Consider the following 57,671-nt stretch of genomic DNA (forward strand, 5'->3'; position numbering starts at 1 on the left):
CACCGGGCTTTTCTGATAGGCGCTACCGCCCATATGACCCGGCGTACAGAAGGTATATTTCCCCTCCTGCACATAGTTAAACAGCGCGCGGGTAAATGGCGGGGTGATATTGTCCAGGTACTCGCGGGTATACTGCCCGATGCGGGTGGCGATCTCTTCGGAGAGTCCCAGCGCATATTCGAAGAACCACAGCGTCATGCGCAGATCCTGACTGCTGACGTCCATCGTCGAGTGGGCGTTAATAAAGGCGTACAGAGGCAGATATTCATTGAGCTGGTTAATATCGCTGCACAGATCGACGCTGTACTCATCCCAGTCGAAGATCACGCCGCAGATGCGCGGGTTGTGCTCGATAAACTGCAGCAGGTCGGCGCTATTTTGCGGCCAGATGGTCTGAAAGCCCTGGCGCTGCAGCGCCGCTTCCAGTTCTTTGATCGGCTCGTCTTTGTGGTAGACGCCGTGAGGCCCCATGATGGCGATGATATTCACGCTTTCCTCCTGGTATTCACCTAAGTCCAGCATCATAGCAATCCCCTGGGCGCATCGCACATAAAAAAAGGGCCGGAAAATCCGGCCCTTAGTGTTTTGCGCTAGCGGAAAACTTAGGCGTAACCGTAGCTCATCAGACGTTGATAGCGGCGGTTCAGCAGCTCTTCTTCGCTGAGAAGATCGAGATCGGCCAGGTCCGCCAGCAGCTGCGCTTTCAGGCTTGCCGCCATCGCTTCCGGGTTGCGGTGGGCGCCGCCCAGCGGTTCCGGAACGATAGAATCGATCAGCTTCAGCTCTTTCAGACGCGGGGCGATAATGCCCATCGCTTCCGCAGCCAGCGGCGCTTTATCCGCGCTCTTCCACAGAATGGAGGCGCAGCCTTCCGGCGAAATCACCGAATAGGTGCTGTACTGCAGCATATTGACCTTGTCGCCCACGCCAATCGCCAGCGCGCCGCCGGAGCCGCCTTCGCCGATCACGGTGCAGATAACCGGCACGCTCAGACGCGACATCTCACGCAGGTTGCGGGCAATCGCTTCCGACTGGCCGCGCTCTTCCGCGCCGACGCCCGGGTAGGCGCCCGGGGTGTCGATAAAGGTGATGATCGGCATTTTAAACCGCTCAGCCATCTCCATCAGGCGCAGCGCTTTGCGGTAGCCTTCCGGGGCCGGCATACCAAAGTTGCGACGAATTTTTTCTTTGGTTTCGCGACCTTTCTGGTGGCCGATGATCATCACCGGACGACCGTCAAGACGCGCGATACCGCCGACAATCGCTTTATCGTCAGCGAAGGCGCGGTCACCGGCCAGTTCGTCAAATTCGTCGAACGCCAGGCGGACATAATCCAGGGTGTAAGGACGGCGCGGGTGGCGCGCCAGTTGCGCAACCTGCCATGCACCGAGATCGGCGAAGATTTTGCGCGTCAGCTCTACGCTTTTCTCGCGCAGACGATGCACCTCTTCGTCGATGTTAATATCCAGTTTCTCATCCTGACGGCTTACCGCAGTCAGGGAATCGATTTTCGCTTCCAGCTCTGCAATCGGCTGTTCAAAATCTAGGAAATTCAGACTCATAGTATTCCTGTATTAGTCAAACTCCAGTTCCACCTGCTCCGAGCCGATAAGGCCACGCAGATCGTTGAGTAAACGATCGCTCGGAGAGACGCGCCATGTTGCGCCGAAACGCAACCGCGCGCGTGCATCCGCCCTCTGATAGTAGAGGTGCACTGGAATGGTTCCCGAACGGTGGGGTTCCAGAGACTGACGGAGTCGGTTTAAAAGCTGGTCATCAATTTGCCTGTCCGTCAGCGAGATAGCAAGCCCGCGAGCATATTTTTCCCGGGCTTCGTCAATGTCCATGACTTCACGGGCGGTCATTTTAAGCCCCCCGCTAAAGTCATCAAAGCTGACCTGTCCGCTGACGATAAGTATGCGGTCTTTTTCCAGCAACTGCTGATATTTATCCAGCGCGTCGGTGAATAACATCACTTCCAGCCGCCCGGAACGGTCATCCAGGGTACAGATGCCGATACGATTGCCGCGCTTGGTGACCATTACCCGCGCCGCAATCACCAGCCCCGCCGCCGTGGTCACTTTTCCACGATCGGTCGGATGCATGTCTTTGAGCCTCACGCCGCCGACGTAGCGCTCAATCTCTTTCAGATACTGGTTAATCGGGTGCCCGGTCAGGTACAGCCCCAGGGTCTCCCTTTCACCATCCAGCACCACCTGCTCAGGCCACGGCTGGCAGCTGGCGTAGGACTGTTCAATCTGCTCAGGCTCTTCCGCCAGCACACCGAACATATCGGCCTGGCCGATGGCCTCGGCTTTGGCGTGCTGATCGGCGGCTTTCAGCGCATCGCCCAGTGAATTCATCAGCGCCGCGCGATGCGGACCGAGACGATCGAACGCCCCGGACATAATCAGTTTTTCCAGCACCCGACGGTTGAGCTTTTTAATATCGGTCCGCGCGCAGAGGTCGAACAGCTCGCGGAAATAACCGCCGTTGTTGCGCGCCTCAATGATCGCTTCGATCGGCCCTTCGCCGACGCCCTTGATGGCGCCGATACCGTAGACGATCTCGCCGTCGTCGTTGACGTGGAAATGGTACAGGCCGGAGTTAATATCCGGGGGCAAAATTTTCAGCCCCATACGCCAGCATTCGTCCACCAGGCCAACGACCTTTTCGGTGTTGTCCATATCGGCGGTCATTACCGCCGCCATAAACTCAGCCGGATAGTGCGCCTTAAGCCACAGCGTCTGGTAAGAAACCAGCGCGTATGCGGCGGAGTGCGATTTGTTAAACCCGTAACCGGCGAATTTCTCCACCAGGTCGAAGATTTTCATCGCCAGCTCGCCATCAACGCCGTTTTTCTTCGCCCCATCCTCAAAGATAGAACGCTGCTTGGCCATCTCCTCCGGCTTTTTCTTACCCATCGCACGACGCAGCATATCCGCGCCGCCGAGGGTATATCCGGACAGCACCTGGGCAATCTGCATGACCTGTTCCTGGTACAGGATGATGCCGTAGGTCGGCTCCAGCACCGGTTTCAGGCTTTCATGCTGCCACTGTACGTCCGGATACGAGATCTCTTCGCGGCCGTGCTTACGGTCGATAAAGTTATCTACCATCCCCGACTGCAGCGGGCCCGGGCGGAACAGGGCCACCAGCGCGATCATATCTTCGAAGCAGTCCGGCTGCAGGCGTTTAATCAGATCTTTCATGCCGCGCGATTCAAGCTGGAAGACCGCGGTGGTTTCCGAGCGCTGCAGCATGTCGAAGCTTTTCTTGTCATCCAGCGGGATGGCGGCGATATCCAGCGGCCCTTCGCCGTTCTTCTCACGGCGCTTGTTAATCATCTCCAGCGCCCAGTTAATGATAGTGAGCGTACGCAGACCGAGGAAGTCGAATTTCACCAGCCCGGCGTATTCCACGTCGTTCTTGTCAAACTGGGTAACCGGATGCAGCCCCTGCTCATCGCAATACAGCGGGGCGAAGTCGGTGATTTTGGTCGGCGCGATAACCACGCCGCCCGCATGCTTACCGGCGTTTCGCGTCACCCCTTCCAGCTTACGCGCCATGTCGATCAGCGCTTTCACTTCTTCGTCCGCCTCGTAGATCTCCGGCAGCTGCGGCTCGGCCTCGAAGGCTTTCGCCAGCGTCATGCCCGGATCGGGCGGCACCAGCTTGGAGATGCGGTCGACAAAGCCGTACGGGTGACCCAGCACGCGACCCACGTCGCGGATGACCGCCTTCGCCGCCATGGTACCGAAGGTGATGATCTGCGATACCGCGTCGCGGCCATACATATCCGCCACGTGCTCGATAACCTGGTCGCGTTTCTCCATGCAGAAGTCGACGTCGAAGTCGGGCATCGAAACACGTTCCGGGTTGAGGAAACGTTCGAACAGCAGGTCGAATTCCAGCGGGTCAAGATCGGTGATCTTCAGCGCGTAGGCCACCAGCGAGCCGGCGCCGGAACCGCGGCCCGGGCCGACCGGCACGCCGTTATCTTTCGACCACTGAATAAACTCCATCACGATCAGGAAGTAGCCGGGGAAGCCCATCTGGTTGATCACCTGCAGCTCGATATCCAGACGCTCGTCGTATTCTGGCCGGCGCTTCGCGCGCACTTCCGGATCCGGGAAGAGGAATTCCAGCCGCTCTTCCAGACCCTCTTTCGATTTCATTACCAGGAAATCTTCCGTGGTCATATCGCCGGTCGGGAACTGCGGCAGGAAATATTCGCCAAGCCGCACGGTGACGTTGCAGCGTTTGGCGATCTCGACGCTGTTTGCCAGCGCTTCCGGAATATCGGCGAACAGCTCGCACATCTCCTCCTCGCTGCGCATATATTGCTGTGGCGAGTAGTTGCGCGGCCGTTTCGGGTCGTCGAGGGTGAAGCCGTCGTGAATAGCGACGCGGATTTCATGGGCGTCAAAGTCGCCAGTGTCGAGGAAGCGGACATCGTTGGTCGCCACCACCGGCAGACCACGCGCTTCCGCCAGCGCCACGGCGGCATGGAGATAACTCTCTTCATCCTGACGACCGGTGCGGATCAGCTCCAGAAAATAGCGATCCGGGAAATGCTCTTCATAGAAGGAGACGCACTGCTCAACCAGCGGCATGTTGCCGCGGATCAGGCTGACGCCGACGTCGCCTTTACGGCCGCCGGAGAGCAGAATCAGCCCTTCCTGATGTTCCACCAGCCAGTCGCGATCGATCCACGGCCCCAGGGCGCCGTAGCCGCGCTGATAGGCGCGGGAAATCAGCAGAGTCAGGTTCTGGTAGCCGGTGTTGTTCGCCGCCAGCACGGTCAGCTCGGTAAATTCGTCGCCGAGCAGGTCGCACTGCACGTGGAAATCGGCGCCGACAATCGGCTTAATCCCCGCGCCGTGTCCCGTCCCGTAGAACTTCACCAGCCCGCAGAGGTTGGTGAAATCGGTGATCGCCAGCGCTGGCATGCCAAGCGAGGCCGCCTTCTTGACCAGCGGCCCGGTCTTTGCCAGCCCATCGATCATGGAATAGTCGCTGTGCACCCGCAGGTGTACGAAACGTGGTTCAGCCATCTTTAGATCCCGGTGACTTAGTTGGACGCCAGGCCCAGGGCACGCTTCACCGGGCCGAAACTGCGCCGGTGATGCTCTGTTGCGCCGTGTTCCTGCAGCTTCTGCAGGTGTACAGCGGTGGGATAGCCTTTATGCTGGGCAAATCCGTAGTGGGGAAATGCGAGGTCCAGCGTGGCCATTTCGGCGTCACGAGTGACTTTTGCCAGAATAGACGCTGCGCTGATTTCTGCCACCCGGCTGTCGCCTTTCACCACCGCCAGGGAGGGCATCGGTAGCGACGGACAGCGGTTGCCATCGATCAGAACAAACTCGGGCACAATGCTCAGGCCGGCGACGGCGCGCTGCATCGCCAGCATAGTGGCATGCAGGATATTCAGCTCATCGATTTCATGGGGCTCGGCGCGCCCAAGGCTCCAGCACAGCGCTTTCTCTTTAATCTCATCGAAGAGCGCCAGTCGACGCTTCTCGCTGAGTTTTTTGGAATCATTCAGACCCACAATCGGCTTCGCCGGATCGAGGATCACCGCCGCGGTCACCACCGCGCCAACCAGGGGGCCACGCCCGACCTCATCGACGCCGGCAACCAGATGGGTATGCGGATAGACGAACTCCATCATTGTTTTGCTAACTCCAGTACGGCGTCCGCCGCCTGCTCATCGGCGTTGCAGCGGATCTGCTGATGCAGCGCGCGGAATGTCTCATGCATCTCATGGCTGGTTTTGCCATCGGCCAGCAGCGGCTGCAGGGCGGCAGCCAGCGCCTGCGGCTCGCACTCATCCTGCAGCAGCTCTTTAACCAGCTCGCGCCCGGCCAGCAGGTTCGGCAACGAGACGTAGTCGGTTTTAACCAACCGCTTCGCCAGCCAGAAGGTGAACGGCTTCATGCGATAGCCAACCACCATCGGGCATTTCGCCAGCATACACTCCAGCGCCGCCGTCCCGGAGGCCAGCAGCGCGGCGTCGCTGGCGATCATCGCATCTCGCGCCTGGCCGTCCAGCATATGCACGATCATATCCGGCGCCGTCTCAGCTTTAATTCGCTCAAACTGCTCCCGCCGTTTAGCATTAACCAGCGGCACCACCACCTGCAGATCGGGATAGGTAGCCCGCAGAAGCTGCGCGGTTTTCAGGAAGTCCGCACTGAGCATTTCGACTTCCGCGCCGCGGCTACCGGGCAACAGCGCCAGGCAACGCACGTCGTGCGGGATCCCTAACCGGTCGCGCGCGGCGCCTTTGTCAGGATCCAGCGGCATCGCATCCGCCATGGTATGGCCGATAAAGCGGCAGGGAACGTTAAATTTGTCATAAAACGCTTTTTCGAAAGGCAGAAAGGCCAGCACCAGATCGGTGGATCTGCCGATTTTGAAAACGCGTTTTTGTCGCCAGGCCCAAACCGATGGGCTGACGTAGTGAATGGTTTTGATGCCCTGCTTTTTCAGATTCCCTTCGAGGGTAATATTGAAGTCAGGGGCGTCGATACCGACGAAAACATCGGGACGCAGCTCGCCGAAGCGGCGGGTCAAATCGGCGCGAATATGGAGTAAGCGACGCAGGCGACCGAGCACTTCAACAATACCCATCACCGCCAGCTCTTCCATTTCGTACCAGGCTTCACACCCTTCCGCCTGCATCAGCGGTCCCGCCACGCCGACAAAGCGCGCATTCGGGATGCGTGCTTTGAGGGCGCGGATGAGGCCGGCGCCAAGAATATCGCCGGAGGTTTCTCCGGCGACCAGGGCAATCGTCAGGGGACGCTGTTCAGCCATTAACGAATCAAGCCGCGGGTAGAGCGGGCGAAGAAATCGACAAACGGCTGAACTTCAGGATGCTGAGTCGCCAGTTCGGCGATCTCCGGCTTGGCTTCTTCCAGCGTCTTGCCGCTGCGGTACAGCAGTTTATACGCGTTGCGGATCGCGGTAATCGCTTCCCGGCTGAAGCCGCGGCGTTTCAGACCTTCGATGTTGACGCCGAACGGCGTCGCATGGTTGCCCTGGGCAATCACGAACGGCGGAACGTCCTGCGCTACGCCGGAGCAGCCGCCAACCATAACGTGTGAGCCAATGACGCAGAACTGGTGCACCGCAGTCATGCCGCCGATAATGACATAATCATCCAGCGAAACATGGCCAGCGAGCGTCGCGTTATTGGCCAGGATGCAGCGATCGCCAAGCGTACAATCGTGCGCCACGTGGGCGTTGATCATCAGCAGGTTATCGTTGCCCACCTTTGTTAATCCACCGCCCTGTACTGTGCCGCGATGAATGGTGACGCTTTCGCGAATGCGGTTGCGATCGCCAATTTCCACCCGGGTTGGTTCGCCAGCATATTTCAGATCCTGGTTAACTTCGCCGATGGAAGCGAACTGATAGATCTCGTTGTCACGGCCGATTTTGGTGTGGCCGTTAACGACAACGTGAGACTTCAGTACGGTGCCTTCGCCGATTTCGACGTTGGCGCCAACAATACAAAACGGACCAATGTGGACGTTAGCACCAATCACGGCGCCTTCTTCAACAATGGCGGTAGGATGAACAAAAGCGGTTTTATCAATCACGTATCAGGCCTCCCGGCTACGCGCACACATCATCGTCGCTTCGCAAACCACTTTACCGTCAACCAGCGCAACGCCTTTGAAACGGGTCAGGCCGCGGCGGGTTTTCTCGAAAGTGACTTCCATAATCATCTGATCGCCTGGTACTACCGGGCGTTTGAAACGTGCTTCATCGATACCCGCGAAGTAATACAGCTCGCCTGGTTCCAGTTTTCCAACGCTTTTGAATGCCAGAATCCCGGTGGCCTGCGCCATTGCTTCCAGAATCAGGACGCCCGGCAAAATCGGCTTACCAGGGAAATGCCCCTGGAAAAACGGCTCGTTTACAGAAACATTTTTTACTGCGCGCAGAAAACGACCTTCTTCAAAATCCAGCACGCGGTCTACCAGCAGGAACGGGTAACGGTGAGGCAGAAGTTCCAGAATCTCTTCAATGTGCAGAGTATGAGTGTCAGTAGTCAAAATACTCTTCCTGTCTAAATGTACTAAAAGGCAATAATAACACGGCCTGCGGCAATCTTTTAGCGAATGCAACAGGCCGGAAATGTCATGTGACCAAATGATGAATTAGTCTTGTTGATTAACCTTGCGCTCAATCGCTTTCAGGCGCTTGCTCATCTCGTCAATATTCATCACCAGCGCAGCGGTTTTACGCCACGCCTTGTTCGGCTGCAGCGGAATACCGGAGGAGTATACGCCAGGTTCGCTGATAGGACGCATCACCATCCCCATCCCCGTGACGGTGACCTTATCGCAGATTTCCATATGGCCGTTAATCACGCTGGCGCCGCCAATCATGCAGTAGCGGCCGATTTTCAGGCTGCCTGCCATGATGACACCGCCGGCAACCGCGGTATTGTCGCCAATCACCACGTTATGCGCAATCTGGCACTGGTTATCAATGATAACCCCGTTGCCAATCACGGTATCGTCCAGCGCGCCGCGGTCAATTGTGGTGCAGGCGCCGATCTCCACGCGATCGCCAATAATGACGCGACCCAGCTGCGGGATCTTCACCCAGTTGCCGCGATCGTTGGCGTAGCCGAAGCCATCCGCGCCGATCACCGTGCTGGACTGGATCAGGCAATTCTCGCCGATCTCAATCTCATGGTAAACGGTCACATTGGCCCACAAACGCGAGCCGGCGCCTATTTTCGTATTTTTCCCAACGAAGCAGCCTGCGCCGATGACCACGTTATCGCCCAGCTCTACCCCGGATTCGATAACGGCGTTGGCGCCGATGGCAACGTTGATACCCAGCTTCGCCGTCGGATCGATAACCGCGCTCGGCGCGATATCCTGTGCCGGCTGCGGCGTGGTATCCAGAATTTGAGCCATGCGCGCGTAGGTCAGGTAGGGATTACGCACTACCAGCGCGGCGCTATGGGCAAAAGGCAAATCATCCTGCGTCATCACAACGGCAGAAGCCTGGCAAGCGGCCAGGTGTTCACGGTACTTAGGGTTGACCATGAAAGTGATTTGGCCCGTTTTCGCGCTCTGCATGGACGCAACGCCGGTGATGACGATATCGCCATCACCGTGTAATTCTGCATCCAACTGCTGCGCAAGATCAGCCAGTCGAATTGAAGGCATTACTTATTTAACCTGTTTCAGCACATCAGCGGTGATGTCTTTTACATCGCTGCTGTTGTATGCAACGGCATTCGCGTCAACCACCAGATCGATGCTCTGATCTTTCGCTACGCTCTGTACGGCAGTCTGGATACGGGTCACCAGTTTACCACGCTCTTCGTTGGAACGACGAGCGCGATCCTGTTCAAACGCCTGCGCTTTCTGGGAGAAGGTCTGGCGCTGAGCCATCACGTCTTTTTCCAGTTTGGTACGATCGGCGCCCGGCTTCATGGACTGCAGACGCTGCATTTTAGACTGCAGGTCGCCTTCCATACGCTGCAGTTCGCTAGCGCGGCCTTTGAACTCGTTTTCCAGCGTGTTGGAAACGCCAGTTTTCTGGGCAACCTGTTGGAACAGGCTGTTCATGTTCACCAGGGCAATTTTATCTGCCGCCTGAGCGGAAGTTACCATTGCCAAACCCAGACCTGCAGCTAATAACCACTTTTTCACAATAAACTCCTTACCATCCCATGAGTACCCAGGGGTACCGTTATTTGCGTGGCGAGGCGATAAACGCGTTATCGCCTACGGTCAGCGCTATACTGCACTTGCATTCCATTGCCGCCAACAATTACCAGGTTTTACCAATGTTAAACTGGAACTGTTCGGCTTTGTCTCCATCGTACTTTTTGAACGGTTGGGCGTAGGAGAAGACCAACGGCCCCAACGGCGACATCCACTGCACGGCAATACCCGCAGACATACGGATGTTGCTCGGATCGCTGTAATCCGGATAACCGCCATACGCGCTCGAATCCCAGTGAGTATCCCATACGGTACCCATATCCCAGAAGAAGGAAGTCCGGACCGAGTTCGCATATTTGTCACTAATGAACGGCGTCGGGGTAATCAGCTCCAGGCTGGCCACCGCCATCGCGTTACCGCCCACCGCATCATCGGATTTACACGGTGCGGATTCGGTGCTCTTACATTCATTATCGTAGCTGTCATCATCGTCATGACGGCTGCTTGCCGGGAAATACACTGCCTTCGGACCAATGGTGTTCGACTGGAAGCCACGCACGGTGCTGGAGCCACCGGCATAGAAGTTCTCATAGAACGGCATCTCTTTGCCGCCGATACCATCGCCATAGCCAAAGCGGGTACGACCCAGCACCACCCATTCATGATCGTTGTCGATCGGCACATAGGTGGCGGTATCCAACGTCGCTTTGTAGTATTCGTTGTCCGAACCCGGAATGGTCACTTTACCGTTCAGGTTGACGCGCGAACCTTCCGTTGGGAAGAAGCCGCGGTCAAGCTTGTTATAGGTCCAACCGTAGTTGAAGGTGAAGTCATTCGCACTGAACGAGTTCCGGTCGTTGGTGTTGTCCGGATACTGGCCCATCGAGTTCAGGTAACGCCACATCGCCACCTGCGGCTGCATATTGGACAGGGAGTTATGCACATACCCGACGCCGGCGCGCAGCGTGTTGTATTCGTTGACCGGGAAGCCCAGCGTGATGTCTGTACCATAGCTTTTGTTGGTATAGTCAGACAGATCCGCATCGTTCGCATCAAAGTCATTATAGAAGACACGGCCGCCGAGGCTTACACCGTCTACGGTGAAGTACGGGTTGGTCACCGACAGCTCGGTATAGGTTTGGTAGTCGTTTTTGGTGCCGTTGATCCCGACAGCATAGCCAGTACCTAACCAGTTATCCTGCTGAACGCCCGCCTGGAAGCTGACGCCGCTCTCGGTACCGTAACCGATACCGAAGTTGAAGCTACCGGTGTTACGCTCTTTCACCTTGTAGACTACGTCGACCTGGTCCGGGCTGCCCGGGACGCGCTGGGTATCGGTATCGACCGTTTCGAAGAAGCCTAAACGGTTGAGACGGTCTTTACCCTGATCGACGAGGTCGCTGCCCAACCACGCGCCTTCCATCTGGCGCATTTCGCGGCGCAGAACGGCATCTTTGGAGGTGTCGTTGCCTTCGAAGCGAATTTTACGCACGTAATAGCGGTTGCCCGCATCGACGTTGACGTGCAGCTTAACGGTTTTATCGCTGTCGTTGATCTCCGGCTGCGACTGCACGCGCGGGTAGGCGTAACCATAACGACCCAACAGTTTCTTGATGTCGTTTTCCATCTTGGTCACTTTCGCGCCGTTATACAGTTCACCCGGCTCGACTTTGGTCAGCGCTTCGATTTCCGCGGAATGGCCGGCGAGGTTGCCCGTCACCTGCACCCCGGAAAACTTGTACTGATCGCCTTCGGTGATGTTGACGGTGATGTAGATCCCTTTCTTATCCGGCGTCAGGCTGACCTGGGTAGAATCGATGTTGAAACGGGCATAGCCGCGATCCAGGTAGTAGCTGCGCAGGGTTTCAAGGTCGCCCGCCAGCTTCTGCTTCTGGTATTTACGGTCGCCGACCACGTTCCACCACGGTACTTCATCGCGCAGCTGGAAGTGGGAGATCAGCTCATCAGTCGAAAACGCATGGTTGCCGACGATGTTGATCTGCTGAATTTTAGCGGAGACGCCTTCCTGGAAGACCAGTTTCAGGTCGACACGGTTTCGCGGCAGCGGAGTAACCACCGCTTTGACGCTGGCGCTGTATTTACCGACGCTGTAGTAGAAATCCTCGAGACCCTTCTCGATGTCCGCGATGGTCGTGCGGTCAAGCGACTCGCCCACCCGAACGCCAGAGGCCTCAAGGTTCTGCTTGAGCATGTCATCTTTCACCGACTTGTTGCCGGAGAAGGTGATGCTGGCGATCGTCGGACGCTCTTTCACCTGCACCAGCAGGGTATCACCATCGCGCAGGACGCGGACGTCCTCGAAGTTGCCAGTGGCAAACAGCGCGCGAATAGTGTTACTGATATCATCGTCGGTCACCGTATCGCCAGGACGCACTGGCATACTGAGGAGGGCCGCACCAACAGCGACACGCTGCAAGCCTTCGAAATGAATGTCCTTCACCACGAACCCTTCAGCACCGTATACAGTCGCGCTGCTAAACAGCAGCGACGCTATGAGCAACTTTTTCATCGCCATCGTTATTATGCGTTCTTCCTAACAAACTCTCTTATAACCGAGAGAAATCATTGAAAAGTGCAAGCCCCATTAACAGCACCAGCAGTATTGAGCCAATGCGATAACTAAAGTCTTGAACTCGCTCGGATACCGGCCCGCCCTTCAGCTTTTCAATCGCCAAAAACAGCAGATGTCCCCCATCCAGTACGGGTAGTGGGAACAGGTTGATGATTCCGAGGTTCACGCTAATCAGCGCAAGGAACATCAGATAATAAATCAACCCAAACTCCGCTGACATTCCAGCCCCCTGAGCGATAGAGATCGGCCCACTGAGGTTGTTCAGTTTGACATCACCGGTTATCAATTTACCCAGCATCCTGACCGTCAGCGACATCAGCTGCCAGGTTTTATCCGTGGCTTCAGCGATGGCGGCAAACGGTCCGTACTGACGTACTGTCTTGTATTCTTCAGGCAGCGGGATGACCTTTGGCACCACCCCTGCGAACCCTTCTGCCTTACCTTTCACCGTTTTTGCATCCGGCGTCAGGGTTAACGGCAGCGCACTCCCCTGCCGTTCAATCTCCAGCGCCAGCGCTTTGCCCGGATTATCGCGCACCAGATTAACAAACGTCATCCACTGCGTTAACGGTTGTCCATCGACTTTAACGATCCGGTCGCCCGCTTGCAAACCTGCTTTCTGAGCTGCCGAGCCCGCCTGGACTTCCGCCAGCACCGTATCAATCTGCGCGCTGCGCGGCTGGATCCCTAGCGACGTCACGGGATCTTGCTTGTCTGGCTCAAACGCCCAGTGCCGCAGATCGACGATTTTATCCTGGCGCTGATTGGTCCCGAAAGGGGCGACGGTAAGTATTGTTTGCGGGTTGCCGATTTTGGCCACCAGCTGCAGACGCACCGCATCCCAATCAGGCGTTTCGATACCATCTATCGCTTTAAGTTCCGTGCCTTTTGCAATTTGTGCTTGCGCGGCAACCGAATTGGGGGTTATTTCACCCACTACCGGGCGAACGCCAGGAACGCCGATGATGAAGACCAACCAGTAGGCAAAGATAGCGAAAAGGAAGTTAGCGATGGGACCGGCGGCAATCACCGCCGCACGCTGGCCGACGGTTTTATTATTGAAAGCGTAGTGGCGCATCTCCGGCGCCACCGCTTCAACACGCTCATCCAGCATCTTGACGTAGCCGCCCAGCGGGATCAGGGCAATGACGAACTCCGTACCCTGCTTATCCATCCGCCGCCACAGCGCTTTGCCGAAGCCGATAGAAAAACGCTCAACCCGGATACCGCAGCGGCGCGCTACCCAAAAATGGCCAAACTCATGCACCGTAATCAGTACGCCAAGCGCAATGATAAAAGCTGCCAGATTCCAGAGCACGCTCAGCATATAACCTTCCGTCAAATCGTCCTGAAGACCAACAGTAGCAGACAGGCGAAGACCGGCACCGCCGCCGTCAGGCTGTCGATACGATCGAGAATACCGCCATGTCCGGGAATCAAGTGCCCGCTATCCTTAATGCCGGCCTCGCGCTTAAACATACTTTCCGTCAGATCGCCCAGCACCGAAGCCAGGGCTGCCACCACCGAACAGACCAGCAGCACCGTTGGCGTAACGTCAAGATGGGCCCACACCCCGTAGGCCCAGGAGATCACCGCCGCGGTCAGCAAACCGCCAAAAAAGCCCTGCCAGGTTTTCCCCGGCGAGACCTTCGGCGCCAGCTTGTGCTTGCCAAACATTTTGCCAAACATATAGGCGCCGGAGTCCGCGCCCCAGACCAAAATCATCACATACAGGAGCCACAGCGCGCCGCTGTAATGGTTATCGGTATAGTGCCAGGCGCGCAGCGCCAGCATGCCCCAGAAAAACGGGACGATGGTCAGGATACCGAAGATAAGGCGCAGCACTTTCGAGTGCCGCCAGAATGCCGCCGACGCCGGATAAGAGAGCACCAGCAGCAGCGCGACGATCCACCAGGCGAAAGAGGCCCACAGCGAGCCTTCAACCATCGGTTGATGAACGTCATAATGGTATTCCGGCAGCAAAAACAGCATCGCCGCCAGCAGAAGGCCGCACAACACCGCCAGCCAGACCCGCTGCGACGTCGAGGTGAAACCGCTCAGTTGCCCCCACTCCCACGCGGCGAGCATACAGACCACCAGGGTCACGATAGCAAACCCCATCGGCGGCAATAAAAACAGCGCCGCAATGACGACGGGGATTAAGACGAAAGCAGATATCAGGCGATACTTCAGCAAAAGTGACCCCCATCAGGCATGACTGCCACCCGGCTCAGTGCCGCCGAAACGACGCTCTCGATTAACAAAGGCATGGAGTGCACCTTCAAAGTCCTGTTCAGCAAAATCGGGCCAAAGAACATCCGTAAAGTAAAGTTCGGCATAGGCAATTTGCCAAATCAGAAAATTACTTATTCGGTGCTCTCCCCCGGTCCTAATAACTAAATCTACGGGAGCCAGTTCATGCATGCAGACCTGCTGACTCAGCATGTCTTCCGTGATCTGCTCAGGCAGCAGCGTCCCGTCCTGTACCTGTTTCGCCAGAAAACGAACGCCCTGGGTAATATCCCAGCGACCGCCGTAATTGGCCGCAATATTCAGCGTTAAGCCGGTATTGTTCGCGGTCAGCGCTTCCGCTTTGCGGATACGCTCCTGCAGGCGCGCATTGAAGCGCGTGGTGTCGCCAATAATCCGCAAACGCACATTGTGTCGGTGCAGGCTTTTGACTTCGCTATCCAGCGCCCAGACGAACAGCTCCATCAGCGCACTGACTTCCTGAGCCGGACGGTTCCAGTTTTCGCTGCTGAACGCGTATAACGTTAACGCCTCAATTCCATTATTCGCCGCGAAAGAGACCGCGCGACGCACGGATTTCGCACCGGCCTTGTGCCCGAAAGCGCGAATTTTACCTTGCCGTTTCGCCCAACGGCCGTTGCCATCCATAATAATGGCGACATGACGGCAGCCATGTGTAGGCGATATTTCGCTGACAGTTTGATTAGCAGACAACATCACGCGTTTTAAGTCCATAATAAGGATTAACTAGCCACCAAACAGAGGCCACCGGGCCGCGCTGGATACGCATTTTTATCCGGTGCCGGGGCTGCAGCCAATCGCAGAGAACAACCAAAAGCTTTACGCAAAAAAGCCGTGTTTTGCCACGGCCACCGTAATCTTCAACAACAAAATGCAACGATCGGGTGGCGCAGACTATATCACTGAAGCTTTGCGCCCACAAATATCACCGCGTTACGCCTGGGTGACCAACCGCTTCAGCTGTTGATGAGCAACCGCGCGGGCCTCAGCGTCGATAACCAGAACGTCATCAATGCTTTGCGGCTCCAGCAGGTTCATCTTATCCAGCACTGCCAGGTTAACCGCCGCAATATCGGTAAAGCGGATATCGCCCTGCAGAAACGCGGCAACCGACTCTTCATTGGCCGCATTCAGCGTGGTGGTCGCCGCCTGGCCGACGTCAAACGCCTCCATCGCCAGCTTCAGGCACGGATACCGCGTATAGTCTGGCGCGGAGAAGCTCAGATTGCTCAGCTGACAGAAGTCCAGCGGCTTAGCGCCGGAGTTCAGCCGCTGCGGCCAGCCCATGGTATGGGCGATCGGCGTGCGCATATCCGGTTCCCCAAGCTGCGCCAGCACGCTGCCGTCCTGATAGCGAACCATCGAGTGGATCACCGACTGCGGATGGATAAGGACCTCCATCTGCCGGGCCGAGGCGTTAAACAGCCAGCGCGCTTCAATATATTCCAGACCTTTGTTCATCATCGTGGCGGAGTCGACGGAGATCTTGCGTCCCATCGACCAGTTGGGATGACGGCAGGCCTGATCCGGCGTCATCGCCGCCAGTTCAGCTACCGCTGTCTCGCGGAAAGGCCCGCCCGAGCCGGTCAGCAGAATGGACGAAACGCCGTTCTGCGCCAGGTCAGCGTATCCCAGATGCTGCTGAATTGTCTCCGGCATACTCTGAAAAATCGCGTTATGTTCGCTGTCGACCGGCAGCAATCGCGCCCCCGACCGTTGAACCGCCTCCATGAACAAGCGACCGCAGGTCACCAGCGACTCTTTATTTGCTAACAACACCGTTTTTCCGGCGCGGATCGCCGCCAGCGTCGGCACCAGACCCGCCGCGCCGACGATAGCCGCCATCACCTGATCGACCTCCTCCAGCGCCGCGACCTCTGCCGCCGCCTGCTGGCCACTCAGCACCTCGGTACGGCAGCCATGTTCCTGCAGACGGGTGCGCAACCGCTCAGCGCTTTGCGCATCGTCCATCACGGCGTAACGGGGGGTAAATTCAAGGCATTGTTCAACCATACGGTCAACGTTTTTCCCCGCGACCAGCGCGGCGACGGAAAAGCGACCGGGATTATGGCGTACCACGTCCAGCGTGCTACAGCCAATGGAGCCGGTCGAACCGAGAACGGTTAATTGCTTCATGAGACGTCCAGAAGAGTGGAAACAGAATAAAAAGCAAAACGCCGCCAGCAAGCCCCTACGCAGCAATTATCAGGGATAAGACGGCGGCATCAGGCCTTCAACTTAGCGCTAAAGGCTACAAGGCCAGCGGTCGCAACGCAATCCCGAGAATTGAGCGTACAGTCTTCTGTACGGCGTTTCGGATTTTACTCAGGCCAGACGCTGTCAGGCCCGAGTAAGGGCAGAGCATCAGAACTGCATCAGTTCCGCTTCTTTGTCTGCCAGCGCCGCGTCAACTTTCTTGATGGCGGCGTCAGTCATTTTCTGCACGTCGTCCTGAGAACGGCGATCGTCATCCTCGCTGATCTCTTTCTCTTTCAGCAGCGCTTTGACTTTGTCGTTGGCGTCGCGGCGAACGTTACGTACGGCAACGCGCGCCTGCTCAGCTTCACCACGCACGATCTTGGTCAGATCTTTACGACGCTCTTCGGTCAGCGGCGGCAGCGGAACCCGAATATCGCTACCGGCAGAGCTTGGGTTCAGACCGAGGTCGGACGCCATGATCGCTTTTTCAACAGCCGCGGACATAGAACGGTCAAAGACGTTGATTTTCAGGGTACGGGAGTCTTCGACGGTGACGCTGGCCAGCTGGCGCAGCGGGGTCGGCGTACCGTAGTATTCAACAACAATCCCGTCCAGCAGGCTCGGAGAAGCACGACCCGTGCGAATTTTGCTGATTTGGTTTTTGAATGCTTCGACGCATTTTTCCATGCGGATTTCAGCATCTTTTCTGATATCGCTAATCACGTTACGAATCCTTGAAAGCTTGTCTCAGTCAGACCAGACGGGGCACCCGTCGGAAAATGAGCTAAGTATAGTCAGATTTAATGAAAATCACCGGGTAATATCCCCGCGAAAGTAAAGCGGAATCTTACCCGGATTTGGCGCTGACGGGAATTATTCCGTGATCAATGTGCCTTCTTTTTCGCCCATCACCACGCGACGCAGCGCGCCAGGTTTGTTCATGTTGAAGACGCGAATCGGCAATTTATGGTCACGCGCCAGGGTGAAGGCCGCCAGATCCATCACTTTCAGCTCTTTTTCCAGCACTTCGCTGTAGGTCAGCTGATCGTACATCGTGGCGGAAGGATCTTTGGCCGGATCGGCGGTGAATACGCCGTCAACCTTGGTGGCTTTCAGCACCACATCGGCTTCAATTTCAATCCCGCGCAGGCAGGCTGCGGAATCGGTGGTAAAGAACGGGTTGCCGGTACCCGCAGAAAGGATCACCACGCGGTTGTTGCGCAGCAGGCTGATCGCCTCTGCCCAGCTGTAGTTGTCGCACACGCCGTTCAGCGGAATGGCGGACATCAGACGAGCGTTCACATAGGCGCGGTGGAGCGCATCGCGCATCGCGAGGCCATTCATAACCGTAGCCAGCATGCCCATGTGGTCGCCCACAACGCGGTTCATACCCGCTTTCGCCAGACCAGCACCACGGAACAGGTTACCGCCACCAATTACTACGCCAACCTGAATACCCAGCTCAACCAGCTCTTTGATCTCTTGAGCCATGCGGTCAAGTATGCTTGCATCAATACCGAAGCCTTCTGAGCCCTGCAGCGCTTCGCCACTTAATTTCAGCAGAATACGTTTGTAGACGGGTTTTGCATTGGTAGCCATGTTTCTTTCCTGAGACTGTCAACGAATGAGATGTGAGAATTCCGGCGACATTGTATGTCGCATTTCAGCGCGGTCACTATAAGCAGTTGGCTGAATTTACAAAATGGGCGCAAAAAGAAGCCGCCCTCAGGCGGCTCCTTGTAAAAATTAAGACTGCTTGGACATCGCAGCAACTTCTGCTGCAAAGTCAGTCTCAACTTTCTCGATGCCTTCGCCCACTTCAAAGCGGATGAAGCCAGTCACGTCAGCGTTGTGCTCTTTCAGCAGCTGACCAACAGATTTGCTCGGCTCCATGACGAAAGGCTGACCAGTCAGAGAAACTTCGCCGGTGAATTTCTTCATGCGGCCTTCAACCATTTTCTCTGCGATTTCTTTCGGCTTACCGGACTGCATCGCGATGTCCAGCTGAACCTGGTACTCTTTCTCTACCACTTCAGCAGACACGTCTTCCGGCTTAACGAATTCCGGCTTGCTTGCGGCAACGTGCATTGCCAGCTGCTTAACCAGCTCTTCGTCAGCGCCTTTAGCGGCAACCAGAACGCCGATGCGCGCACCGTGCTGGTAGCTGCCCAGAACGTCGCCTTCCAGAACAGCGATACGACGGATGTTGATGTTCTCACCGATTTTAGCAACCAGGGCAACACGTTCTTCTTCGAACTGCGCTTTCAGAACTTCAACGTCGGAGATTTTACCCGCAACAGCGGCGTCCAGTACTTTGTCAGCAAATGCCTGGAAACCACCATCTTTAGCAACGAAGTCAGTCTGGCAGTTAACTTCCAGAATATAACCGTAGTTGCCTTCGATTTTGGTTTTGATCACGCCGTCAGCAGCCACGTTGCCTGCTTTCTTCGCCGCTTTGATCGCGCCGGATTTACGCATGTTTTCGATTGCCAGCTCGATGTCGCCATTCGCTTCAGTCAGCGCTTTTTTGCAATCCATCATGCCTGCGCCAGTACGTTCGCGCAGCTCTTTTACCAGGGAAGCGGTAATTTCAGCCATTCTAAAATCCTCGGGAGATGTGGATACTGCCCGGCCAACGGCCAAACAGCGTAAATTGAAAAAAGGGGCCGATAATGGGCCCCTATTCATACACGGTACTAATAAGGGCTTAAACCTTATTATTCAGCTTCTACGAAGCTTTCTTCCGCCTGAGAAGCCAGGTCCTGAGAGCGACCTTCACGAACGGTAGCAGCAACAGCGCCCAGGTACAGGCTTACTGCGCGGATTGCATCGTCGTTACCCGGGATAACGAAGTCTACGCCGTCCGGATCAGAGTTGGTATCAACGATAGCAAATACCGGGATGCCCAGGTTGTTTGCTTCTTTGATAGCGATGTGCTCGTGGTCAGCGTCGATAACGAACAGTGCGTCCGGCAGGCCGCCCATGTCTTTGATACCGCCCAGGCTGTTTTCCAGCTTGTCCAGCTCACGAGTACGCATCAGCGCTTCTTTTTTGGTCAGCTTGTCGAAAGTACCGTCCTGGGACTGAGTTTCCAGGTCTTTCAGACGTTTGATGGACTGACGAACGGTTTTCCAGTTAGTCAGCATACCGCCCAGCCAGCGATGGTTCACGAAGAACTGGTCGCAGCTCAGAGCAGCGTCTTTTACCGCTTCGCTTGCAGCGCGCTTAGTACCAACGAAAAGGATTTTACCTTTACGAGCAGCGATCTTGTTCAGTTCAGCCAGAGCGTCGTTGAACATCGGTACGGTTTTCTCAAGGTTGATGATGTGAACTTTGTTACGCGCACCGAAGATGAACGGCTTCATTTTCGGGTTCCAGTAACGGGTCTGGTGACCGAAGTGAACACCAGCCTTGAGCATGTCGCGCATGGAAACAGTTGCCATGTTTAAAACCTCTATAGATTAAATTGGGGTTATGCCTCCACGTATCCCATATTACCGACCCCGAAGGGCACCCCGGAATATGTGCCGATACGTGTGTGTTATTACACAAAGTGAGCGATGTCGCTTACGTCCCATCCTTGTGTATCTGAGATGGAACGGAAGTCCGGCGCGCTTTATATCACAAAATCCATCCAGACACCAACTCTTGTTGACGTCACGTGCTGTTAATGATTCTCAGTTTGGCACCAGCCTACCCGGACTGTTACCATTGACAGGACTTACTCTATTATTGTCGAAAATATCGACACTGCTGGACATACTCCATGGCTATCTCTATTAAGACATCTGAAGATATTGAAAAAATGCGCGTTGCCGGTCGTCTGGCCGCTGAAGTGCTGGAAATGATCGAACCCTGGGTTAAGCCGGGCGTCAGCACTGGCGAACTGGACCGTATCTGTAACGACTATATCGTTAACGAGCAGAAGGCCATTTCCGCCTGTCTCGGCTATCACGGCTATCCGAAATCCGTCTGCATTTCGGTCAACGAAGTGGTCTGTCACGGTATCCCTGACGACGGCAAGCTGCTGAAAGATGGCGATATCGTGAATATCGACGTGACCGTCATTAAAGATGATTTCCATGGCGATACCTCCAAAATGTTTATCGTCGGCAAACCGACGATTCTTGGCGAGCGCCTGTGCCGCATCACTCAGGAAAGCCTGTACCTGGCGCTGAAGATGGTGAAGCCGGGCATCAACCTGCGCACCATCGGCGCGGCGATCCAAAAATATGTGGAAGCGGAAGGGTTCTCCGTGGTTCGCGAATACTGTGGTCACGGCATCGGCCGCGGCTTCCATGAAGAGCCGCAGGTGCTGCACTACGACTCGCCGGAAACCAACGTCGTGCTCAAACCAGGCATGACCTTCACCATCGAGCCGATGGTCAACGCCGGTAAAAAAGAGATCCGCAGCATGAAAGACGGCTGGACGGTGAAAACCAAAGACCGGAGCTTGTCTGCGCAGTACGAGCATACTATTGTGGTGACAGACAACGGCTGCGAAATTCTGACGCTACGTAAGGATGACACCATCCCGGCGATAATCTCGCACGATGAATGATGAAAAGCCGGCGCCCGCCGGCTTTTTTATTAGATAGTTTTTTCTTATGGTGACGCGATGAGCAACTCATTACCTGACACAGCCTCCCCCCTTCTGCCCATCCCGCCGGAACATCCGGTGAGCTGGCCGCAGGGCGATCTGAACTGTGCTGCAATTAAGGCGCACATCGATACCTTTCAGCACTGGCTGGGCGAGGCGTTTGACGCCGGTATCGCCGCGGAGCAGCTCATTGCGGCGCGCACCGAATTTATCGACCAGCTGCTGCAGCGGTTGTGGATCGCCTGCGGCTTTGAATCCGTCTGCGACCTGGCGCTGGTGGCCGTCGGCGGCTATGGCCGCGGTGAGCTGCATCCGCTCTCTGACGTCGATCTGCTGATCCTCAGCCGCAAAAAGCTGCCGGACGACCAGGCGCAAAAGGTCGGCGAACTGCTGACGCTGCTGTGGGACGTCAAACTGGAGGTAGGCCACAGCGTGCGCACTCTCGAAGAGTGTCTGCTGGAAGGGCTTTCGGATCTCACCGTCGCCACCAACTTAATCGAATCGCGCCTGCTGATCGGCGACGTCGCGCTGTTCCTTGAACTGCAAAAACATATTTTTAGCGACGGCTTCTGGCCATCAGAAAAGTTCTTCGCCGCGAAAGTCGAAGAGCAGAACGTCCGTCATCAGCGCTATCACGGCACCAGCTATAACCTCGAGCCGGACGTGAAAAGCAGCCCCGGCGGCCTGCGCGATATCCATACGCTACAGTGGGTGGCTCGCCGCCATTTCGGCGCCACCTCGATGGATGAGATGGTCGGCTTCGGCTTTCTGACCGAAGCCGAGCGCAATGAGCTCAACGAGTGTCTGCACCAGCTGTGGCGTATCCGCTTCGCGCTGCATCTCGAACTCACTCGCTATGACAACCGCCTGCTTTTCGACCGCCAGCTCAGCGTCGCCCGCCGACTCGGCTATGAAGGCGACGGCAACCAGCCGATTGAGCATATGATGAAGGACTTCTTCCGCGTCACCCGCCGGGTGAGCGAGCTGAACCAGATGCTGCTGCAGCTGTTTGAAGAGGCCATCCTCGCCCTGACCGAGGATGAAAAACCGCGCCCGATCGATGATGATTTCCAGCTGCGCGGCACGCTGATCGATCTGCGTGACGATACGCTGTTTATTCGCGAGCCGCAGGCCATTCTGCGCATGTTTTATATCATGGTGCGCAACAGCACCATCACCGGCATCTACTCCACGACGTTGCGCCATCTGCGCCACGCCCGCCGCCATCTGACCCAGCCGCTGTGCTATATCCCGGAGGCGCGCACGCTCTTTCTCAGCATGCTGCGCCATCAGGGGGCAGTGAGTCGCGGACTGCTGCCGATGCATCGTCACAGCGTGCTGTGGGCCTATATGCCGCAGTGGTCCCATATCGTCGGCCAGATGCAGTTCGACCTGTTTCACGCCTACACCGTCGATGAACACACCATCCGCGTGATGCTCAAGCTGGAGAGCTTTGCTAAAGAAGAGACCCGTAGCCGCCACCCGCTGTGCGTGGAACTGTGGCCGCGCTTAACGCACCCGGAGCTGATTTTAATCGCCGCCCTGTTCCACGACATCGCCAAAGGGCGCGGCGGCGACCACTCGATCCTCGGCGCGCAGGATGTGCTGAAATTTGCCGAACTGCACGGGCTGAACTCCCGTGAAACGCAGCTGGTCGCCTGGCTGGTGCGTCACCACCTGCTGATGTCGGTCACCGCCCAGCGGCGCGATATTCAGGATCCGGAGGTGATTAAGCAGTTCGCCGAGGAGGTGCAAACGGAAAATCGCCTGCGCTATCTGGTGTGCCTGACCGTCGCCGATATCTGCGCCACCAACGAAACCCTGTGGAACAGCTGGAAGCAGAGCCTGCTGCGCGAACTCTATTTCGCCACTGAAAAACAGCTGCGTCGCGGCATGCAAAGCACCCCGGACATGCGCGAACGGGTGCGTCACCATCAGCTGCAGGCGCTGGCCCTGCTGCGGATGGACAATATTAATGAAGAGGCGCTGCATCAAATCTGGAACCGCTGCCGCGCCAACTATTTCGTGCGACATACGCCGACGCAGCTCGCCTGGCACGCCCGCAACCTGCTGCGCCACGATCTGAATAAGCCGATGATCCTCCTGAGCTCGCAGGCCACTCGCGGCGGAACGGAGATTTTTATCTGGAGCCCGGATCGCCCTTACCTGTTCGCCGCGGTGTGTGGCGAACTGGACCGTCGCAACCTCAGCGTCCACGACGCGCAGATCTTCACCACCCGCGACGGCATGGCGATGGATACCTTTATCGTCCTTGAGCCTGACGGCAGTCCGCTGTCCGCCGACCGCCACGAGGCGATCCGCCAGGGTCTGGAACAGACCATCACCCAGCGCAGTTGGGAGCCCCCGGCGCCCCGTCGTCAGGCGGCAAAGCTGCGTCATTTTTCGGTGGACACCGAGGTGAATTTCCTGCCGACCCATACCGATCGCAAATCGTTTCTCGAGCTGATTGCCCTTGACCAGCCCGGGCTGCTCGCCCGCGTCGGTCAGGTGTTCGCCGACCTCGGAATTTCGCTTCACGGGGCGCGAATTACGACAATTGGTGAGCGAGTAGAAGATTTATTTATAATCGCTACCGCCGACCGGCGTGCCCTTAATAATGAGCTGCAACAAGAAGTGCAACAACGGTTGACAGCGGCCCTCAATCCAAACGATAAAGGGTGACGTATTTTTTTTTAGTGAATGGAAAGAAACAATGCAGCAGTTACAGAACGTTATTGAGTCCGCCTTCGAGCGTCGCGCCGACATCACGCCGGCCAATGTGGATACCGTGACCCGCGAAGCGGTTAACCAGGTTATTGCCCTTCTGGATTCCGGCGCGCTGCGCGTCGCTGAGAAGATCGACGGTCAGTGGGTGACGCATCAGTGGCTGAAGAAGGCGGTACTGCTCTCTTTCCGTATTAACGATAACCAGGTTATCGATGGTGCGGAAAGCCGCTACTTCGATAAAGTACCGATGAAATTCGCTGACTATGACGAAGCGCGTTTCCAGAAAGAAGGTTTCCGCGTGGTGCCCCCGGCAGCGGTGCGCCAGGGCGCGTTCATCGCCCGCAACACCGTGCTGATGCCGTCCTACGTTAACATCGGCGCCTACGTTGACGAAGGCACCATGGTTGACACCTGGGCCACCGTCGGCTCCTGCGCGCAGATCGGTAAAAACGTTCACCTGTCCGGCGGCGTCGGCATCGGTGGCGTACTGGAGCCGCTGCAGGCGAACCCGACCATCATCGAAGATAACTGCTTCATCGGCGCGCGCTCTGAAGTGGTTGAAGGGGTGATTGTCGAAGAAGGCTCCGTGATCTCCATGGGCGTTTACCTGGGTCAGAGCACCAAAATCTACGATCGCGAAACCGGCGAAGTCTTCTACGGCCGCGTGCCGGCTGGCTCGGTAGTGGTGTCAGGCAACCTGCCGTCGAAAGATGGTAAATACAGTCTGTACTGCGCAGTGATCGTGAAGAAAGTCGATGCTAAAACTCGCGGCAAGGTCGGCATTAACGAACTGCTGCGCACCATCGACTAAAGCAAATAAAAAGCGGGAGATATCCCGCTTTTTTTATATTTGATGCTGGCGAGAATGGATTTTTTCGTTAATTATTCAATGGTTATGATGCTATCAAAGGTACCGTTATGTACGATAATCTGAAAAGTCTTGGCATTACCAACCCTGATGAGATCGATCGCTATAGCCTGCGGCAGGAAGCTAACAACGACATTCTGAAAATCTATTTTCAGAAAGACAAAGGCGAATTCTTCGCCAAGAGCGTGAAGTTCAAATATCCGCGTCAGCGCAAAACCGTCGTCGCCGACGGCGTCGGCCAGGGCTACAAAGAGGTCCAGGAGATCAGCCCCAATCTGCGCTACGTCATCGATGAGCTGGATCAGATTTGCCAGCGCGACCGCACTGAAATCGATCTCAAGCGTAAAATCCTCGACGATTTACGCCATCTGGAAAGCGTGGTCACCAATAAGATCAGCGAAATCGAAGCCGATCTGGAAAAGCTCACCCGTAAGTAAGCGCATCCCCGGCGGCGCGTCGCCTGACCGGGCTGGCGGTATCAAACCGCTACCGACAGCATGCATCGTCCAGGCCGGGTATGGCGAGTCGCTACCCGGCATTTTTTTACCTCCACACCTTAGCGTTGTTCATCCAGCTGCAGCGCGATATACAGCAGCAGCCGGTCGTCAAAGCTGCCAAGATCCAGCCCCGTCAGCTCCGAGATACGATTCAACCGGTACTCCAGCGTATTGCGATGAATAAACAGCGCCTTCGACGTCGCCAGCGGCTGCACGTTATGGCGAAACCACGCCTGCAGCGTTCGCCGCAGCAGCCCGTTGTTATCCATTGTCTTGAGACGCGCCAGCGGACGGGCCAGCTCATTGGCCTGCCAGCCGCCGCGCAGGCTGTCAAGCAGCACCGGCAGCATCAGATCCTGATAGAAATAGCAGCGGCTCTCCGGCATCCGCTGCTTGCCCACCATCATCGTCGTGCGAGCGGTACGATAAGAGCGGGCGATACTCCCGGGGCCGGTGAAGAAGTTGCCCAACGCCACGCGGAAACGGAGCTGGCCATTCTCTTTCATCCTGGCGATAAGCTGCTCGACGCGCCGGACATGATCGTCGGCGTCCCAGCGGCCAAAGCTGTTCAGCGCCGGTTTCAGCACCACCATTTCCGTGAGCGAGACAATGGCCACGAGATTATTGCGATCGGGCGTGGTCAGCGCGTTCTGCAGCTGCTGTAGTTCCGCCATCGCGCTGTCTACGCCGAGCTGGCCGCTATCCACCTCAATCATCGCCACCACGCGCGGCTGATTCAGATCGATGCCTAATCGCTGAGCCCATTCGTTCAGCGCCGGGGTATGCTCTTCCGCCTGAATCAGGTTCATCACCAGCTCTTCGCGCAGACGGCTGTCCTGCGCCAGGAGATGCATCAGTCGCGACTGCTCCAGCATCATCTCTGCCGTCATGCACACCAGCTCGCCATATTTTCGCAGCGACTCCGGCTCGCCGGTCAGGCCGATCACCCCGACGATCTCCCCCTCCAGGCGCAGCGGCAGGTTAATGCCCTGGCGCACCCCGTGCAGATGGCGAGCCACCGCGTCGTCGATATCCACCACCCGCCCCTGGGAAAGCACCAGCAGCGCGCCTTCGTGCAATTCACCAATCCTTTCCCGATCGCCGCTGCCGATAATCCGCCCGCGGGCATCCATCACGTTGATGTTGGTATCGATGATGCGCATCGTCCGCGCCACAATATCCTGCGCCATTTTGGTATCGAGATGCCAGCCAGCCATGTAATCCTCCCCTTTGCAGGGCACCAGCATAAAAGAGTCGTCGCCCTGCCGCATTGTGCATATGCCCGAAGCCCGGATGAGATATGTGGAGTTGTGGAAGCGGTCACAGAACGGAAAAAAGCCCCTGCCCTCGGCGAGGGAAGGGGCTGGGATCAAGCGCTGACGATTACTGCAGCAGCAGGTAGATAGAGGCGTCGCCGCGCTGAATGTTCAGCGCCAGCACGGACGGTTTGGCGTCGAAGATTTTCCGCAGATCGGCGATGTTTTTCACCGGCTGCTGGTTGGCCCCGACAATGATGTCGCCTTTCTTGAGGCCAATCTGCGCCGCCGGGGTGCCGGCTTTCACATTATTGACCACCACGCCTTTGTCCTGACCCTTGTTGCTCATTTCCGCCCCTTCAATCCCGTTGAAGATGGTGCTGGAGTCAACCTGGGTCTGGTTGCTCTGCTGCAGTTCGACGGTGACGGTCACCGGTTTGCCATCGCGCAGCAGGCCAAGCTCAACCTTGCTGCCGATAGGCATGGTGCCGACCTGAGCACGCAGCGCGGCGAAGCTGCTGATCGCCTTCCCGTTGAGGGAGGTGATCACGTCGCCGGCTTTAATGCCCGCTTTCGCGGCCGCCGATCCCGGCATCACCTGGCTGACGAAGGCGCCGCGCTGGGCGTCGACTTTCATCGCTTTCGCCAGCTCAGAGTTCAGTTCGGTGCCCATGATGCCGAGCTCGCCGCGTTTCACCTGGCCATATTTCACCATCTGCTCGGTCAGGTTTTTCACCATGTTGCTCGGGATAGCAAAACCGATACCGATGTTGCCGCCGTCCGGCGCCAGAATGGCGGTGTTGATGCCGATCAGCTCGCCGTTGAGATTCACCAGCGCGCCGCCGGAGTTCCCGCGGTTAATCGCCGCATCGGTCTGGATAAAGTTTTCGTAGTTTTCCACGTTCAGGCCGCTACGACCCAGCGCGGAAACAATCCCGGAGGTCACGGTTTCGCCCAGACCGAACGGGTTACCGATAGCCACGGTGTAGTCGCCGACGCGCAGCGCGTCAGAGTCGGCAAGCTTAATTGCCGTCAGGTTTTTCGGATCCTGAATCTGAATCAGCGCGATATCAGAGCGCGGGTCTTTACCCACGACTTTGGCATCAAACTTACGACCATCGCTCAGCTGGACCTTAATCGTGGTGGCGTTGTCCACGACGTGGTTGTTGGTCACCACATACCCTTTGGCCGCATCAATAATCACGCCGGAGCCCAGCGCCATGAATTTCTGCTGCTGGCCGCCGTCAGGCTGACCGCCCTGTCCGCCGCCCTGGCAAAACGGCGAACTCTGGAATGGAGAACCATCCTGGCAGAACGGCGAGTTATCGCCAAAGAACTGCTGGAAGTTACGCGGCATCCGTGGGGTATTAACGGTGGTGCTACCTTCAACGTTAATGCTCACCACCGACGGCATCACTTTCTCCAGCATCGGGGCCAGGCTTGGCATCTGCTGCGCGTTAGTGGCCGAAGATGCCGTTTCCGCCGCGCTCGCAGAGAGCGGGGACAATGCCAGACCTAAACTCAGAGCCAGTGCACTCATTGCTAACGTGGTTTTTTTCATCAGTTTCAATCTCAATATCAGAAAACGAAAGTTGCTGTGTACGTGACTATCAGAGTCATTTTATAGCGCTAAGTTCCGGAATTAAGTTTCTGGAAAAAGTAAAAATTTATTGTCCATCTTTACAAAACTCCAGCCTATTCCACCGCCATCAGTCGTCGATATTCATCCCACGCATATAAATCCGTCATCCCGCTGATATAATCCTGAATCAGACGGCAGCGATAATAGTATTCCATCAGCGCAAATTCAGGCGCTGCGCGCGCGAGCTTATTTACCGCTTCCACATAGGCCAGCCGGTGGCGGGTTGAAAGTTTCTGATACAGCCGGGAGGCAATGGGTAAACGCCGTACCCGCTCCTGCGCCACTAATTCGCTGAAATCCTCCAGTGATAATTTCAGCAGCGGCTGATAGATATCCAGCAGGCCGCTGATCACCCGGTAGCCCTGCAATTCCAGCTGCTCGACATCCGGATGGCTAAACACCTGTTTAATCGCTACATTTTTATAAAGCTCCAGCAGTTGACTGCAATCGCTGTCGTCCTCGAGCAGCGCATGATTAAAGTCGCCCGTAAAGATGGCCGGCAGGTTGTCAATAAATCGGCGCGCCGCGTAGGGCACCAGCTTATTCAGCGTGTTCACCCGCAAATACATAAAAAACTGATCTTCCGCGCTCTGCTTCAGGGAATTGGCTCGTGATTTCTCCCAGGCATTTTCCACCACCTGCGAGAATAACGATCCTTTTTCATGGCGGCCCCAGGCGTCGTAAAGATGCTGATAAAGCTGCTCAGCGCTGAAAATACGTTTTTCCACCGCGTCCTCGAGATCCGCGACGCAATATGAGATGTCATCCGCGGCTTCCATAATCCAGGTTAATGGGAACCGATTGTAAGGCGCCAGATCCAGTTCTTTACGCAGGCGCGCCACATACTCCTCTTCGGCTAAATAGTAGCCAGGCTTCTTCATTAAATAACTGTGGCTGGCTGGCGTCGCCTCGGACCACCACGCCGGACGAGTATATTTCAGAATACAGCCGACCTGCGCCCAGGTCAGATTCATGCGCATCAGCGTATGGACCAGACGAATGCCCTGGGCGTTGCCCTCAAAGCAGCAGAGATCCTGGCGCACTTTGCGGCGCAGCGCGTTAAGCGACGTTTCCCCCTCCTGCAGGCGTAATGCCTGCACTTCACAGCGATCGTCGGTCAGCGGCTGCCCGAGCGCATCGCCGGGCGCCAGACGCTGGCGGAACCAGTCGTTAATCGCCGCCTCGCCAAAATGGCCAAACGGCGGGTTGCCGATATCGTGCATCAGGCAGGCCATCTCCACGACGCTCTCGAATGGCCCGGTCAGCTCTTCCAGGCCATACTCTTCCAGCAGCCTCTGCTCTTTCAGCCGGCTCAGTACCTCTTTGGCGATATAACGCCCCACCTGCTGCACCTCCAGCGAGTGGGTCAGACGGGTACGCACCGCTGCGTTGCGCTCCAGCGGGAAGACCTGAGTTTTTTGCTGTAAGCGACGGATGGCCGGCGAGTTGACGATCCGTCCCCGATCGCTTTCGAAGATCCGCAGGATGTCGCGCTCCGTCTCGACACGCGGCGGCGAACGGAAGCGTCGACGCCAGTTTATCTTGTTGCGAAAATCAATCTTTGCCATAGCCTCTCCCGCGCGAGCAATACGCTTCCCCTTAAGCGCATGATAGACTATGCAACTAAACCTGACACATCGCGAGTAAATCTATGAAAATTGGCATTATTGGCGCTATGGAAGAGGAAGTTACCCTTCTGCGCGACAAAATCGAAAACCGCCAGACTATCACTATTGGCGGGAGCGAAATCTATACCGGCCAACTTCACGGCGTTGACGTCGCGCTGCTGAAGTCTGGTATCGGGAAAGTGGCGGCGGCGATGGGCGCGACCCTGCTGCTGGAGCGTTGCCAGCCTGACGTGATCATTAATACCGGCTCAGCCGGCGGCCTGGCGTCGACGCTGAAGGTCGGCGATATCGTCGTCTCCGATGAAGCGCGCTACCACGACGCCGACGTCACCGCCTTCGGTTATGAGTACGGCCAGCTGCCTGGCTGCCCGGCGGGCTTTAAAGCGGACGAAAAACTGGTGGCCGCCGCGGAGAGCTGCATTAACGCGTTAGATCTCAATGCCGTTCGCGGCCTGATCGTCAGCGGCGATGCCTTCATTAACGGCTCTGTCGGTCTGGCGAAGATCCGCCATAATTTCCCGCAGGCGATCGCTGTGGAAATGGAAGCGACCGCTATCGCTCACGTTTGCCATAACTTTAAGGTTCCCTTCGTGGTGGTTCGCGCCATCTCCGATGTGGCCGACCAGCAGTCTCACCTCAGCTTTGAGGAGTTCCTTGCGGTCGCCGCCCGACAGTCCACCCTGATGGTGGAGAATCTGGTCCAGAACCTGGCACGTGGCTAAGTCGCTCTCCTTCGCGCTTGCCGCGCTGCTGTTACTCGCCCCGGCGTGGCTGCTGGCCGCGCCGCGGGTGATCGCCCTCTCCCCCGCCAATACCGAACTGGCCTTTGCCGCCGGGATCACGCCGGTCGGCGTCAGTAGCTATTCCGATTATCCGCCGCAGGCCAAAACGATTGAGCAGGTTGCCAGCTGGCAGGGGATGAACCTGGAGCGCATCGTAGCGTTAAAGCCAGACCTGGTGCTGGCCTGGCGCGGCGGTAATGCCGAACGTCAGGTTAACCAGCTGCAGTCGCTGGGGATCCACGTCCTCTGGGTGCAGACTTCGACCATCGAAGAGATCATCGCCACCCTGCGTCAACTGGCGAAGTGGAGCCCGCAGCCGGAAAAAGCGCAGCAGGCGGCGCAGGCGATGCAGCAGGAATACGATGCACTGAAAGCGCGCTATGCCAGCGCGCCGAAGAAACGCGTCTTCCTGCAGTTCGGTTCCGCCCCGCTGTTCACCAGCGGCCCCGGCTCGATTCAGGATCAGGTGCTGAGGCTGTGCGGCGGCGAGAATATCTTTGCCGCCAGCCGTGTTCCCTGGCCGCAGGTGAGCCGCGAACAGGTGCTGGCCCGTCAGCCGCAGGCGATTGTGGTGACCGGCGACGCCAGCCGCATCGCCGAGGCGCAGCGCTTTTGGCAACATCAGCTCACCATTTCGTTGATTGCGTTACACAGCGACTGGTTTGAACGCGCAAGCCCACGTATTATCCTCGCCGCCAAACAACTTTGCGCGGCGCTCGACCAGGTAAAATAACCATCCGGTAAAGCGGATGTTCAGTGGGAATCAACGATGCTTGTCTATTGGCTGGATATTATTGGCACGGCCGTTTTCGCGATCTCCGGCGTTCTGCTGGCCGGAAAATTACGCATGGACCCGTTTGGCGTGCTGGTGTTAGGCGTGGTGACGGCGGTGGGCGGCGGAACCATCCGCGACATGGCGCTGGCGAATGGCCCGGTATTCTGGGTCAAAGATCCCACCGATCTGGTGGTGGCGATGGTCACCAGCATGCTGACCATCCTGCTGGTCCGCCAGCCGCGCCGGCTGCCGAAATGGATCCTGCCGGTGCTCGACGCCGTCGGTTTAGCGGTGTTTGTCGGCATCGGCGTGAATAAAGCCTTTCTCGCCGGCAGCGGCCCGCTGGTAGCGGTATGCATGGGGGTGGTGACCGGCGTTGGCGGCGGGATAATCCGCGACGTGCTGGCGCGCGAAATTCCTATGATTCTGCGCACCGAGATCTACGCCACCGCCTGTATTGTCGGCGGCATTGTCCACGCCACCGCGCACGACACCTTCCATCTCCCGCTGGAGAATTCGGCGATGATGGGGATGGTGGTGACCCTGGCGATCCGGCTGGCGGCGATCCGCTGGCATCTGAAGCTGCCGACGTTTGCCCTGGACGATAACGGACGGTCATAAAAGCAAAACGGTAACCCTGAGGTTACCGTTTTTAGCGTTGGCGCCCTCTCGCTGCGAGAAAAAGCCCCCTGCCGCGCTCGCTTTAAACGCTGAACGAGGACCCGCAGCCGCAGGTGCTTTTCGCGTTCGGGTTGGTCACGATAAAGCGCGAACCTTCCAGCCCTTCGGTATAGTCGACAGAGCCGCCGACCAGGTACTGCAGGCTCATCGGGTCAACCACCAGGCCGACACCCTGTTTCTCAATGGTCATATCCCCTTCGTTCACCTGATCGTCGAAGGTGAAGCCATACTGGAAACCGCTGCAACCGCCGCCGGTGATATATACGCGCAGTTTCAGGTTCGGATTATCTTCATCCGCAATCAGGTGTTTTACTTTATTGGCTGCGGCTTCGGTAAACTCCAGCGGCAACGCTACGTCATCACTCATTTTTTGCTCCCATTGATACTTCCGGCCGGTTAAAGAATAACCGGACCTTTTGAGCCATTATCTAATACCCTGGTAAATCGTTCAAGTATTCTCCCGGGGTGCCTGCTGCGCTTTTGCCGCCTGCTCGGCCTCCTGCTTCGCCAGAGTACGTTGCAGAATGGTCGAATACAAAGGCTTACCGCCGAGGAATTGCGCCAGTAGTGTTGCGCCAAGGCAGGTAATAATCATTGGCAAAATGAGCTGATAGTTATCGGTCATCTCCAGCACCAGCACAATCCCGGTCAGCGGCGCGCGCACCGAGGCGGCGAGCAGCGCCCCCATACCGGCGATGGCGAAGGTGCCGGCATCGAGATGGTAGGACGGAAACAGCGGAATAGCCGCCATGCCGAACGCCGTGCCCAGCAGCGTGCCGAGCGCCAGCATCGGAGCGAAAATGCCGCCCGGCGCGCCGGAAGAGAAGCAGATCAGCGTGGTCACCACGCGGGCAATAAAGATGAACAGCAGCAAACCGACGGAGAAGTTACCGGCGGCGGCGATGGGGATCAGGTTAAAGCCACCGCCCACCGCGGAGGGCTGCATCAGCCCCAGCAGGCCGCAAAGCCCGCCGATGCCCCCGCCAATTAACACCCATTTTTTGATGTTGCCGCCGTGAATGCGCTGGAACAGATCCTGGGTGCGTAGCACCAGAAAATTAAACAACGGGCCAAAGCAGCCAAACAGCATCCCCAGCACCAGGTACAGCCACAGGGTATTCACCGGGGCATTGCTCAGCTTGCCCACCTCTATAATTGCCGCCTCGCCGTTGAAAATGCGAAACACAATGCTCGACATGATCACGCCGGTAAATACCGCTTTAATGGAGATCAGGTTGTAGCGGAACTGCGGGCGCATCTCTTCAATGATAAACAGGATACCGGCCAGCGGCGCGTTAAAGGCCGCTGAGAGCCCCGACGCCGCACCGGTCGCCAGCAGCGTGTGCCGCGCTTCCGGACTGCGCATGCGGAAAATATCCAGCACCATGCGTCCAATGTTGCCGCCAAGCTGCACCATCGGCCCCTCGCGTCCCAGCACCATTCCGGCGCCCAGGGTCCCCATGCCGCCGATGAATTTCACCGGCAGCACGCGCCACCAGCGCACTGGCCGCAGCTCCTCCAGCGCCCCTTCGATTTCCGGGATCCCCGATCCGCCAGCCTCCGGCGCAAAACGGCGCACGAGGAAATAGCCGACCATCGCCAGCAGCGCCGACAAGATAAACGCCAGCGGCCAGACCAGATACCAGTGGTCCGCCACCTGCGCCAGCGCGCCGATCCGCTGGTTCTGCACCCAGTTCACGCTCTTCTCAAACGCCACGCCCACCAGCCCGGCCAGCGTGCCGACCACCGCCGCCATAAACAGCACCGCCAGCGGCGTTTTATCGCGCTGAATCAACCGGCGCACCGCATCGCCGCGACGCACCCGCACGAACTGATGTGCCTCAAAAGAGGGAGTTTCTGCTTTCATGCCATTATCAATTATTGGTAATACAAATGAAGAGAGAGGCATTTTAGCCGCCCCGGCGCGCTGCGTCGTCAAAAAAATGCCCTTGCGGCACATTGTTTCAATTGGGCAAAACTTTCATAACCATCCTGGAATAACTTAGAATAGCCGATAAAACATTTTTCACGAACCAGGACCCTGGCCATGAGCAAATCTGAAAATCTGTACCACGCCGCGCGTGAACTGATCCCCGGCGGCGTTAACTCGCCGGTCCGCGCCTTCACCGGCGTCGGCGGCACCCCGCTGTTTATCGAACGCGCGGATGGCGCTTACCTCTATGACGTGGATGGGAAAGCCTATATCGATTATGTCGGCTCCTGGGGTCCGATGGTGCTGGGCCACAACCATCCGGCGATCCGCAACGCGGTGATCGAGGCGGCGTCCCGCGGCCTGAGCTTTGGCGCGCCGACCGAAATGGAAGTAAAAATGGCGGCGCTGGTGACCGAGCTGGTGCCGACCATGGATATGGTGCGCATGGTGAACTCCGGTACCGAAGCCACCATGAGCGCGATTCGCCTGGCGCGCGGCTTCACCGGCCGCGACAAGATCATCAAGTTCGAAGGCTGCTACCACGGCCATGCCGACTGCCTGCTGGTGAAAGCCGGTTCCGGCGCGCTGACCCTCGGCCAGCCGAACTCGCCGGGCGTGCCGGCTGATTTCGCCAAACATACCCTGACCTGCACCTATAACGACCTCGCCTCCGTGCGCGCGGCGTTCGAGCAGTATCCGCAGGATATCGCCTGCATCATCGTCGAGCCGGTCGCCGGGAACATGAACTGCATTCCGCCGCAGCCGGAGTTCCTGCCGGGCCTGCGCGCGTTGTGCGACGAATTTGGCGCCCTGCTGATCATCGACGAAGTGATGACCGGCTTCCGCGTGGCGCTGGCGGGCGCGCAGGCTTATTACGGCGTGGAGCCGGATCTGACCTGTCTCGGGAAAATCATCGGCGGCGGGATGCCGGTAGGCGCCTTCGGCGGCCGTCGCGAGGTGATGGACGCGCTGGCGCCCACCGGTCCGGTCTACCAGGCCGGAACCCTCTCCGGTAACCCGATCGCCATGGCCGCCGGCTTCGCCTGCTTAAGCGAAGTGGCGCAGCCGGGCGTGCATGAAACCCTCACCGAGCTGACCAACCAGCTGGCGCAAGGCCTGCTGGATGCGGCGCGTGACGCCGGGATCCCGCTGGTGGTCAATAACGTCGGCGGCATGTTCGGCATCTTCTTTACCGATGCCGAAACCGTCACCTGCTATCAGGACGTGGTGAAGTGCGATGTCGAACGCTTCAAGCGCTTCTTCCATCTGATGCTGGAGGAAGGCGTGTACCTGGCGCCGTCAGCGTTTGAGGCTGGCTTTATGTCCGTCGCCCACAGCGAAGAAGATATCGACAATACCATCGACGCCGCGCGTCGGGTATTTGCCAAACTGTAAGGTGCTTGAATGCCTGGTGACGCAGGGATTTTCCCGGATGCGGCGCATTGCGCCTTATCCGGGCTACCAAATCGCACCGCGCTGTAGCCCCGGTAAGCGATAGCGCCACCGGGGAGTTTCCCGGATGCGGCGCATTGCGCCTTATCCGGGCTACCAAATCGCACAGCACTGTAGCCCGGTAAGCGATAGCGTCACCGGGGATGTTGAGGCCATCCGGGATCGTTAGCGGCTCTGCTTCCTCAGCAAATAGATAAAGTACGGCGCGCCGATAAAGGTCGACAGCAGCCCCGCCGGGATCTGGTACGGGAACATGATCATCCGTCCGCACCAGTCGGCGAAGACCAGCAGCAGCCCGCCAGTCAGTCCGGAGATCACCATATGCGGCAGCGTTCGGCGGAAGCCCATCATGCGCGCAATATGCGGCGCCATCAGCCCGACGAAGCTCAGCGGGCCAATGGTCAGCGTCGCCGCCGCCGTCAGGCAGGCCGCCAGCAGCAGCAGAACAATCCGCGATGACGTCAGCGCCATGCCCACCGCCCGCGCCGCCTCCCCGCCCAGCGGCAGGATGGTTAACCAGCGGCGACAGAGCGGCGCCAGCGCCAGCAGGACCAGCATCACCGCGCCGCTGCGTACCACCCTCTCCGGCGTCGCACTGTAGGTCGACCCCGAGATCCACGTCAGGATCTGCGCCATACGCGGATCGCCGCTGGCCTGCAGCATCATCAGCAGCATAGTGAAGGCGGTACTGAGCGCCATCCCCGCCAGCAGCATCCGATGCGGCGAGAAACCGCCCCGCCCGGCGGCCAGCATAATGATCAGCAAAGTGGCCGCCGCGCCAAGGCTCCCGGCCGGCAGCAGCCAGCCAAAGGCGTCGCCAGGCACGAAGAACAGCATCAGCACCACGCCAAAGGCGGCGCCGGAGCTGATGCCCAGCACTTCCGGGCTGGCCATCGGGTTGCCGGTCAGGCGCTGGATAATACAGCCGGCGACCGCCAGCATCACCCCGGCGAACAGCGCCGACAGCACCCGCGGCCAGCGCCAGGGCAGCAGTTGCTCCAGTAGATCGCCGTGAGCCCACAGCCAACCGTGGGCATCGCGACCAAAGGCCAGCGCCACGCTCATCGCCAGCAGCAGCAACGCGACGCCCCCGAGAACAAACCATTGCACGTGATAGCGCTCAGGCTGCACATTATCGCCGCCGTTCATCACCGGGGCGCTGATGCTGCGCAGCCGCGGCAGCAGCCACAGCAGCAGCGGCGCGCCAATCAGGGCGGTGACCGAGCCGGTGGAGACTTCCCGCCATACCCGGCTCAGCCAGAGGATCACCTGATCGGAAAGCCACAGGAGCAGCGCGCCGATCAGCGCCGCCAGCAGCAGCCGGGCCAGCAGTCGACGGGCGCCGAGCATTTTCGCCAGTAGCGGCGCGAACAGGCCGATAAAGCCGATAATCCCGACCGCGTTGACCAGCAGCGCGCTCATCACGATCGCCAGCGTCAGGGCGCCGAGGCGCGCCAGAGACAGCGCCAGCCCCAGGTTGCGCGCCACCCCGTCATCGAGCCCCATCAGAGTCAGCGGACGCAGCAGCAGCAGGGTGAGTATCGCCCCGCCCAGCAGTTGCGGCCACAGGCGCTGCGCCACGCTCCAGTCGGTTTGCGTCAGCGTCCCGGTGCTCCACAGGAACATGCTCTGCAGCTGGTCGTGATGGAAAATCACCATCAGCTGGTTAAGCGCCCCGCAGTAGAGGCTGACCACCAGGCCCGCCAGGATCAGCGTTACCGGCGACAGACGCTTGCCCCAGGATACGCCAAACACCAGCGCACCCACCAGACAGGCCCCGGCCAGCGCGGCAAACTGCGACGCCAGCACGCCGGGGATGGCCCACAGCGTGGTGACCGTTATCCCCAGCTGCGCGCCGGTGGCGACGCCAAGGGTGGTCGGCTCCGCCAGCGGATTGCGCAGCACCTGCTGGAACAGTACGCCGACCAGTCCCAGCCCGGCCCCCACCAGCAGTGAAACGGCCACCCGCGGCAGCAGGCTGTAATGAAACAGCATCTGGGCAATCTGATCGCTATCCGGCTGCCGCAGCGCCTGCCGCCATTGCGCATAGGGCAAGGCGACATTGAGATTGACGATACTCAACGCGAAGGCGGCAACCAGCAGCGCGGCCAGCAGGATACTGGCTAACGGTGAAATACGCGTATTCATGCCGGACTCCCCTGGGCCTCGGCCAGCACGCGGGCAAAATGCATCGCCGACAGCGTCGCGCCATAGAACCATACGGCCGGAACGCGCTGGAAGCGTCCCGCGCGCACGAACGGCATCGCCTGCCACAGCGGGGTCGCCAGCAGCTGGGTCATCTCCCGCTCGTTACCATGATCAAAACAGATCACATCGGCCTCGTTAAACGCCGCCAGCCGGTCGATGCCAACGCTGACGCTGCCCCAGAACGCCGCTTCGCCGCGCCAGGCGTTTTTAATACCAAAGCGGTCAAGCACCTCCTGGAACAGGCAGTTTTCGCCAAACACCAGAACGTGGCGCGGATCGAGCAGGGAGATCATCAGCAGCGGACGGTCGCCGCGTCCGGCAAAGCGCGGCTTCAGGCTCGCCATCAGCGCCTCAAACTCCGCCAGGTGGCGCTGAGCCTGCTGCGGTTTGCCCAGCAGGTCAGCCATCTCCAGCAGCGAGCGCTGAGCCATCGCCAGCGGGCGTTTGCCGTCGCTAAAGGTGAATCCGCGACCGGGGGCGATACGCGCCAGCTTCTCCGGCGACGGGCCGTAGCCTGCTGACCAGACGATAAACGACGGTTTCATCTGCGTCAGCAGCTCAAGATTGGGTTCAGTGCGCAGACCGACATCGATCACCGAGTCGGGCAGCGCGGGCTCGTTTACCCACAGGCGATAGTTAGGGATATCGGCCACGCCGTAAGGCGTGACGCCCAGCGCCAGCAGCAGCTCCGCCGGCAGCCACTCCAGGGCGACCACACGCTGCGGGTCAACGTTCGCCGCCTGCGCGCCGCGCATCTGCCACAGCAGCGGCGAGAGCGCCATCGCGGTCAGCAGGCGACGTCGGGTTATCTGAGTCGGGGTCATCATCAATAGACAAAGCTTACCGGCGCCGCGCCGGCCGGGTGCGGCAGGATCCCCATCGGGATGCCGTAGATTTGTTCCAGGGTGTCGCTGCGCATCAGTTCCGCCGGCGTCCCCTGGGCGATCATTTCCCCGCCGCGCAGGGCCACCAGATAGTCGCAGTAGCGGGCCGCCATATTAATGTCGTGCAGGACGGCGATCACCGTCAGGCCGCGCTGCTGGCTGAGACGATGCACCAGCGCGAGGACATCAACCTGATGGGCGATATCCAGCGCCGAGGTGGGTTCATCGAGCAGCAGACAGCGGCTATCCTGCGCCACCAGCATGGCGATCCACGCCCGCTGACGTTCGCCGCCGGAGAGGCTGTCCACCAGACGATGGGCGAGCGGCTTCAGCCCTACCAGCGCAATCGCCTCTTCCACTTTCTCGCGGTCCGCCGCGCCAAAGCGACCCAGCGCGCCGTGCCACGGATAGCGGCCGATCGCCACCAGCTCGCGCACCGTCATACCTTCGGCCGGCGGCAGCTGCTGCGGCAGATAGGCCACTTTGCGGGCAAAGGCTTTGCTGCCCCAGCTCTCCAGCGGCTGGCCGTCCAGCAGCACATCGCCTGCGGAAGGCGGCTGATGGCGGCCAAGCATTTTCAGTAACGTCGACTTGCCGGAGCCATTATGGCCGATCAGGCCTGTGACTTTTCCGGCCGGGAAGGTGAGCGAGAGCGGATGGAGCAACGTGCGGCCAGGCACACGGAAAGTGACGCGATCCAGCGCGAAGGTGGTTTCTGCGTGCGGAGTCTGTTCCTGCATAGCGATAACCTGATAAAGGGCGCGGCGAACCGCGCCCGTAGGTGGTTAGAAACGGAAGGTGGCGGTGGCGACGACCTGACGTCCGGCCCCCCAGTAGCAGGCGTATTCGCTGTAGCAACTGGAGACATATTCGCGGTCGAACAGGTTGTTGACGTTGACGCCGACCGACGAGCCCGGCAGGCCAAAGCGCGCCAGATCGTATTTCACCGTCGCATCCATCAGCGCATAACCGGCCACACTAAAGGCATCATTTTTCTTACCGGTACTGGTGTCATTTTTGTAGTAGCTGACCGTTGAACCGATATAGCGCGCCCCGGCCCCAATCGTCAGACCGCTCAGCGCGGTTTCGTGGAAGGTATAATCCGCCCACAGGGAGGCCATGTTACGCGGCACTTCCGCCGGACGTTTACCGTTGAACACCGTATCGTGAGTGTACTCCGCATCGGTGTAGCTGTAGGCTGCGGTGACGTTAATATTGGCGTTCACCGCCGCCTTCGCCTCCAGCTCAAGGCCGCGGGAGCGGATTTCGCCGGTCTGGATGCTGAACGCCTGGTTAGCCGGATCCGCCGTCAGGTTCTTGTCTTTGGTCAGCTGATAGACCGCCGCGGTGACCACCACCGGCATATCTTTCGGCACATATTTCACGCCGGCTTCATACTGCTTACCGCGCGACGGATCGAACGGCTTACCGCTGCTGCTGGATCCCGATACCGGTTCAAACGATTCGCTGTAGCTGAAGTACGGAGAGATACCGTTATCGAACAGGTAGTTGATGCCTCCGCGCCAGCTGAACTGCTGGTCGTGGTTCTCCGCCAGGCTGTTGGTGGCGCGGGTTAACGTTGAGGTCGTGGCGTAATCGTAACGGCCGCCCAGGGTCATCACCCATTTATCCCACTCCATCTGATCCTGCGCGTACAGGCCAGTCTGCTCCATCCGGTTGAGCACCGCGTACGGGAAGGTGACCTGAATATTCGGGTTGCCGTACTGCGGATTGTTCATGCTGATGGGATCCGCCGTCCCGTAGTCGGCATCCACATCGTTACGCATCCGCGAGTAGTCCACGCCGGTCAGCAGGGTATGGCTAACCGCGCCGGTGGCGAAATCAGACTGCAGCTGAGTATCGACGGTGAAGGTGTTCAGGTGCTCGTCGGAGCGCACATAGGCGCGATTCATGTAGCCCGGCGCGACATAGCCGTTGCCGTACACCGAACGATAGAGCGTATGCACATCGGCATAGCGCAGGTTCTGCCGCACGGTAAAGGTGTCATCGAACTGATGGGAGAAGCTGTAGCCCACCATCTTCTGGCGGCGGGAGATTTTATTATCCGCCTCGCCTTCGTTGAAATCGGTCGGCAGCTTATGCGCCTTACCGTTGGCGTCGTAATACGGCACCACGGTGCCTTCGCGCGGCAGCCAGCCGTAGTAGCCCGCATCCGGATCATTCTGGAAGTTGCTCAGGAAGGTGAAGTCGGTTTTATCGTCCGGACGCCAGCTAAAGGAGGGCGCCACCGCGTAGCGGGTCGATTTCGCCATCTGCTGCTGGGCATCCTGGCTGCGGCCCAGGCCGGTCAGGCGGTAGGACCAGACGCCGGCATCATCAATGGCGTCGCTGAAGTCAAACCCGGTCTGCCACAGATTGTCGGTGCCCATCTTAAACTGCACTTCTTTCAGCGGCTCGGTGGTCGGGCGTTTGCTGACCATGCTGACGATACCGCCCGGGTTGCTGTTGCCGTACAGCACCGAGGTTGGCCCGCGCATCACTTCCACGCGCTCCAGGAAGTAAGGATCCATGGAGACTTCAGAGTAGTTATTCCCCTGCAGCTTCATGCCGTCCAGATACTGGTTGGTGTTGACGGTCGTCGAGGTGGTGAAGCCGCGAATGGTGACCACGTCATAGGTGGTCGAACTGCCGCGGGTGGAGAAGACGCTTGGCGTATAGGAGAGCGCCTCTTTTACCGTCGTCGGCTGGCGCATCTCCATCTCCTGGCGCGTCACCACCGACACAGACTGCGGCGTTTTTTCAATCGGGGTATCGGTTTTCGTCGCCGTGGCGGAACGTTTCGCCGCGATGGTCGGCGCCGGTCCCCAGGCGCTTTCCTGGGCGGCCGGGGCGGCAACGACGGTAATGGTTTCTTCTTGCTTCGGTTGTTCTGCTGCCTGTGCGTAGACAGACATGCCGCTAACCGCCGTGGCTACTACAGCTGCGACTTTACGCAGCGAGTGGTTTGGCTGAGCAGTTTTTGGACGCGCCATGGGTATATCTCTGATGAAAGTGAATGATAACGTAAACGAGAATTATTATTATGACGGGCGATATAATAGGCGAAACGTTGAAGGCAAGGCAAGCGATATGCCTGTCGCTGCGGGCTGAAGGCTGAATTAATAACCAGATAGTTATTATGGAGTTAAAGAGCCGTTAACTTTTTTACAGGCATAAAAAAACCCCTTAATACTTTCGTCTTAAGGGGTCTGGTCTTAGGGCTTAAATCAGTTACTGCCGAACATATCCTTGATCCAGCCCGCGACGCCGTCGCTCTTCTCCTGCTGCTTCGGCGGCTGCTGTTGCTGCTGCTGTTGCTGCTGAGGCTGCTGCTGCCCGGACTGATTGAACGGGTTGTTCGCTTCCTGCTGCTGCAACTGCTGCTGCTGCATCATTTCGCCCTGGCGGCACAGCGCATCCGGCTGCGTCGTCCACACCGGCAGCGAACGCATACCGCCGCTGCAGACGAAGTTGCCGTTGCTGTCCACGCCCATGTCGACCACGTCCTCAGGCGCCGTCAGCACCAGCGGCGTTGGCGTCTGGTTCGCCAGATAACGCTGGTAAATCGACATCGCACCGCTGGCGCCGTACAGTTTGGTTGGCTGGTTATTATCGCGACCCACCCAGGTGATGGTCACCTGGCTACCGTCGATCCCGGCAAACCAGGTATCGACGTTATTGTTGGTGGTCCCGGTTTTCCCCGCCAGATGGAGGCCCGGATACTTCGCGCCCAGCTGGCGCCCCGTCCCGCGCTGCACCACCTGCTGCATGGTCCACAGCGTCATGTAGGCCGCCTGGGCAGGCACCGCGCGCTCCGCCTGCGGGTAGCTCTGATACAGCACCGTGCCATCTTCCGCAATCACTGACCGCAGGGCGGAGAGTGGCGCACGGTTGCCGCCGCTGGCGATGGTCTGGAAGGCCTGGGCCACTTCAATTGGCGTCAGGTTCAGCGCGCCAAGCAGCATCGCCGGCACGGCGTTGAGCTGATTCTTCGGCGCCCCCAGTTTGGTCCAGGTATCGACCACCGCCGGCAAGCCCAGCGCCATCCCGAGGTTAACCGTCGGCACGTTCATCGAACGGGTCAGGGCATCCACCAGCATCACCTGGCCGCTGAAGCGACGATCGTCGTTCTGCGGCGACCAGGTCTGGCCGTTGGACAGGCGAATGGTCACTGGCGCATCGGCGATCCACGTATTCAGGCGATACTGGTTCGGCTGGCTCAGCGCGGTCAGATAGGTCGCCGGCTTGGCCAGAGAACCAATCGACCGGCGGGCCTGCATCGCACGGTTGTAGCCGGCGAACTGCGGCTCCGCGCCGCCGACCATCGCCCGCACTTCACCGGTAAAGCGGTCCACCACCACCATGGCGGTTTCCAGATCTGCCAGCTTGCGCTGTTTCTTCAGTACCGGGATCCCTTCAGTAGCCGCTTTTTCCGCGGCATCCTGCGCCACCGAGTCGAAGGTCGTGAAGATCTTCACGCCGGAGAGATCTTTCACTTTATCGCCCAGCTTCGCCTGCAGCTCCTGACGCACCATCTGCATAAACGCCGGCTGCGGTGAAATCACCCCGCCGCGCGGCTGCACGCCCAGCGGACGCGCGCTCAGCATGTCGTACAGCTCCTGGTCGATGACCTGCTGCTGCTGCAGCAGACGCAGCACCAGATTGCGTCGCTCAAGGGCCAGTTTCGGGTTGCGCCACGGGTTATAGACCGAGGCCCCTTTCACCATCCCCACCAGCAGCGCCTGCTGGTCGAGGCTCAGCTCTTCCACCGGACGGCCAAAGTAGTACAGGCTGGCCAGCGGGAAGCCGCGAATTTCGTTATCGCCGCTCTGACCGAGGTACACCTCGTTCATATACAGCTCAAGGATGCGATCCTTGCTGTAGCGGGCGTCGACGATCAGCGCCATGTACGCTTCGTTGGCTTTACGCCAGTAGGAGCGTTCGCTGGAGAGGAACAGGTTTTTCACCAGCTGCTGGGTCAGGGTACTTGCCCCCTGCACCGTCCGGCCTGCCGTCAGGTTCGCCAGCACCGCACGGCCGATGGAATAGAGGCTGATACCATCATGCTCGTAGAAGTGGCGGTCTTCGGTCGCCAGCAGCGTATCCACCAGCAGGTCGGGAAAGCCGCTGCGCTTCACGAACAGACGCTGCTCGCCGTTCGGCGACTGCAGCATGGTGATAAGTCGCGGATCGAGACGGAAGAAACCGAACTGGCGGTTGTTATCCATATTCTCGATGGTTTCCAGATGGTCGCCATCGAAGGTCAGACGCGCGCGCACCTGCCCTTCTTTACTGTCCGGGAAATCGAACGGACGGCGGATCATCTCGATGCTGTTGGCCTGCACCGTATATTCGCCGGGACGCGTCATCGCGCTGACCTGACGATACTGGGTGGCGTTCAGCAGACGCACCATCTCGTTTTTGCTGATCTGCATGTCCGGCTCAAGGTTCACCATTCGGCCATAGACCGCGGCCGGCAGCTCCCAGACTTTACCGTCAATGCGGCTGCGGATTTTCTGGTCGAGGTAGACGCCATAGGCGGCAATCAGCACCGCGAAGACAATCCCCAGCTTGACCAGCAGCCACAGCCAGCTGCGCTTACGACGAGGCTTGCCACCTTTGCCTTTGGCTTTTCTCGGCACCGGTTTCTCATCCTCATAATCATCGTCATCATACTCGTCGTCGTAGTCCTCTTCCCGGACCCGGCGACGGGTGACTTTCTGTTTTGTCGGACGTGGGGGTCTTCCCTTACGTCCGATAGGCTCGCGGTCATCTCCCGCCATGCTTTTTCTCCGCAACGTTCAGGCGCAAAGGCCTGATTCTCAATACTTCCCCTGTTCAGAGGAAGAAGAAATCTCTCAAATTAACGTCCTGGCTGCTTACCCTCGGGACGACAACCTGCTGGCGGGCAGAACGCGCCGCCCACCTTTCAAAGGGTTGGTTTGCTTCGTTTCACATGATACTAACAATAAAAATTCACCATAAAATCATTGTGTTAAACGCATCACTGGCAGAATGAGTCAGAACATAGCACGTAATGTTCAGGGCATACAGGATAGCACTAAAATGCGACATTCTTAACCAGCATTTTACCTCGTGCTCACGTAACAAGATGGGAAAGAGTATGTTTTTTAATAACATAAAAAATGACGCTCGCCCTGATGCCAAATGCGGCGGCATCATCTGCCGCAGAAAATATATTTTCCGGCCGCCAATGTTTATTATTGAAAGAAGTAAAGGGGATTAATCGAGTTTCTGCCAATAAAAATGAGAGCCTGTTAACATTTATGCAGAATCATATTTTATGATGACACCAGGGAAATATTTGTTAAACTAGCGGCCAGTGATTCATTATTTTGATTACTCTACTATGCGCATTCCGCTTATATTTCCGCTTTGCGTGGTGGCCGTGCTCTCTGGCTGCCAACAGAAACCCGCCTCAACGCTCAGTCCGGCCATCAGTAGCCAGGCGCAGCTCGAGCAGCTCTCGTCCGTGGCGGCAGGAACGCGCTATCTCAAGAATAAATGTAATCGTAGCGATCTGCCCGCCGATGAAGCTATTTATCGCGCGGCGGTGAATGTCGGCAAAGCGCGCGGCTGGGGAAATATTGACCCGGCAACGTTAAGCCAAAATAGCGACCGGCTTTACCAACAGCTTTTACAGGACAGCACCCCGGAAGCCGCGCAGTGCAGTCAATTTAATCGCCAGCTTGCTCCCTTTATTGCCAGCCTGCGCGGCGACTAAGCAAAATATCTTCAACGCGCATTTTATTGCGCGTGCCCCTTATTCGCCTTTCGGCTCCTCGTCAATTTTCCCCCCGGGCCAGTCCTCCAGCGCCGCGAGGGTAAAGGTCGTGCCGTTGAAGCTAAAGATCGTCACATCCTGCTGGATCTGCTCCACCACCAGATTGGGCAGCGGGGAGTCGCCCTCCGTCCACGCTTTGCCATTTAACACAATGCTGCGCTTTTCCGCTAACGAGGCGTAGACATGCGCGCTATAGCGCAGAGGCGGCAGCGTATCGCTGTCCACCACCGGCGCGGCGGGCGCGCTGGGTTTTGTCGCCGGCGGCGGCGTCTTTGGCGCGGCCTCTCCGGCTGCGGTTAACGGCAGAAGCGCCGCATGCGCCACCGGCAAGGGCAGCGTTTGCGGCGGTGCCGGATGACGCCACTGCTCGCCGCCAAACCAGCCGAGCGCGAATAATAATCCGGCGTACAGCGGGATAATCCAGCCTGGGATCTGCACCATCCGGCCGCGGATCACCGGCGCGTCCGCCTGCGCGGAAGGCGGCTGATGCGCCACCAGCGGGGGGATCCCTCTTTCACTGTCATCACGAACAATCACCACGATCTCCTGTTCCCTCACGATAACGAGAAGGCGCCCTTACGGGCGCCCCAAACGGCTGACAAAGCGCAATCTTCAGGGATTGCCCGGCGGCGCTGCGCTTGCGCGGGCCTACAGCTAACTGCATAACGGTTTGATATTGCAGTCCTTCACAGGCCGGGTAAGGCGAAAGCCGCCACCCGGCAGAAAGGCGGCACAATATCAAACCAGGTTTGTCATCAGCCAGAGGCGCCCTTACGGGCGCCCCACGTCACGTTATTTACTGCTCACCGGCAGGCCGGCGCCCTGCGATTCGCCCTGCGGCAATTCGAGAACAGCAACCGACCAGGCCGGCAGCGTGACCGAGCCGTCAGCGGCAATCTGCACGCCGCTGGCCAGCGAACGGTCGCCCGCCGCCTGCTGGATGGCGCTCAGCTGGAGCGATGTGCCGGCGAAATCCTGCAGCGTCCGGCTTTCCGGAGCGGCGTTAATCGCCACCACGATGCCGTCGACGCGGCTGTCCAGACTGGCGCCAGCCTGCATCCCGTCATCGATGGTCATCACCAGCAGACCGGTCTGCTGATCGGCGCCGGTATTGCGGAAGTCCACACGCTGCATCACCGTCGCGCCGTCGCCGAGGGTAAACAGCGGAGATGACTTACGCAGCGCGGTCAGCTCCTGATAAAACGCGGTCATCTGCTTGAGCTCGGCTTCACCCGGGGTGGCCACCCAGTCCTTCACGCGGGCGATGATGTCATAGTTGCTGCCATCATCGCTGCTGCGCGGCATACCGACGTTGTAGTTGTTGTCCTGCAGGGAGTAATCCACGCGGTTAAACCAGTCGCCGGAATCATACGAGTCGCGGGTAAAGGATTTGGAGCGCAGCAGCTCCGAGCCCTGCTGGTCAAAGGCGATCCCCTGGCCGAGCATGACCGTGGCCAGCGACACCGCCTGCATCCGGACGCGGGTGTCGAGATCCGCCTCCTGAGCGGCTTTGTAGCTGATCATGTCCCACAGCGTCTGGTTGTCGTGTTTTGACACATAGTTCACGACTTCCGTCGGATCAGCCGCGTAGCCGCCAGGCGCGCCGTTATAATCAATCTCGCTGCCTCTCTTCACCGCGCCGTCTTTGTCGATCAGCACGAAGTCCGCAAGGTTACCGGCCATGCCGAGACGGGTCAGATCGGCGAGGTGGCGCGCCTGATCGTCGGTCAGGGTGGTCAGCTCATTCGGCAGAACGCCGGCCCCGCTGCCCACGCCCTGGTTCTGGCGCAATGCATCGCCGGAGTCGAACGGCCCGCCGCCGCGCACGGCGTCGCGCAGACGATCGGAGAACGTGCCGATCCCGGTGCCTTTGAGATTGATTTGCGAGGCAATTTCAAAGCGATCGCTCTGGTTGGAATCCCAGCCTTCGCCAAAGAAGTAGATATCCGGGTTCAGCGCTTTAATGCGCTCCCAGGCCGAGAGGATCTGCGCTTTCGGGTGGTAGCCCATCAGGTCGAAGCGGAAGCCATCGATCTTATAATCGGTGGTCCATACCGCCAGTGAATCGGCGATAAGCTTGGCGAACATCCGGTGCTCTGGCGCCGAGTCGGAGCAACAGGTGGCCGATTCCACGCTGCCGGTGGTTTCGTTCAGACGCTGATAGTACCAGGGGACGATCTTATCCAGCACCGAGGTGCGGTCGGTCGGGCCAGCGGCGTTGGTGTGGTTGTACACCACGTCCATAATGACGTTCATTCCCAGATCCTGCTTGATCGCCTGAATCATGGTGCGGAACTCTTTAATGCGCGCCGTGCCTTCCGGGTCGGTGGCGTAGGATCCTTCCGGTACCGTGTAGTGGAACGGATCGTAGCCCCAGTTATAGGAGTCGGTCTGCGCCACCAGCGTATTCAATGCCTGCACCTGCGGGTTATCCTTACTGTCGTTCTGCTTCAGCTGAGTCAGCACCTCTTCAACCGTCGAACCGCTGTCGCAATAGCCCGCGAACTCGCTGCTCTTCACCGCGCTGTTGACCTCGCACAGGCGACTGAACGGCTGCTGAATATCGGCGACTTTGTCGCTGAACTCATTGACCGTCGCCAGATCGAAGACCGGCAGCAGCTCAATATGGGTCACCCCCGAAGCCGACAGCTGCTTCAGATGCTGGACCATATTGCTCTCCTGGGCGGTGAGCGCCAGATACTTACCGCGCAGCTCCGCAGGAACGGTTTGATCCCAGGCGGAGAGATCGCGAATATGCGATTCGTGGATCGTCATCTTCGCCAGGTCAGCTTTGGTTTTCTGCGCGTGCGGCATCGTCAGCCCGTCCCAGCCTTCCGGCTTCAGCGCGCTGTCGTTCAGATCGACCACCTGGCTGTACTCCGAGTTGGTCGACAAACTGTGGGCGTAGGGATCGGTCACTTCGTACTGCTCGACTTTGCGCGACTGCGGGTGGTAGACCGTCATCGCGTAGCGGTAGAACGCGCCCTTCAGGTCGCTCCCTCCCTGCCAGGACCAGGCGCCGGAGGCGCTGTCGCGGGTCATCGGGTGGCTGGCAACCACTTTCTTGTCCGCACTGTAGAGCACCAGCTCGACCTGCTGCGCCGTGGGCGCCCAGACGCGGAAGGTCACGCCGCTATCGGTTAGCTGGGCGCCATAGCTCAGCGCCTCGGCGGCGGCGGCATAGGTATCATCCAGCACGCCGGCGGTCTGCACCTGGGTGGCGGAGCTCAGTATCCCGTCGCTTTCGGCGGATATCGCCACCGTCTCGCCCTGCAGCAATTCCTCGACGTTGACGTCATCCGGCAGCTTAAAGGCAGGATAGCTGGCGAGATGCGGGAAGCGCATGCTCACCTGCTGGCTGACGGTGGTCGGGGTCAGCTTGACATACTTATCGGTAAATTCGCCGTTACTGTCGGCGGCCACCTTACTGCTGTGGCTGTAATAGAGACGCACAATGGGTTTATTTTCCCCGCCCGGCCACAGCAGAGTGGTCTTATCGACCCAGTGCGCATCGGCCAGCGCCACGCCAAAGGCGGCGCGGAAGGCGTCGGCGCGGGAGTCATAGACCGCGCTGTTGCCGGCGATGACCGATACCGTCCGATCGGTGAAATCACTGAAAGAGACGCGCAGGTCGCTGTCGATAAGCTTATTGGTGCCATCGCGGACGATCACGTTGATACACCCGCTCTCTTTAGTCAGCGGGATCACCCAGTAAGGGCCATATTTGTCGCTGCCGGTCGGCGTGGTGCTGACATCATTCCAGTCCGCCACCGGCGCGCTCAGCGCATCACAGGTTTCGTTATTCCACAGATAGAGGTTTTTGCTGGCATAGTCGGCCGGCGTGCTGCTGGTGATGCCGGCGATATCGACGAGGTGAATGACAGCCTGGTTGGCAGAGGCCTGTACCGCTTCGCCAGGGACGGCAACGTCCGGTAAACGGACGACGACATCCTGCGGGTCGGGCGTGCCAGGATTACCGGGTTCGCCAGGTGAGCCAGAGGAAGAGGAGGAAGAGCTGTTATCACAGCCACTCAATAATACTAACGATCCAAGAAATAGGGCATGACAGGTATATCTGAGCATTCGATAGTCCCTAATATGCTTATTAAATTATAAAAGGTAAGAAAGGATGAATATCTTTACAGCGCGCTAATTAGATATTTTTGCTTTCTCAGGCGCAATCATCCCCCACAAATGAGAGGGGGGCGTAGGAAGCCGGGGGAGTAAATGAATAAAGGGAATGACGACCGCAAACCGCAAACTGATTATGATTCGCCACGCTTATCGCCACTCTCCGGCAATAATTCATTCAAAAGCCAATAATCACCTACCTGTTTCGGTAGGGTATTACGCCAGCGTGCAGAAAAATAAATTAGCAAAGGGATTAAAATGCCAATTTCTGTGATGGGGTTAACAAATATAAATAAAGGGATAATTAAATTATTACCCCGAATTGTGACGCTCATCATATTAATAACCGCCATTCCGCAGCTGGCGAAATTAACCTGGCGAGTGGTATTCCCTGTCAGTTCTGAGGATATTTCCGCCCTGCCGTTAACTGCGCCTCCGGCAGCGGAACCGGAATTAAAAAACGTGCGGCCCGCGTTTACCCTGTTTGGCCTGGCGACGAAAAATCCCCCCGCGCCAGCGGAGGCCACCAGCCTCGATCAGGTGCCGGTTTCCAGCCTGAAGCTACGCCTGGCCGGGCTGCTCGCCAGCAGCAACCCGGCGCGTTCCATCGCGATTATTGAAAAAGGAAATCAGCAGGTTAGCCTTAGCGTCGGCGATACCACCCCGGGATACGATGCACAGATCGCTGCCATCCTGCCAGACCGGATCATCGTCAACTATCAGGGGCGCCAGGAGGCCATTTTATTATTTAACGATACCCGCGCGTCGTCGTCATCGCCCGCCGCCGCGCCCCGTCCGCCCCTTATGAAGCGACTCCGTGAGCAGCCGCAAAATATCCTCACTTATTTAACGATTTCGCCGGTACTCAGCGGCGACAAACTGCAGGGCTACCGACTTAACCCTGGCAAAGACGCCTCGCTGTTTCGCCAGGCCGGCCTGCAGGCAAATGATTTGGCGATCGCCTTAAATGGCATCGATTTACGCGATCAGGAACAAGCGCAACAGGCGCTGCAGAATCTGGCCGATATGACCGAAATAACGCTAACCGTTGAGCGGGAAGGCCAACGACACGATATTGCTTTCTCCCTGGGGGATGAATAATTGCCAACCATGAAACGCCTGCGAAAAATGCTTCCTGCGCTGCTGATATTAACCCCGCTGCTATTTTCTCCGGCCGCCGCGGAGGAATTTTCCGCCAGTTTTAAAGGCACCGATATCCAGGAATTTATCAATACCGTCAGCAAAAACCTGAATAAAACGGTGATTATCGATCCCAGCGTACGCGGCACTATCACCGTGCGCAGTTACGATATGCTCAATGAAGAGCAATATTATCAATTCTTCCTCAGCGTGCTGGATGTATATGGCTTCGCCGTGATTAATATGAATAACGGCGTGCTGAAGGTGGTCCGCGCCAAAGACGCCAAGACCTCGGCCGTTCCGGTCGCCAGCGAGGCCGCGCCGGGCGAAGGCGATGAGGTTGTCACCCGGGTGGTGCCCCTGACCAACGTCGCCGCTCGCGATCTCGCGCCGCTGCTCCGCCAGTTGAACGATAACGCTGGCGCCGGCAGCGTGGTCCATTATGAACCTTCCAACGTCCTGCTGATGACCGGCCGCGCGGCGGTGATCAAACGCCTGCTGACCATTGTCGAACGCGTCGACAACGCCGGGGATCGCAGCGTGGTGACCGTGCCTCTCTCCTGGGCCTCCGCCGCGGAGGTGGTCAAACTGGTTACCGAACTCAATAAAGACACCAGCAAGTCGGCGCTGCCGGGATCGATGGTGGCGAACGTGGTGGCCGATGAGCGCACCAACTCGGTGCTGGTGAGCGGCGAGCCAAACTCGCGCCAGCGCATTATCGCCATGATCAAACAGCTCGACCGCCAGCAGGCGGTGCAGGGCAACACCAAAGTGATCTACCTGAAGTACGCCAAAGCCGCCGATCTGGTGGAGGTCCTGACCGGGATCAGCAGCTCGCTGCAGAACGATAAGCAAAGCGCCAAACCGGTGGCCGCGATCGATAAAAATATTATTATCAAAGCCCACGGCCAGACCAACGCCCTGATCGTCACCGCGGCGCCGGACGTGATGAACGATCTGGAGCGGGTGATCGCCCAGCTGGATATCCGCCGCCCGCAGGTGCTGGTGGAGGCGATTATCGCCGAAGTGCAGGATGCCGACGGACTCAACCTCGGTATCCAGTGGGCCAATAAAAACGCCGGCATGACCCAGTTTACCAACAGCGGATTGCCGATCTCCACCGCGATCGCCGGCGCCAACCAGTACAACAAAGACGGCACCATCAGCAGCTCGCTGGCCAGCGCCCTCGGCTCGTTTAACGGTATCGCCGCCGGCTTCTACCAGGGGAACTGGGCGATGCTGCTCACCGCCCTCTCCAGCAGTACCAAGAACGATATTCTGGCCACCCCCAGCATCGTCACCCTCGACAATATGCAAGCCACCTTCAACGTCGGCCAGGAAGTCCCGGTGTTAACCGGCTCGCAAACCACCTCCGGCGACAACATCTTCAATACCGTCGAGCGCAAAACCGTGGGCATTAAGCTGAAGGTGAAACCGCAGATTAACGAAGGCGATGCCGTGCTGCTGGAGATTGAGCAGGAAGTATCGAGCGTCGCCGATTCGGCCTCCAGCACCAGCAGCGATCTCGGGGCGACCTTTAATACCCGGACGGTGAATAACGCCGTGCTGGTGGGTAGCGGCGAAACGGTGGTGGTTGGCGGGCTGCTGGATAAAAGCGTCACCGATAGCGCCGACAAAGTGCCGCTGCTCGGCGACATCCCGGTGATCGGCGCGCTGTTCCGCTCCGACAGCAAGAAAGTGTCGAAACGCAACCTGATGCTGTTTATCCGCCCGACCATTATTCGCGACCGCGATGAGTACCGCCGGGCCTCCTCCGGCCAGTACACCGCCTTCAACGATGCGCAAACCAAACAGCGGGGCAAAGAGAGCAGCGAAGCATCGCTCAGCAACGATCTGCTGCACATCTATCCGCAGCAGGAGACCCAGGCCTTCCGCCAGGTTAGCGCCGCCATTGACGCCTTTAACCTCGGAGGCCGCCCATGACGCCAGCCGCCGAACGCCGTCCGCTGTTGCCCTTCGCGTGGGCCCGCGCGCACCATCTGGTGCTGCTCAGCGACGGCGAACGCTGCGAAGCGCTGTGCCGCGCTGATACCGCCGCCCGGGCGCTGCTGGAAGCGCGCCGCCTGGCGGACGGGCCGATGAGCGTCAGCCGTCTGGCGCCGGAAGCGTTCGAGAAAGTGCTGGTGCTCAGCTATCAGCGCGACTCGGCGGAAGCGCACCGGATGATGGCCGACATCGGCAATGAGCTTGACCTCTATACCCTCGCCGAAGAGCTGCCGGATACCGACGATCTGCTCGACAGCGAAGACGATGCGCCGATTATCCGTCTGATCAACGCCATGCTCACCGAGGCCATCAAAGAGAAAGCCTCCGATATCCATATCGAAACCTATGAGCGCCATTTGCAAATTCGCTTTCGCGTCGACGGCGTGCTGCGGGAAATTCTGCGCCCGCAGCGGCGGCTGGCCGCGCTGCTCATTTCGCGCATCAAGGTGATGGCGAGCCTGGACATTGCCGAAAAACGGGTGCCCCAGGATGGCCGCATGGCGCTGCGTATCGGCGGGCGGGCGATAGACGTGCGCGTCTCCACCCTGCCCTCCAGCCACGGCGAACGCGTGGTGCTGCGCCTGCTGGACAAAAACAGCGTCAACCTGGATCTGCAGACGCTGGGCATGCCCCCCGCCCTGCTTGACCAGGTCGACGCGCTGATCGCCCGGCCACACGGCATCATTCTGGTCACCGGACCGACCGGTTCCGGGAAAAGCACAACGCTCTACGCCGCCCTCAGCCGCCTCGACGCCCGGGAGCGCAACATCATGACCATTGAAGATCCGGTGGAGTATGAGCTGGAAGGTATCGGCCAGACCCAGGTCAACGCCAAAGTCGAGATGACCTTCGCCCGCGGCCTGCGCGCCATACTGCGCCAGGATCCGGACGTGGTGCTGGTGGGCGAAATCCGCGATGGCGAAACCGCCCAGATCGCCGTCCAGGCCTCGCTGACCGGCCACCTGGTGCTGTCGACGCTGCACACCAACAGCGCGCTGGGGGCCGTTTCCCGCCTGCAGGATATGGGGGTGGAGCCCTTTTTACTCTCTACTTCGCTGCTGGCGGTGATGTCGCAGCGGCTGGTGCGTCGGCTGTGCCCGCACTGTCGTCAGCCCTGGCAGGCGGATGCTGACGCCGCCCGGCAGATGGCGGTCCCGGCCGGTACGCCGCTGTGGCAGCCAAAAGGCTGCGCCCGGTGTAATTTCACCGGCTATCGCGGACGCACCGGCATTCACGAGCTGCTGCTCATTGACGACCGCGTCCGCGCCGCCATCCACCGCGGCGAAAATGAGATCACCCTGATCCAGCAGCTGGGGCCAGCCTGGCAGACCCTGCGCCATGCCGGGCGCGATAAAGCGCTGGCGGGGATCACCAGCTGGGAGGAGGTGATGCGGGTCACCGAACAGCAAACGGCGGACAGCGTCTGAGATGGCCCTCTTTCGCTATCAGGCGCTGGACGCGCAGGGCAAAACCCGCCGCGGCGTTCAACAGGCCGACTCCGCCCGCCACGCCCGCCAGCTGCTGCGGGACAAGGGCTGGCTGGCGCTGGAAGTGGCCGCCGCCGACCCGGCGAGCCGGCTGTGGCGCGGCGGGCTGATCGCCCGGCGCACCAGCGCCGGTGATTTAGCCCTGCTCACTCGCCAGCTGGCCACCCTGGTCGCCGCCGGCATTCCGCTGGAAAAAGCGCTCGATGCCGTCGCCCAGCAGTGCGAAAAGGCGTCGCTGAGAACGTTAATGGCCGGGGTGCGCAGCAAAGTGCTTGAAGGCCATTCGCTGGCGGAGGCGATGCGCGCCTATCCCGCCTGCTTCGATGGCCTGTTCTGCGCCATGGTGGCGGCCGGCGAAACCTCCGGCCATCTCGACGGCGTGCTGAACCGGCTGGCGGACTATACCGAGCAGCGCCAGCAGCTTCGCGCCCGCCTGCTACAGGCGATGATCTACCCCATCGTGCTGACGCTGGTCGCCATCAGCGTGATCGCCATTCTGCTCTCCACCGTGGTGCCGAAAGTCGTCGAGCAGTTTGTCCACCTAAAACAGGCCCTGCCCTTCTCTACCCGGCTACTGATGAGCCTGAGCGACATTGTGCGCAGCGCGGGCCCCTGGCTGGTGCTGCTGTCATTCCTGGCGCTGCTGGGGCTGCGCTATCTGCTGCGCCAGCCCGCCCGGCGGCTCGCCTGGGACCGGGCGCTGCTGCGTCTGCCGGTCATCGGCCGCGTGACGCGCAGCGTCAACAGCGCGCGCTACGCCCGCACCTTAAGCATTCTCAACGCCAGCGCGGTGCCGCTGCTGCTGTCGATGCGCATCAGCGCCGGCGTCCTCAGCAATGCCTGGGCGCGCAGCCAGCTGGAGACCGCCAGCGAATCGGTGCGCGAGGGCGTCAGCCTGCATCGCGCACTGGAGGCCACGGCGCTGTTTCCGCCGATGATGCGCTACATGATCGCCAGCGGCGAGCAGAGCGGTGAGCTGACCGCCATGCTGGAGCGCGCGGCGGAGAACCAGGACCGGGAGCTGAGCGCGCAGATCCAGATGTCCCTCAGCCTGTTTGAACCCCTGCTGGTGGTCACCATGGCCGGCATGGTGCTGTTTATCGTGCTGGCCATCCTGCAGCCGATCCTGCAACTGAATACCCTTATGAGTATGTGACTGTATTAATGGAGAAAACTATGCAACGGCAACGCGGCTTCACGTTACTGGAAATTATGGTGGTGATCGTCATTCTCGGCATCCTCGCCAGCCTGGTGGTACCTAACCTGATGGGCAACAAGGAGAAAGCGGACCGCCAGAAGGTGGTCAGCGATCTGGTGGCGCTCGAGGGGGCGCTGGACATGTATAAGCTGGACAACAGCCGCTACCCGAATACCGAACAGGGACTGCAGGCGCTGGTAACCGCCCCGGCCGCCGAGCCGCATGCCCGCAACTACCCGGAAGGGGGCTATATCCGCCGCCTGCCGCAGGACCCGTGGGGAAATGAGTATCAGCTGTTAAGCCCCGGTCAGCATGGCGCCATCGACGTCTTCAGCGTCGGCCCGGACGGGATGCCCGACACCAATGACGACATCGGCAACTGGACCCTCGGGAAGAAATAGTGTCTCAGCGCGGTTTCACCCTCCTGGAAATGATGCTGGTCCTGCTGCTGATCGGCATCAGCGCCAGCATGGTGCTGCTGGCGTTTCCCTCCGCCCGCACCCAGGAGGCCACGCAGATCCTGGCGCGCTTTCAGGCACAGCTGGACTTTGTCCGCGAGCGCGGGCAGCAAACCGGCCAGCTCTTCGGGATCGTCATCCACCCTGACCGCTGGCAGTTTATGCGTTTGCAGCCTGCAGACGAAGGCGCCCCGGCGGCGGCTGACGACCGCTGGGGCAACGCGCAGTGGCTGCCGCTGCAGGCCGGGCGCGCCACCACGGCGGAAACCCTCCCGCAGGCCAGGCTGACGCTGCGCTTTCCCGACGGCCAGGCGTGGACGCCAGGCGAGCAGCCCGACGTGATCATCTTCCCCGGCGGCGAAGTCACGCCGTTTCAGCTGCGGATTGACGCCGCGACGGGCATCAACATCGACGCCCAGGGCGACAGTCAGCCGCTGGCGGCGCGGGAGCAGCCATGAAACGCGAGAGCGGAATGACGCTTATCGAAGTGATGGTCGCGCTGGTGATTTTCGCCCTCGCCGGCCTGGCGGTGATGCAGTCCACCCTGCAGCAGACGCGCCAGCTTGGGCGTATGGAAGAGAAAATCCTCGCCAGCTGGCTGGCGGATAATCAGCTGGTGCAGCTGCGGCTGGAGAAACGCTGGCCCGCCCTCAGCTGGTCCGAAACCACCGTGGAGGCCGCCGGGACGCGCTGGTTCGTCCGCTGGCAGGGGGTGGAAACCGCGCTGCCGCAGCTGCGGGCGCTGGACGTGGAGGTCCGGCGGCAAAAAAGCGATCCCGCGCCGCTGGCGACGCTTCGCACCTGGGTGACGTCGCCATGATAACGAAAATGCGCGGTTTCACCCTGATTGAAACGCTGCTGGCGCTGGCTATCCTCGCCGTCCTCAGCGCCGCCGCCGTGATGGTGCTGCAGAACGTCATCCGCGCCGATGGCCTGACCCGCGAGAAGAGCCAGCAGATCGCCGCCCTCCAGCGCGCCTTTCGCCAGATCGCCGATGATGTCACGCACATCATTCCCCGTCGCGCCAGAAACAGCGACACGCTTTTCTTCGCCGGACGTTTCCAGTTGCAGAGCGACGACTGGGGGCTGGCCTTCAACCGCAGCGGCTGGCCGAATCCGCTGGGGATCCTCCCGCGCTCGGAGATCCAGAACGTCAGCTACCGCCTGCGCCAGCAGCAGCTTGAACGACTCAGCTTCGATCAGCAGGATCCGCTGACCGGCAGCCAGCCGACGGTCCGGGTGCTGCTGCGCGAGGTGACGGCGTTTCGCCTGCGGTTTTATGCCGACGGGCGCTGGCAGGAGACCTGGGACCGCTCGCAGTCGCTGCCGCAGGGGCTGGAGATCACCCTGACGCTGGCGAACAGCGGGGAGATAACCCGCCTGTTTTTACTCACCCCGGGAGGCGGCCAGTGAAAAATCGGCAACGCGGCGTCGCGCTCCTGATGGTGCTGTTCATCCTCGCCCTGATGATGATCCTCGCCAGCGCCATGACCGAACGCACCTCGGTCATGTATCAACACACCGCCGTGACCCTCGATAATCTGCAGGCCAGATGGTACGCCCTGGCGGCGGAAAACATGGCCGCCGCGCTACTGCAACGCGACGCGCTGGACTCGCCCAGTCAAACGAACCTGGCGCAAACCTGGGCGCAGAAGGGGCGCCGCTTTACCCTCGACGATGGCGAAATCCTCGCCACGATCCGCGACGGGCACGCCTGCTTTAATCTCAATGCCATCAACCATCGC

At 58.9% G+C, this 57,671-nt stretch carries 50 protein-coding genes (2 of these 50 cut by a window edge); 20 read left to right on the forward strand and 30 right to left on the reverse strand.

Annotated elements, in window-relative coordinates; all coding sequences use genetic code 11:
- The 18 genes from LGM20_RS20830 to rpsB all read right to left on the reverse strand — a co-directional run.
- A protein-coding gene (locus LGM20_RS20830) for a lysine decarboxylase LdcC (RefSeq protein ID WP_032429283.1) crosses the window boundary here: on the reverse strand, positions 1-489 show its beginning. 1,665 nt of this gene lie to the left of the window's left edge; only the first 489 of its 2,154 coding nucleotides appear in the window; the start codon lies at positions 487-489; its stop codon lies off the left edge, out of view.
- Positions 490-602: 113 nt separating this feature from the next.
- Positions 603-1,562 carry an acetyl-CoA carboxylase carboxyl transferase subunit alpha gene (gene accA, locus LGM20_RS20835; RefSeq protein WP_004145855.1) on the reverse strand — a complete coding sequence of 320 codons (960 nt, stop codon included), beginning with the start codon at positions 1,560-1,562 and terminating at the stop codon, positions 603-605.
- A 12-nt stretch (positions 1,563-1,574) separates the two neighbouring features.
- Positions 1,575-5,057 carry a DNA polymerase III subunit alpha gene (gene dnaE, locus LGM20_RS20840; protein ID WP_023292051.1) on the reverse strand — a complete coding sequence of 1,161 codons (3,483 nt, stop codon included), beginning with the start codon at positions 5,055-5,057 and terminating at the stop codon, positions 1,575-1,577.
- Positions 5,058-5,074: 17 nt separating this feature from the next.
- A complete protein-coding gene (rnhB, locus tag LGM20_RS20845; RefSeq protein WP_004204458.1) occupies positions 5,075-5,674 on the reverse strand; it encodes a ribonuclease HII in 600 nt (199 codons plus the stop codon).
- On the reverse strand, positions 5,671-6,822 hold the full coding sequence (gene lpxB / locus LGM20_RS20850; protein WP_023292050.1) for a lipid-A-disaccharide synthase: 1,152 nt from the start codon (positions 6,820-6,822) through the stop codon (positions 5,671-5,673). The genes rnhB and lpxB overlap by 4 nt, the downstream gene beginning before the upstream one ends.
- Complete coding sequence (lpxA, locus tag LGM20_RS20855) at positions 6,822-7,610, reverse strand: acyl-ACP--UDP-N-acetylglucosamine O-acyltransferase (protein WP_004204455.1); 789 nt, start codon at positions 7,608-7,610, stop codon at positions 6,822-6,824. Before lpxA ends, lpxB begins: the two co-directional genes overlap by 1 nt.
- A gap of 3 nt (positions 7,611-7,613) precedes the next feature.
- The gene (fabZ, locus tag LGM20_RS20860; RefSeq protein ID WP_004145858.1) at positions 7,614-8,069 is read right to left on the reverse strand and encodes a 3-hydroxyacyl-ACP dehydratase FabZ; all 456 of its coding nucleotides are present in this window, start codon (positions 8,067-8,069) and stop codon (positions 7,614-7,616) included.
- Between the two features lie 105 nt (positions 8,070-8,174).
- The gene (lpxD, locus tag LGM20_RS20865; protein ID WP_044521084.1) at positions 8,175-9,200 is read right to left on the reverse strand and encodes a UDP-3-O-(3-hydroxymyristoyl)glucosamine N-acyltransferase; all 1,026 of its coding nucleotides are present in this window, start codon (positions 9,198-9,200) and stop codon (positions 8,175-8,177) included.
- A gap of 3 nt (positions 9,201-9,203) precedes the next feature.
- Positions 9,204-9,689: a molecular chaperone Skp gene (gene skp / locus LGM20_RS20870; RefSeq protein ID WP_002889325.1), complete on the reverse strand. Its 486-nt coding sequence runs from the start codon at positions 9,687-9,689 to the stop codon at positions 9,204-9,206.
- A 121-nt stretch (positions 9,690-9,810) separates the two neighbouring features.
- Positions 9,811-12,240 (reverse strand): outer membrane protein assembly factor BamA, encoded by a 2,430-nt coding sequence (gene bamA / locus LGM20_RS20875; RefSeq protein WP_023292048.1) that lies wholly within the window; start codon positions 12,238-12,240, stop codon positions 9,811-9,813.
- Positions 12,241-12,271: 31 nt separating this feature from the next.
- Positions 12,272-13,624, reverse strand: a complete 1,353-nt coding sequence (gene rseP / locus LGM20_RS20880; protein WP_004204451.1) for a sigma E protease regulator RseP — start codon at positions 13,622-13,624, stop codon at positions 12,272-12,274.
- An 11-nt stretch (positions 13,625-13,635) separates the two neighbouring features.
- Positions 13,636-14,493 (reverse strand): phosphatidate cytidylyltransferase, encoded by an 858-nt coding sequence (cdsA, locus tag LGM20_RS20885; protein ID WP_023292047.1) that lies wholly within the window; start codon positions 14,491-14,493, stop codon positions 13,636-13,638.
- Positions 14,494-14,505: 12 nt separating this feature from the next.
- Positions 14,506-15,264, reverse strand: a complete 759-nt coding sequence (gene ispU / locus LGM20_RS20890) for a (2E,6E)-farnesyl-diphosphate-specific ditrans,polycis-undecaprenyl-diphosphate synthase (protein ID WP_032429282.1) — start codon at positions 15,262-15,264, stop codon at positions 14,506-14,508.
- A 237-nt stretch (positions 15,265-15,501) separates the two neighbouring features.
- Positions 15,502-16,704: a 1-deoxy-D-xylulose-5-phosphate reductoisomerase gene (gene ispC / locus LGM20_RS20895; RefSeq protein ID WP_044521082.1), complete on the reverse strand. Its 1,203-nt coding sequence runs from the start codon at positions 16,702-16,704 to the stop codon at positions 15,502-15,504.
- Between the two features lie 228 nt (positions 16,705-16,932).
- Complete coding sequence (gene frr, locus LGM20_RS20900) at positions 16,933-17,490, reverse strand: ribosome recycling factor (RefSeq protein ID WP_002889308.1); 558 nt, start codon at positions 17,488-17,490, stop codon at positions 16,933-16,935.
- Between the two features lie 150 nt (positions 17,491-17,640).
- Positions 17,641-18,366, reverse strand: a complete 726-nt coding sequence (gene pyrH, locus LGM20_RS20905) for a UMP kinase (RefSeq protein WP_002889306.1) — start codon at positions 18,364-18,366, stop codon at positions 17,641-17,643.
- A 147-nt stretch (positions 18,367-18,513) separates the two neighbouring features.
- On the reverse strand, positions 18,514-19,365 hold the full coding sequence (gene tsf / locus LGM20_RS20910) for a translation elongation factor Ts (RefSeq protein ID WP_004151930.1): 852 nt from the start codon (positions 19,363-19,365) through the stop codon (positions 18,514-18,516).
- 119 nt (positions 19,366-19,484) lie between these two features.
- Positions 19,485-20,210 (reverse strand): 30S ribosomal protein S2, encoded by a 726-nt coding sequence (rpsB, locus tag LGM20_RS20915; protein ID WP_004204447.1) that lies wholly within the window; start codon positions 20,208-20,210, stop codon positions 19,485-19,487.
- 323 nt (positions 20,211-20,533) lie between these two features.
- Here rpsB and map point away from each other — a divergent pair, with 323 nt between their 5' ends.
- From map to LGM20_RS20935, 4 genes are all read left to right on the forward strand, one after another.
- The gene (gene map, locus LGM20_RS20920) at positions 20,534-21,328 is read left to right on the forward strand and encodes a type I methionyl aminopeptidase (RefSeq protein ID WP_004204446.1); all 795 of its coding nucleotides are present in this window, start codon (positions 20,534-20,536) and stop codon (positions 21,326-21,328) included.
- Positions 21,329-21,385: 57 nt separating this feature from the next.
- Positions 21,386-24,049: a bifunctional uridylyltransferase/uridylyl-removing protein GlnD gene (glnD, locus tag LGM20_RS20925; RefSeq protein WP_023292044.1), complete on the forward strand. Its 2,664-nt coding sequence runs from the start codon at positions 21,386-21,388 to the stop codon at positions 24,047-24,049.
- A 31-nt stretch (positions 24,050-24,080) separates the two neighbouring features.
- Entirely contained in the window at positions 24,081-24,905 is an 825-nt protein-coding gene (dapD, locus tag LGM20_RS20930) for a 2,3,4,5-tetrahydropyridine-2,6-dicarboxylate N-succinyltransferase (RefSeq protein WP_002889295.1), read from the forward strand.
- 107 nt (positions 24,906-25,012) lie between these two features.
- Complete coding sequence (locus LGM20_RS20935) at positions 25,013-25,399, forward strand: DUF3461 family protein (protein WP_002889292.1); 387 nt, start codon at positions 25,013-25,015, stop codon at positions 25,397-25,399.
- A 119-nt stretch (positions 25,400-25,518) separates the two neighbouring features.
- Here LGM20_RS20935 and cdaR read toward each other — a convergent pair whose 3' ends face one another.
- The 3 genes from cdaR to dgt form a co-directional block, all read right to left on the reverse strand.
- The gene (gene cdaR / locus LGM20_RS20940) at positions 25,519-26,676 is read right to left on the reverse strand and encodes a DNA-binding transcriptional regulator CdaR (RefSeq protein ID WP_044521097.1); all 1,158 of its coding nucleotides are present in this window, start codon (positions 26,674-26,676) and stop codon (positions 25,519-25,521) included.
- Between the two features lie 166 nt (positions 26,677-26,842).
- Positions 26,843-28,276, reverse strand: coding sequence for a serine endoprotease DegP (degP, locus tag LGM20_RS20945; protein WP_023292042.1), 1,434 nt, complete (start codon positions 28,274-28,276; stop codon positions 26,843-26,845).
- A gap of 134 nt (positions 28,277-28,410) precedes the next feature.
- A complete protein-coding gene (dgt, locus tag LGM20_RS20950) occupies positions 28,411-29,925 on the reverse strand; it encodes a dGTPase (protein ID WP_044521080.1) in 1,515 nt (504 codons plus the stop codon).
- Between the two features lie 83 nt (positions 29,926-30,008).
- On the opposite strand from dgt, the gene mtnN reads away from it, so the two are divergent.
- Genes mtnN through LGM20_RS20965 form a run of 3 tightly spaced genes read left to right on the forward strand, consistent with a single transcriptional unit; the run spans position 30,009 to position 32,163 of the window.
- Positions 30,009-30,707, forward strand: coding sequence for a 5'-methylthioadenosine/S-adenosylhomocysteine nucleosidase (gene mtnN / locus LGM20_RS20955; RefSeq protein ID WP_023292040.1), 699 nt, complete (start codon positions 30,009-30,011; stop codon positions 30,705-30,707).
- Complete coding sequence (btuF, locus tag LGM20_RS20960) at positions 30,700-31,500, forward strand: vitamin B12 ABC transporter substrate-binding protein BtuF (protein ID WP_044521079.1); 801 nt, start codon at positions 30,700-30,702, stop codon at positions 31,498-31,500. The genes mtnN and btuF overlap by 8 nt, the downstream gene beginning before the upstream one ends.
- A gap of 36 nt (positions 31,501-31,536) precedes the next feature.
- Entirely contained in the window at positions 31,537-32,163 is a 627-nt protein-coding gene (locus LGM20_RS20965; RefSeq protein ID WP_023292038.1) for a TRIC cation channel family protein, read from the forward strand.
- An 82-nt stretch (positions 32,164-32,245) separates the two neighbouring features.
- On the opposite strand, the gene erpA is transcribed toward LGM20_RS20965, so the two are convergent.
- Positions 32,246-32,590 (reverse strand): iron-sulfur cluster insertion protein ErpA, encoded by a 345-nt coding sequence (gene erpA, locus LGM20_RS20970; protein ID WP_002889275.1) that lies wholly within the window; start codon positions 32,588-32,590, stop codon positions 32,246-32,248.
- Positions 32,591-32,671: 81 nt separating this feature from the next.
- The gene (clcA, locus tag LGM20_RS20975; RefSeq protein ID WP_044521076.1) at positions 32,672-34,090 is read right to left on the reverse strand and encodes a H(+)/Cl(-) exchange transporter ClcA; all 1,419 of its coding nucleotides are present in this window, start codon (positions 34,088-34,090) and stop codon (positions 32,672-32,674) included.
- 180 nt (positions 34,091-34,270) lie between these two features.
- Between clcA and hemL the strand changes: the two genes are divergently transcribed.
- Positions 34,271-35,551, forward strand: coding sequence for a glutamate-1-semialdehyde 2,1-aminomutase (gene hemL, locus LGM20_RS20980; RefSeq protein ID WP_017900647.1), 1,281 nt, complete (start codon positions 34,271-34,273; stop codon positions 35,549-35,551).
- Positions 35,552-35,773: 222 nt separating this feature from the next.
- Here hemL and fhuB read toward each other — a convergent pair whose 3' ends face one another.
- From fhuB to mrcB, 5 genes are all read right to left on the reverse strand, one after another.
- Positions 35,774-37,756 carry a Fe(3+)-hydroxamate ABC transporter permease FhuB gene (gene fhuB / locus LGM20_RS20985; RefSeq protein ID WP_023292036.1) on the reverse strand — a complete coding sequence of 661 codons (1,983 nt, stop codon included), beginning with the start codon at positions 37,754-37,756 and terminating at the stop codon, positions 35,774-35,776.
- Positions 37,753-38,643 (reverse strand): Fe(3+)-hydroxamate ABC transporter substrate-binding protein FhuD, encoded by an 891-nt coding sequence (fhuD, locus tag LGM20_RS20990; protein WP_032452786.1) that lies wholly within the window; start codon positions 38,641-38,643, stop codon positions 37,753-37,755. Before fhuD ends, fhuB begins: the two co-directional genes overlap by 4 nt.
- Positions 38,643-39,440 carry a Fe3+-hydroxamate ABC transporter ATP-binding protein FhuC gene (fhuC, locus tag LGM20_RS20995; protein ID WP_004204431.1) on the reverse strand — a complete coding sequence of 266 codons (798 nt, stop codon included), beginning with the start codon at positions 39,438-39,440 and terminating at the stop codon, positions 38,643-38,645. Before fhuC ends, fhuD begins: the two co-directional genes overlap by 1 nt.
- Before the next feature lie 45 nt (positions 39,441-39,485).
- Positions 39,486-41,693 (reverse strand): ferrichrome porin FhuA, encoded by a 2,208-nt coding sequence (fhuA, locus tag LGM20_RS21000; RefSeq protein ID WP_023292033.1) that lies wholly within the window; start codon positions 41,691-41,693, stop codon positions 39,486-39,488.
- 234 nt (positions 41,694-41,927) lie between these two features.
- Positions 41,928-44,483, reverse strand: a complete 2,556-nt coding sequence (mrcB, locus tag LGM20_RS21005; RefSeq protein ID WP_044521074.1) for a bifunctional glycosyl transferase/transpeptidase — start codon at positions 44,481-44,483, stop codon at positions 41,928-41,930.
- A 378-nt stretch (positions 44,484-44,861) separates the two neighbouring features.
- On the opposite strand from mrcB, the gene LGM20_RS21010 reads away from it, so the two are divergent.
- Both LGM20_RS21010 and gspS read left to right on the forward strand, forming a co-directional pair.
- Positions 44,862-45,008 carry a hypothetical protein gene (locus LGM20_RS21010; protein ID WP_044521095.1) on the forward strand — a complete coding sequence of 49 codons (147 nt, stop codon included), beginning with the start codon at positions 44,862-44,864 and terminating at the stop codon, positions 45,006-45,008.
- A 62-nt stretch (positions 45,009-45,070) separates the two neighbouring features.
- Positions 45,071-45,445, forward strand: a complete 375-nt coding sequence (gspS, locus tag LGM20_RS21015; RefSeq protein ID WP_023292031.1) for a type II secretion system pilot lipoprotein GspS — start codon at positions 45,071-45,073, stop codon at positions 45,443-45,445.
- A gap of 39 nt (positions 45,446-45,484) precedes the next feature.
- Here gspS and gspB read toward each other — a convergent pair whose 3' ends face one another.
- Both gspB and pulA read right to left on the reverse strand, forming a co-directional pair.
- The gene (gene gspB, locus LGM20_RS21020) at positions 45,485-46,042 is read right to left on the reverse strand and encodes a type II secretion system assembly factor GspB (protein ID WP_044521071.1); all 558 of its coding nucleotides are present in this window, start codon (positions 46,040-46,042) and stop codon (positions 45,485-45,487) included.
- A 255-nt stretch (positions 46,043-46,297) separates the two neighbouring features.
- Positions 46,298-49,588, reverse strand: a complete 3,291-nt coding sequence (gene pulA / locus LGM20_RS21025; RefSeq protein WP_044521070.1) for a pullulanase-type alpha-1,6-glucosidase — start codon at positions 49,586-49,588, stop codon at positions 46,298-46,300.
- Between the two features lie 184 nt (positions 49,589-49,772).
- On the opposite strand from pulA, the gene LGM20_RS21030 reads away from it, so the two are divergent.
- The 10 genes in view from LGM20_RS21030 to gspK are tightly spaced (at most 20 nt apart) and all read left to right on the forward strand, a layout consistent with a single transcriptional unit that may run on beyond the window.
- Positions 49,773-49,910: a hypothetical protein gene (locus LGM20_RS21030; RefSeq protein ID WP_032429281.1), complete on the forward strand. Its 138-nt coding sequence runs from the start codon at positions 49,773-49,775 to the stop codon at positions 49,908-49,910.
- Positions 49,895-50,737 carry a type II secretion system protein GspC gene (gene gspC / locus LGM20_RS21035; RefSeq protein WP_032452715.1) on the forward strand — a complete coding sequence of 281 codons (843 nt, stop codon included), beginning with the start codon at positions 49,895-49,897 and terminating at the stop codon, positions 50,735-50,737. The genes LGM20_RS21030 and gspC overlap by 16 nt, the downstream gene beginning before the upstream one ends.
- A 9-nt stretch (positions 50,738-50,746) precedes the next feature.
- Positions 50,747-52,720: a GspD family T2SS secretin variant PulD gene (pulD, locus tag LGM20_RS21040; protein ID WP_023292027.1), complete on the forward strand. Its 1,974-nt coding sequence runs from the start codon at positions 50,747-50,749 to the stop codon at positions 52,718-52,720.
- Positions 52,717-54,210: a type II secretion system ATPase GspE gene (gspE, locus tag LGM20_RS21045; RefSeq protein WP_044521064.1), complete on the forward strand. Its 1,494-nt coding sequence runs from the start codon at positions 52,717-52,719 to the stop codon at positions 54,208-54,210. Before pulD ends, gspE begins: the two co-directional genes overlap by 4 nt.
- Before the next feature lies 1 nt (position 54,211).
- Positions 54,212-55,426 (forward strand): type II secretion system inner membrane protein GspF, encoded by a 1,215-nt coding sequence (gspF, locus tag LGM20_RS21050; protein WP_023292025.1) that lies wholly within the window; start codon positions 54,212-54,214, stop codon positions 55,424-55,426.
- Between the two features lie 20 nt (positions 55,427-55,446).
- Positions 55,447-55,869 carry a type II secretion system major pseudopilin GspG gene (gspG, locus tag LGM20_RS21055; protein ID WP_002889054.1) on the forward strand — a complete coding sequence of 141 codons (423 nt, stop codon included), beginning with the start codon at positions 55,447-55,449 and terminating at the stop codon, positions 55,867-55,869.
- A complete protein-coding gene (gspH, locus tag LGM20_RS21060) occupies positions 55,869-56,384 on the forward strand; it encodes a type II secretion system minor pseudopilin GspH (RefSeq protein ID WP_023292024.1) in 516 nt (171 codons plus the stop codon). The genes gspG and gspH overlap by 1 nt, the downstream gene beginning before the upstream one ends.
- Positions 56,381-56,746: a type II secretion system minor pseudopilin GspI gene (gene gspI, locus LGM20_RS21065; RefSeq protein WP_032452553.1), complete on the forward strand. Its 366-nt coding sequence runs from the start codon at positions 56,381-56,383 to the stop codon at positions 56,744-56,746. Before gspH ends, gspI begins: the two co-directional genes overlap by 4 nt.
- Positions 56,743-57,339 carry a type II secretion system minor pseudopilin GspJ gene (gspJ, locus tag LGM20_RS21070; RefSeq protein ID WP_044521061.1) on the forward strand — a complete coding sequence of 199 codons (597 nt, stop codon included), beginning with the start codon at positions 56,743-56,745 and terminating at the stop codon, positions 57,337-57,339. Before gspI ends, gspJ begins: the two co-directional genes overlap by 4 nt.
- Positions 57,336-57,671, forward strand: the beginning of a protein-coding gene (gspK, locus tag LGM20_RS21075; RefSeq protein ID WP_077255359.1) for a type II secretion system minor pseudopilin GspK. 645 nt of this gene lie beyond the right edge of the window; only the first 336 of its 981 coding nucleotides appear in the window; the start codon lies at positions 57,336-57,338; its stop codon lies off the right edge, out of view. Before gspJ ends, gspK begins: the two co-directional genes overlap by 4 nt.

The sequence above is a fragment of the Klebsiella quasipneumoniae subsp. quasipneumoniae genome (assembly GCF_020525925.1).
Lineage (GTDB): Bacteria > Pseudomonadota > Gammaproteobacteria > Enterobacterales > Enterobacteriaceae > Klebsiella > Klebsiella quasipneumoniae.

Coding starts and splice junctions, on each gene's coding strand:
- pulD (WP_023292027.1), top strand. CDS start 50,747: ATGAAACGCCTGCGAAAAATGCTTCCTGCGCTGCTGATATTAACCCCG.
- fhuC (WP_004204431.1), bottom strand. CDS start 39,440: ATGCAGGAACAGACTCCGCACGCAGAAACCACCTTCGCGCTGGATCGC.
- fhuD (WP_032452786.1), bottom strand. CDS start 38,643: ATGATGACCCCGACTCAGATAACCCGACGTCGCCTGCTGACCGCGATG.
- tsf (WP_004151930.1), bottom strand. CDS start 19,365: ATGGCTGAAATTACCGCTTCCCTGGTAAAAGAGCTGCGCGAACGTACT.
- gspG (WP_002889054.1), top strand. CDS start 55,447: ATGCAACGGCAACGCGGCTTCACGTTACTGGAAATTATGGTGGTGATC.
- gspJ (WP_044521061.1), top strand. CDS start 56,743: ATGATAACGAAAATGCGCGGTTTCACCCTGATTGAAACGCTGCTGGCG.
- ispC (WP_044521082.1), bottom strand. CDS start 16,704: ATGAAGCAATTAACCGTTCTCGGTTCGACCGGCTCCATTGGCTGTAGC.
- gspC (WP_032452715.1), top strand. CDS start 49,895: ATGCCAATTTCTGTGATGGGGTTAACAAATATAAATAAAGGGATAATT.
- dapD (WP_002889295.1), top strand. CDS start 24,081: ATGCAGCAGTTACAGAACGTTATTGAGTCCGCCTTCGAGCGTCGCGCC.
- gspI (WP_032452553.1), top strand. CDS start 56,381: ATGAAACGCGAGAGCGGAATGACGCTTATCGAAGTGATGGTCGCGCTG.
- LGM20_RS21010 (WP_044521095.1), top strand. CDS start 44,862: ATGCCAAATGCGGCGGCATCATCTGCCGCAGAAAATATATTTTCCGGC.
- LGM20_RS21030 (WP_032429281.1), top strand. CDS start 49,773: ATGATTCGCCACGCTTATCGCCACTCTCCGGCAATAATTCATTCAAAA.
- mtnN (WP_023292040.1), top strand. CDS start 30,009: ATGAAAATTGGCATTATTGGCGCTATGGAAGAGGAAGTTACCCTTCTG.
- fhuA (WP_023292033.1), bottom strand. CDS start 41,693: ATGGCGCGTCCAAAAACTGCTCAGCCAAACCACTCGCTGCGTAAAGTC.
- LGM20_RS20965 (WP_023292038.1), top strand. CDS start 31,537: ATGCTTGTCTATTGGCTGGATATTATTGGCACGGCCGTTTTCGCGATC.
- erpA (WP_002889275.1), bottom strand. CDS start 32,590: ATGAGTGATGACGTAGCGTTGCCGCTGGAGTTTACCGAAGCCGCAGCC.
- lpxB (WP_023292050.1), bottom strand. CDS start 6,822: ATGGCTGAACAGCGTCCCCTGACGATTGCCCTGGTCGCCGGAGAAACC.
- dnaE (WP_023292051.1), bottom strand. CDS start 5,057: ATGGCTGAACCACGTTTCGTACACCTGCGGGTGCACAGCGACTATTCC.
- ispU (WP_032429282.1), bottom strand. CDS start 15,264: ATGTTGTCTGCTAATCAAACTGTCAGCGAAATATCGCCTACACATGGC.
- gspS (WP_023292031.1), top strand. CDS start 45,071: ATGCGCATTCCGCTTATATTTCCGCTTTGCGTGGTGGCCGTGCTCTCT.
- pulA (WP_044521070.1), bottom strand. CDS start 49,588: ATGCTCAGATATACCTGTCATGCCCTATTTCTTGGATCGTTAGTATTA.
- pyrH (WP_002889306.1), bottom strand. CDS start 18,366: ATGGCTACCAATGCAAAACCCGTCTACAAACGTATTCTGCTGAAATTA.
- map (WP_004204446.1), top strand. CDS start 20,534: ATGGCTATCTCTATTAAGACATCTGAAGATATTGAAAAAATGCGCGTT.
- hemL (WP_017900647.1), top strand. CDS start 34,271: ATGAGCAAATCTGAAAATCTGTACCACGCCGCGCGTGAACTGATCCCC.
- fhuB (WP_023292036.1), bottom strand. CDS start 37,756: ATGAATACGCGTATTTCACCGTTAGCCAGTATCCTGCTGGCCGCGCTG.
- rpsB (WP_004204447.1), bottom strand. CDS start 20,210: ATGGCAACTGTTTCCATGCGCGACATGCTCAAGGCTGGTGTTCACTTC.
- dgt (WP_044521080.1), bottom strand. CDS start 29,925: ATGGCAAAGATTGATTTTCGCAACAAGATAAACTGGCGTCGACGCTTC.
- rnhB (WP_004204458.1), bottom strand. CDS start 5,674: ATGATGGAGTTCGTCTATCCGCATACCCATCTGGTTGCCGGCGTCGAT.
- glnD (WP_023292044.1), top strand. CDS start 21,386: ATGAGCAACTCATTACCTGACACAGCCTCCCCCCTTCTGCCCATCCCG.
- cdaR (WP_044521097.1), bottom strand. CDS start 26,676: ATGGCTGGCTGGCATCTCGATACCAAAATGGCGCAGGATATTGTGGCG.
- rseP (WP_004204451.1), bottom strand. CDS start 13,624: ATGCTGAGCGTGCTCTGGAATCTGGCAGCTTTTATCATTGCGCTTGGC.
- bamA (WP_023292048.1), bottom strand. CDS start 12,240: ATGGCGATGAAAAAGTTGCTCATAGCGTCGCTGCTGTTTAGCAGCGCG.
- LGM20_RS20935 (WP_002889292.1), top strand. CDS start 25,013: ATGTACGATAATCTGAAAAGTCTTGGCATTACCAACCCTGATGAGATC.
- accA (WP_004145855.1), bottom strand. CDS start 1,562: ATGAGTCTGAATTTCCTAGATTTTGAACAGCCGATTGCAGAGCTGGAA.
- degP (WP_023292042.1), bottom strand. CDS start 28,276: ATGAAAAAAACCACGTTAGCAATGAGTGCACTGGCTCTGAGTTTAGGT.
- gspF (WP_023292025.1), top strand. CDS start 54,212: ATGGCCCTCTTTCGCTATCAGGCGCTGGACGCGCAGGGCAAAACCCGC.
- gspE (WP_044521064.1), top strand. CDS start 52,717: ATGACGCCAGCCGCCGAACGCCGTCCGCTGTTGCCCTTCGCGTGGGCC.
- clcA (WP_044521076.1), bottom strand. CDS start 34,090: ATGAAAGCAGAAACTCCCTCTTTTGAGGCACATCAGTTCGTGCGGGTG.
- mrcB (WP_044521074.1), bottom strand. CDS start 44,483: ATGGCGGGAGATGACCGCGAGCCTATCGGACGTAAGGGAAGACCCCCA.
- lpxD (WP_044521084.1), bottom strand. CDS start 9,200: ATGCCTTCAATTCGACTGGCTGATCTTGCGCAGCAGTTGGATGCAGAA.